The sequence below is a fragment of the Hominiventricola filiformis genome (assembly GCF_020686965.1).
GTDB classification, from domain to species: domain Bacteria; phylum Bacillota; class Clostridia; order Lachnospirales; family Lachnospiraceae; genus Hominiventricola; species Hominiventricola filiformis.
In genome coordinates this window covers 1-56,795 of the sequence record NZ_JAJEPS010000017.1, presented here as the reverse complement: position 1 = coordinate 56,795, position 56,795 = coordinate 1, and the positions used below count along the sequence as shown (strand labels likewise).

At 44.8% G+C, this 56,795-nt stretch carries 62 protein-coding genes and 1 pseudogene (1 of these 63 running past the window's edge); 45 read left to right on the top strand and 18 right to left on the bottom strand.

All coding sequences use genetic code 11. The features are described 5' to 3' along the window. The 22 genes and pseudogenes from LKD36_RS14045 to LKD36_RS13945 form a co-directional block, all read left to right on the top strand. A protein-coding gene (locus LKD36_RS14045) for a hypothetical protein (protein WP_308459975.1) crosses the window boundary here: on the top strand, positions 1-711 show its end. 981 nt of this gene lie to the left of the window's left edge; 711 of the gene's 1,692 nt are visible here — the last part of the coding sequence; its start codon lies off the left edge, out of view; its stop codon occupies positions 709-711. 22 nt (positions 712-733) lie between these two features. Further along, positions 734-1,867 carry a dTDP-4-amino-4,6-dideoxygalactose transaminase gene (rffA, locus tag LKD36_RS14040; protein WP_118771177.1) on the top strand — a complete coding sequence of 378 codons (1,134 nt, stop codon included), beginning with the start codon at positions 734-736 and terminating at the stop codon, positions 1,865-1,867. Between the two features lie 15 nt (positions 1,868-1,882). Further along, positions 1,883-3,010, top strand: coding sequence for an ATP-grasp domain-containing protein (locus tag LKD36_RS14035; RefSeq protein ID WP_118771178.1), 1,128 nt, complete (start codon positions 1,883-1,885; stop codon positions 3,008-3,010). Next, positions 3,007-3,348: a transporter gene (locus tag LKD36_RS14030; RefSeq protein WP_118771179.1), complete on the top strand. Its 342-nt coding sequence runs from the start codon at positions 3,007-3,009 to the stop codon at positions 3,346-3,348. The genes LKD36_RS14035 and LKD36_RS14030 overlap by 4 nt, the downstream gene beginning before the upstream one ends. Next, on the top strand, positions 3,329-3,673 hold the full coding sequence (locus tag LKD36_RS14025; RefSeq protein WP_147356871.1) for a multidrug ABC transporter: 345 nt from the start codon (positions 3,329-3,331) through the stop codon (positions 3,671-3,673). The genes LKD36_RS14030 and LKD36_RS14025 overlap by 20 nt, the downstream gene beginning before the upstream one ends. Before the next feature lie 6 nt (positions 3,674-3,679). Next, positions 3,680-5,098 carry an aminotransferase class I/II-fold pyridoxal phosphate-dependent enzyme gene (locus tag LKD36_RS14020; protein ID WP_308459974.1) on the top strand — a complete coding sequence of 473 codons (1,419 nt, stop codon included), beginning with the start codon at positions 3,680-3,682 and terminating at the stop codon, positions 5,096-5,098. Beyond that, on the top strand, positions 5,077-5,664 hold the full coding sequence (locus LKD36_RS14015) for a nucleoside/nucleotide kinase family protein (protein ID WP_308459973.1): 588 nt from the start codon (positions 5,077-5,079) through the stop codon (positions 5,662-5,664). The genes LKD36_RS14020 and LKD36_RS14015 overlap by 22 nt, the downstream gene beginning before the upstream one ends. A gap of 45 nt (positions 5,665-5,709) precedes the next feature. Continuing rightward, positions 5,710-6,699: a DNA polymerase III subunit gene (locus tag LKD36_RS14010; RefSeq protein WP_308459972.1), complete on the top strand. Its 990-nt coding sequence runs from the start codon at positions 5,710-5,712 to the stop codon at positions 6,697-6,699. Positions 6,700-6,701: 2 nt separating this feature from the next. Continuing rightward, a complete protein-coding gene (locus tag LKD36_RS14005; protein ID WP_118771183.1) occupies positions 6,702-7,646 on the top strand; it encodes a PSP1 domain-containing protein in 945 nt (314 codons plus the stop codon). Then, positions 7,633-8,487, top strand: a complete 855-nt coding sequence (gene rsmI, locus LKD36_RS14000) for a 16S rRNA (cytidine(1402)-2'-O)-methyltransferase (RefSeq protein WP_308459971.1) — start codon at positions 7,633-7,635, stop codon at positions 8,485-8,487. The genes LKD36_RS14005 and rsmI overlap by 14 nt, the downstream gene beginning before the upstream one ends. Positions 8,488-8,508: 21 nt before the next feature. Next, the gene (locus LKD36_RS13995; protein WP_308459970.1) at positions 8,509-10,314 is read left to right on the top strand and encodes an adenylate/guanylate cyclase domain-containing protein; all 1,806 of its coding nucleotides are present in this window, start codon (positions 8,509-8,511) and stop codon (positions 10,312-10,314) included. Between the two features lie 107 nt (positions 10,315-10,421). Further along, a complete protein-coding gene (locus LKD36_RS13990; RefSeq protein WP_308459969.1) occupies positions 10,422-10,772 on the top strand; it encodes a hypothetical protein in 351 nt (116 codons plus the stop codon). Positions 10,773-10,780: 8 nt separating this feature from the next. After that, positions 10,781-10,936: pseudogene (locus LKD36_RS17705) on the top strand (hypothetical protein); the annotation flags it as partial. A 24-nt stretch (positions 10,937-10,960) separates the two neighbouring features. Continuing rightward, positions 10,961-12,826: an InlB B-repeat-containing protein gene (locus LKD36_RS13985; RefSeq protein WP_308459968.1), complete on the top strand. Its 1,866-nt coding sequence runs from the start codon at positions 10,961-10,963 to the stop codon at positions 12,824-12,826. 20 nt (positions 12,827-12,846) lie between these two features. After that, complete coding sequence (locus LKD36_RS13980; RefSeq protein WP_308459967.1) at positions 12,847-13,998, top strand: FecR family protein; 1,152 nt, start codon at positions 12,847-12,849, stop codon at positions 13,996-13,998. Positions 13,999-14,014: 16 nt separating this feature from the next. After that, complete coding sequence (locus LKD36_RS13975) at positions 14,015-15,193, top strand: TrkA-related ion transporter (protein WP_308459966.1); 1,179 nt, start codon at positions 14,015-14,017, stop codon at positions 15,191-15,193. Further along, positions 15,193-15,690, top strand: a complete 498-nt coding sequence (locus LKD36_RS13970; protein WP_308459965.1) for a cyclic nucleotide-binding domain-containing protein — start codon at positions 15,193-15,195, stop codon at positions 15,688-15,690. Before LKD36_RS13975 ends, LKD36_RS13970 begins: the two co-directional genes overlap by 1 nt. Continuing rightward, a complete protein-coding gene (locus tag LKD36_RS13965; protein ID WP_308459964.1) occupies positions 15,680-16,477 on the top strand; it encodes a sugar phosphate isomerase/epimerase family protein in 798 nt (265 codons plus the stop codon). Before LKD36_RS13970 ends, LKD36_RS13965 begins: the two co-directional genes overlap by 11 nt. 22 nt (positions 16,478-16,499) lie before the next feature. Beyond that, positions 16,500-17,237, top strand: coding sequence for a tRNA1(Val) (adenine(37)-N6)-methyltransferase (locus LKD36_RS13960; RefSeq protein WP_308459963.1), 738 nt, complete (start codon positions 16,500-16,502; stop codon positions 17,235-17,237). Between the two features lie 21 nt (positions 17,238-17,258). Continuing rightward, entirely contained in the window at positions 17,259-18,617 is a 1,359-nt protein-coding gene (locus LKD36_RS13955) for an MATE family efflux transporter (RefSeq protein WP_308459962.1), read from the top strand. 12 nt (positions 18,618-18,629) lie between these two features. Then, complete coding sequence (gene tsaA / locus LKD36_RS13950) at positions 18,630-19,313, top strand: tRNA (N6-threonylcarbamoyladenosine(37)-N6)-methyltransferase TrmO (protein WP_118771193.1); 684 nt, start codon at positions 18,630-18,632, stop codon at positions 19,311-19,313. A 52-nt stretch (positions 19,314-19,365) separates the two neighbouring features. Beyond that, the gene (locus LKD36_RS13945; RefSeq protein ID WP_308459961.1) at positions 19,366-19,977 is read left to right on the top strand and encodes a nucleoside recognition domain-containing protein; all 612 of its coding nucleotides are present in this window, start codon (positions 19,366-19,368) and stop codon (positions 19,975-19,977) included. Here LKD36_RS13945 and LKD36_RS13940 read toward each other — a convergent pair. The 3 genes from LKD36_RS13940 to LKD36_RS13930 all read right to left on the bottom strand — a co-directional run bounded on the left by LKD36_RS13940 (position 19,949) and on the right by LKD36_RS13930 (position 21,533). Beyond that, the gene (locus LKD36_RS13940; RefSeq protein ID WP_308459960.1) at positions 19,949-20,995 is read right to left on the bottom strand and encodes a threonine aldolase family protein; all 1,047 of its coding nucleotides are present in this window, start codon (positions 20,993-20,995) and stop codon (positions 19,949-19,951) included. The two genes, LKD36_RS13945 and LKD36_RS13940, sit on opposite strands and share 29 nt — an antisense overlap. Positions 20,996-21,066: 71 nt before the next feature. Further along, positions 21,067-21,195: a hypothetical protein gene (locus LKD36_RS13935; protein WP_308459959.1), complete on the bottom strand. Its 129-nt coding sequence runs from the start codon at positions 21,193-21,195 to the stop codon at positions 21,067-21,069. An 11-nt stretch (positions 21,196-21,206) separates the two neighbouring features. Then, positions 21,207-21,533, bottom strand: coding sequence for a lyase family protein (locus tag LKD36_RS13930; protein WP_308459978.1), 327 nt, complete (start codon positions 21,531-21,533; stop codon positions 21,207-21,209). Between the two features lie 109 nt (positions 21,534-21,642). On the opposite strand from LKD36_RS13930, the gene LKD36_RS13925 reads away from it, so the two are divergent. From LKD36_RS13925 to LKD36_RS13900, 6 genes are all read left to right on the top strand, one after another. Further along, positions 21,643-21,951, top strand: a complete 309-nt coding sequence (locus LKD36_RS13925) for an Lrp/AsnC family transcriptional regulator (RefSeq protein ID WP_331465242.1) — start codon at positions 21,643-21,645, stop codon at positions 21,949-21,951. 46 nt (positions 21,952-21,997) lie between these two features. Then, positions 21,998-22,522 carry a spore maturation protein gene (locus tag LKD36_RS13920; protein WP_308459958.1) on the top strand — a complete coding sequence of 175 codons (525 nt, stop codon included), beginning with the start codon at positions 21,998-22,000 and terminating at the stop codon, positions 22,520-22,522. A 115-nt stretch (positions 22,523-22,637) separates the two neighbouring features. Continuing rightward, positions 22,638-23,633 (top strand): LacI family DNA-binding transcriptional regulator, encoded by a 996-nt coding sequence (locus LKD36_RS13915; protein WP_308459957.1) that lies wholly within the window; start codon positions 22,638-22,640, stop codon positions 23,631-23,633. Next, positions 23,634-25,040 (top strand): glycoside hydrolase family 32 protein, encoded by a 1,407-nt coding sequence (locus LKD36_RS13910; protein WP_308459956.1) that lies wholly within the window; start codon positions 23,634-23,636, stop codon positions 25,038-25,040. It abuts the gene before it with no gap. A 27-nt stretch (positions 25,041-25,067) separates the two neighbouring features. Further along, complete coding sequence (locus LKD36_RS13905) at positions 25,068-26,963, top strand: PTS beta-glucoside transporter subunit IIBCA (RefSeq protein ID WP_308459955.1); 1,896 nt, start codon at positions 25,068-25,070, stop codon at positions 26,961-26,963. 62 nt (positions 26,964-27,025) lie between these two features. Continuing rightward, positions 27,026-27,463: a MarR family winged helix-turn-helix transcriptional regulator gene (locus LKD36_RS13900; RefSeq protein WP_331465241.1), complete on the top strand. Its 438-nt coding sequence runs from the start codon at positions 27,026-27,028 to the stop codon at positions 27,461-27,463. On the opposite strand, the gene LKD36_RS13895 is transcribed toward LKD36_RS13900, so the two are convergent. From LKD36_RS13895 to LKD36_RS13885, 3 genes are all read right to left on the bottom strand, one after another. Further along, positions 27,442-29,076: a DUF885 domain-containing protein gene (locus LKD36_RS13895; protein ID WP_308459954.1), complete on the bottom strand. Its 1,635-nt coding sequence runs from the start codon at positions 29,074-29,076 to the stop codon at positions 27,442-27,444. The genes LKD36_RS13900 and LKD36_RS13895 overlap by 22 nt on opposite strands. A 239-nt stretch (positions 29,077-29,315) precedes the next feature. Continuing rightward, entirely contained in the window at positions 29,316-31,268 is a 1,953-nt protein-coding gene (gene metG / locus LKD36_RS13890; protein WP_118771203.1) for a methionine--tRNA ligase, read from the bottom strand. 63 nt (positions 31,269-31,331) lie between these two features. Further along, positions 31,332-31,550, bottom strand: a complete 219-nt coding sequence (locus tag LKD36_RS13885; RefSeq protein WP_118771204.1) for a YaaL family protein — start codon at positions 31,548-31,550, stop codon at positions 31,332-31,334. Between the two features lie 127 nt (positions 31,551-31,677). On the opposite strand from LKD36_RS13885, the gene LKD36_RS13880 reads away from it, so the two are divergent. The 11 genes from LKD36_RS13880 (at position 31,678) to LKD36_RS13830 (ending at position 39,222) form a co-directional block, all read left to right on the top strand. After that, entirely contained in the window at positions 31,678-31,950 is a 273-nt protein-coding gene (locus tag LKD36_RS13880; protein WP_308459953.1) for a pro-sigmaK processing inhibitor BofA family protein, read from the top strand. Positions 31,951-32,142: 192 nt separating this feature from the next. Next, positions 32,143-33,144 (top strand): P-loop NTPase family protein, encoded by a 1,002-nt coding sequence (locus tag LKD36_RS13875; protein ID WP_118771206.1) that lies wholly within the window; start codon positions 32,143-32,145, stop codon positions 33,142-33,144. 8 nt (positions 33,145-33,152) lie between these two features. Next, on the top strand, positions 33,153-34,460 hold the full coding sequence (locus LKD36_RS13870) for a CpaF family protein (RefSeq protein ID WP_308459952.1): 1,308 nt from the start codon (positions 33,153-33,155) through the stop codon (positions 34,458-34,460). Beyond that, positions 34,432-35,100, top strand: coding sequence for a type II secretion system F family protein (locus LKD36_RS13865; RefSeq protein ID WP_308459951.1), 669 nt, complete (start codon positions 34,432-34,434; stop codon positions 35,098-35,100). The genes LKD36_RS13870 and LKD36_RS13865 overlap by 29 nt, the downstream gene beginning before the upstream one ends. Continuing rightward, positions 35,097-36,290, top strand: a complete 1,194-nt coding sequence (locus LKD36_RS13860; protein WP_308459950.1) for a hypothetical protein — start codon at positions 35,097-35,099, stop codon at positions 36,288-36,290. Before LKD36_RS13865 ends, LKD36_RS13860 begins: the two co-directional genes overlap by 4 nt. Positions 36,291-36,300: 10 nt before the next feature. Further along, entirely contained in the window at positions 36,301-36,432 is a 132-nt protein-coding gene (locus LKD36_RS13855; RefSeq protein ID WP_308459949.1) for a hypothetical protein, read from the top strand. A gap of 290 nt (positions 36,433-36,722) precedes the next feature. Beyond that, a complete protein-coding gene (locus LKD36_RS13850; protein ID WP_118771212.1) occupies positions 36,723-37,055 on the top strand; it encodes a helix-turn-helix domain-containing protein in 333 nt (110 codons plus the stop codon). Between the two features lie 27 nt (positions 37,056-37,082). Continuing rightward, positions 37,083-37,475 (top strand): hypothetical protein, encoded by a 393-nt coding sequence (locus LKD36_RS13845; protein ID WP_308459948.1) that lies wholly within the window; start codon positions 37,083-37,085, stop codon positions 37,473-37,475. Between the two features lie 490 nt (positions 37,476-37,965). Next, on the top strand, positions 37,966-38,253 hold the full coding sequence (locus tag LKD36_RS13840) for a hypothetical protein (protein WP_308459947.1): 288 nt from the start codon (positions 37,966-37,968) through the stop codon (positions 38,251-38,253). A 125-nt stretch (positions 38,254-38,378) separates the two neighbouring features. Further along, a complete protein-coding gene (locus tag LKD36_RS13835) occupies positions 38,379-38,771 on the top strand; it encodes a pyridoxamine 5'-phosphate oxidase family protein (protein ID WP_308459946.1) in 393 nt (130 codons plus the stop codon). Between the two features lie 22 nt (positions 38,772-38,793). Beyond that, positions 38,794-39,222, top strand: coding sequence for a hypothetical protein (locus LKD36_RS13830; RefSeq protein WP_308459945.1), 429 nt, complete (start codon positions 38,794-38,796; stop codon positions 39,220-39,222). 94 nt (positions 39,223-39,316) lie between these two features. Here LKD36_RS13830 and LKD36_RS13825 read toward each other — a convergent pair whose 3' ends face one another. From LKD36_RS13825 to LKD36_RS13800, 6 genes are all read right to left on the bottom strand, one after another. Further along, a complete protein-coding gene (locus tag LKD36_RS13825; RefSeq protein ID WP_308459944.1) occupies positions 39,317-40,225 on the bottom strand; it encodes a DUF6551 family protein in 909 nt (302 codons plus the stop codon). Beyond that, the gene (locus tag LKD36_RS13820) at positions 40,215-41,135 is read right to left on the bottom strand and encodes a hypothetical protein (protein WP_308459943.1); all 921 of its coding nucleotides are present in this window, start codon (positions 41,133-41,135) and stop codon (positions 40,215-40,217) included. The genes LKD36_RS13825 and LKD36_RS13820 overlap by 11 nt, the downstream gene beginning before the upstream one ends. 1 nt (position 41,136) lies before the next feature. Continuing rightward, entirely contained in the window at positions 41,137-41,541 is a 405-nt protein-coding gene (locus LKD36_RS13815) for a hypothetical protein (RefSeq protein WP_118771217.1), read from the bottom strand. Then, positions 41,534-42,178 carry an integrase gene (locus LKD36_RS13810; RefSeq protein ID WP_118771218.1) on the bottom strand — a complete coding sequence of 215 codons (645 nt, stop codon included), beginning with the start codon at positions 42,176-42,178 and terminating at the stop codon, positions 41,534-41,536. Before LKD36_RS13810 ends, LKD36_RS13815 begins: the two co-directional genes overlap by 8 nt. Next, on the bottom strand, positions 42,153-43,952 hold the full coding sequence (locus LKD36_RS13805; protein ID WP_308459942.1) for a recombinase family protein: 1,800 nt from the start codon (positions 43,950-43,952) through the stop codon (positions 42,153-42,155). The genes LKD36_RS13810 and LKD36_RS13805 overlap by 26 nt, the downstream gene beginning before the upstream one ends. Positions 43,953-44,071: 119 nt before the next feature. Continuing rightward, positions 44,072-44,407 carry a helix-turn-helix domain-containing protein gene (locus tag LKD36_RS13800; RefSeq protein WP_118771220.1) on the bottom strand — a complete coding sequence of 112 codons (336 nt, stop codon included), beginning with the start codon at positions 44,405-44,407 and terminating at the stop codon, positions 44,072-44,074. A 128-nt stretch (positions 44,408-44,535) separates the two neighbouring features. Here LKD36_RS13800 and LKD36_RS13795 point away from each other — a divergent pair, with 128 nt between their 5' ends. Together LKD36_RS13795 and LKD36_RS13790 are read left to right on the top strand one after the other, a co-directional pair. Next, positions 44,536-44,883: a helix-turn-helix domain-containing protein gene (locus tag LKD36_RS13795; RefSeq protein WP_308459941.1), complete on the top strand. Its 348-nt coding sequence runs from the start codon at positions 44,536-44,538 to the stop codon at positions 44,881-44,883. 101 nt (positions 44,884-44,984) lie between these two features. Next, on the top strand, positions 44,985-45,167 hold the full coding sequence (locus LKD36_RS13790; RefSeq protein ID WP_308459940.1) for a hypothetical protein: 183 nt from the start codon (positions 44,985-44,987) through the stop codon (positions 45,165-45,167). A gap of 53 nt (positions 45,168-45,220) precedes the next feature. On the opposite strand, the gene LKD36_RS13785 is transcribed toward LKD36_RS13790, so the two are convergent. The 6 genes from LKD36_RS13785 to LKD36_RS13760 all read right to left on the bottom strand — a co-directional run bounded on the left by LKD36_RS13785 (position 45,221) and on the right by LKD36_RS13760 (position 51,468). Continuing rightward, positions 45,221-45,529, bottom strand: a complete 309-nt coding sequence (locus LKD36_RS13785) for a hypothetical protein (RefSeq protein WP_308459939.1) — start codon at positions 45,527-45,529, stop codon at positions 45,221-45,223. After that, positions 45,526-46,434, bottom strand: a complete 909-nt coding sequence (locus tag LKD36_RS13780; protein WP_308459938.1) for a ParM/StbA family protein — start codon at positions 46,432-46,434, stop codon at positions 45,526-45,528. The genes LKD36_RS13785 and LKD36_RS13780 overlap by 4 nt, the downstream gene beginning before the upstream one ends. Before the next feature lie 20 nt (positions 46,435-46,454). Next, a complete protein-coding gene (locus LKD36_RS13775) occupies positions 46,455-46,847 on the bottom strand; it encodes a DUF6262 family protein (protein WP_308459937.1) in 393 nt (130 codons plus the stop codon). After that, a complete protein-coding gene (locus LKD36_RS13770; RefSeq protein ID WP_308459936.1) occupies positions 46,844-48,328 on the bottom strand; it encodes a tyrosine-type recombinase/integrase in 1,485 nt (494 codons plus the stop codon). Before LKD36_RS13770 ends, LKD36_RS13775 begins: the two co-directional genes overlap by 4 nt. Further along, the gene (locus LKD36_RS13765; RefSeq protein ID WP_308459935.1) at positions 48,325-50,220 is read right to left on the bottom strand and encodes a tyrosine-type recombinase/integrase; all 1,896 of its coding nucleotides are present in this window, start codon (positions 50,218-50,220) and stop codon (positions 48,325-48,327) included. The genes LKD36_RS13770 and LKD36_RS13765 overlap by 4 nt, the downstream gene beginning before the upstream one ends. 141 nt (positions 50,221-50,361) lie before the next feature. Further along, positions 50,362-51,468: a tyrosine-type recombinase/integrase gene (locus LKD36_RS13760; protein ID WP_308459934.1), complete on the bottom strand. Its 1,107-nt coding sequence runs from the start codon at positions 51,466-51,468 to the stop codon at positions 50,362-50,364. Between the two features lie 314 nt (positions 51,469-51,782). On the opposite strand from LKD36_RS13760, the gene LKD36_RS13755 reads away from it, so the two are divergent. The 4 genes from LKD36_RS13755 (at position 51,783) to LKD36_RS13740 (ending at position 56,741) form a co-directional block, all read left to right on the top strand. Continuing rightward, the gene (locus LKD36_RS13755; protein WP_308459933.1) at positions 51,783-52,487 is read left to right on the top strand and encodes a helix-turn-helix domain-containing protein; all 705 of its coding nucleotides are present in this window, start codon (positions 51,783-51,785) and stop codon (positions 52,485-52,487) included. Between the two features lie 100 nt (positions 52,488-52,587). Beyond that, a complete protein-coding gene (locus LKD36_RS13750; protein ID WP_308459932.1) occupies positions 52,588-54,186 on the top strand; it encodes a type I restriction-modification system subunit M in 1,599 nt (532 codons plus the stop codon). 5 nt (positions 54,187-54,191) lie between these two features. Beyond that, a complete protein-coding gene (locus LKD36_RS13745) occupies positions 54,192-55,316 on the top strand; it encodes a restriction endonuclease subunit S (protein WP_308459931.1) in 1,125 nt (374 codons plus the stop codon). 51 nt (positions 55,317-55,367) lie between these two features. Beyond that, positions 55,368-56,741 (top strand): ParB/RepB/Spo0J family partition protein, encoded by a 1,374-nt coding sequence (locus tag LKD36_RS13740; RefSeq protein ID WP_331465240.1) that lies wholly within the window; start codon positions 55,368-55,370, stop codon positions 56,739-56,741. Positions 56,742-56,795 lie beyond the last annotated feature (54 nt).

The window sequence follows — 56,795 nt, the reverse complement described above, 5'->3', positions numbered from 1 at the left end:
ATTATGATTCCATTAAGTTTTGTGGGAATGATTGCTTATGTGACAGCGAAACAGAAGGACCGGAGATTATTCTGGTTCTGGTATGTACCGGGACTGATCTATACACTGCTTGCACATTTTGCGACAGATACGGGAATCTTAACGGTATCCGCATCCTATATGATTCCATCGGCAGCATCTATTTTGCTGACGTGGCAGGCAGTTTATCAGCAGAGCCGGGAGTCATGGAAGCGTAATCTGAGAAGTCTGTTTTATATATTTCTTACAGTTCTGTTTCTGGCATGTATTTATCTTCGCATGGTTTATGTGTGGGGAGACGAGCACATGCCGTACCTCACAGCAAAACTGGAAGAAGGACCTCTGAAAGGTATTCATACATCACAGGAAAATGAAATCCTCTATCAGAATGTGCTGGATGATATGGAAGATCTTCAGCTTACGGAAGAGGACAGATTATTCGTAGTTGGAATTGCACCTTGGATGTATCTGAATACAGATGCAGAGTGCGCGGCATATTCTACATGGATGACGCAGGAGACAGATCCGCTGATTCCGCTTTATTATGAACTTCATCCGGAGAAACTTCCGACTGTAATTTATTGTTACGGATATGATGAGAGCATGCTTGATACAGAGTTTGCGGTCTCATTTACAGAGCAGGGCTATGAGACCAGTATGATGAGACAGGGTCTGGTATTTAAATATCGTTGAAAAGAAAGGAAATAAAAATAAAATGATAGGTTTTAATGTACCTCCTTACATAGGAACAGAAATGAAATATATTGAGGAAGCTGTAGCAAAAAATCATAAGATCTGCGGAGACGGACCTTTTACAAAACGTTGTAATGCATGGCTGGAGAAGAAAACAGGAACGGCAAAAGCGCTGCTGACCACCTCCTGTACCCATGCCACAGAGATGGCAGCACTGCTGGCGGATATTAAAGAAGGTGACGAGATCATTATGCCGTCCTATACCTTTGTATCGACGGCAGATGCCTTTGTATTAAGAGGTGCTGTTCCTGTGTTTGTGGATATCCGTCCGGATACCATGAATATTGATGAGACAAAGATCGAGGAAGCTATTACAGAGAAGACAAAGGCTATTGTTCCGGTTCATTATGCAGGTGTTTCCTGTGAGATGGATAAGATTATGGAATTGGCGGAGAAATACCATCTGACAGTGATCGAGGATGCTGCACAGGGGATTATGAGTACCTATAAAGGCAGAGCGCTGGGAACGATCGGTGATTATGGATGCTTCTCCTTCCATGAGACGAAGAATTACAGTATGGGAGAGGGCGGAGCTCTTCTGATCCGTGATCCGAAGAATGTAGAGCGTGCGGAGATTATCCGGGAAAAGGGAACGAACCGTGCGAAATTTTTCCGCGGACAGATTGATAAATATACCTGGGTGGATGCGGGATCTTCCTATCTGCCGGGGGATATGAATGCAGCCTATCTGATGGCGCAGCTGGACGCAGCAGATGTGATCTTTGAGGACCGCATGCGCAGCTGGAATCTTTATAAAGAATTGCTGACACCGCTGGCAGAAGAGGAAAAAGTGGAGCTTCCGCATATTCCGGAAGGATGTACCCATAATGCCCATATGTTCTATATGAAGGCAAAAAATCTGGAAGAGCGTACAAAACTGATTGATTATCTGAAAGAGAACGGTGTACAGGCGGTATTCCACTATATTCCGCTTCATACTGCTCCGGCAGGACAGAGATTTGGACGTTTTCACGGAGAGGATGTCTATACGACAAAAGAGAGCGAACGGCTGATGCGTCTTCCTATGTATTATGGACTGAAGGAAGAAGAAGTCCGCTATGTAGCTTCCAAAATCATTGAATTTTACAGCAGGTAAGCTGAGAGGAATATTATGAAGAAAATTGTGATTATCGGAGCAAATGATTTTCAGAATCAGCTGATCCTGAAGGCAAAAGAAATGGGATTTGAGACCCATGTATTTGCGTGGCAGGACGGTTCCATCGGCGAGAAAACTGCAGATTATTTTTATCCGATCAGCATTGTGGAGACTGATGCGATTCTGGAAAAATGTCGGGAGATTCAGCCGGATGCGGTGACAACCATTGCTTCTGACCTGGCGAATATTACGGTCAGCAAGGTAGCAGCAGGTCTGGGACTTCCGGGCAATACACCGGAGTGTATCGAGATCTCCACCAATAAATATGCCATGCGGTCAGCCTTTAAAAAAGCGGGGCTTCCGACACCGGCATTTTATAAAGTCGATCATGTGACAGACGAACTCTATCAGATGCAGCTTCCAATTATTGTAAAACCGACAGATCGTTCCGGAAGCCGCGCTATCACTAAGATTACAGATTTCAAAGATCTTCCGGAGGCAGTGCGCCAGGCGGTAGGGCAGTCGTTTGAAAAGAAGGCGATTGTGGAAGAATATATAGAGGGAAATGAGTACAGTTATGAGACCATTTCTTATCGTGGAAAGCATACGAATCTGGCAGTGACTAAAAAATATACGACCGGTGCACCGCATTTTATAGAGACCGGACACTGTGAACCCAGTGACTTATCGAAAGAAATGCTTCAGAAGGTGCAGAAGACCATGTATGCGGCGCTTGATGCACTTCAGATCACAGACGGTGCTTCGCATGGCGAATTCAAGATCACACCGGACGGAGAGGTGCGGATCATAGAGATCGGTTCCCGCATGGGAGGAGACTGTATCGGTTCTGACCTGGTACCGCTGTCTACCGGTTATGATTTTATGGAAATGGTCATCGATGTGGCATGTGGAAAAGAGCCGCGGATTGTGCCGAAATCAGCACCCAAAGAGGCGCGCATTCATTTTCTGTTTACACTGGATGATGTGGAGAAGATGAAGCAGTATGAAAAAGAACATCCGGAAGAAATCTACCGGATCAGTGAGCTGGAATTGGAAAATGCAGGCCATGTGTCAGACAGTTCCTCCAGAATCGGTTATTATATCACGGTAAAAGATCAAAGGGAGGAAAACAGCATCTTATGACAAAGGCAAAGATTCTCATTTTGCTGTCCCTGTCGCTGGTGATTCAGAGTTTAAGCTCCGTATTTATCAAATTTGCGGGGCAGTATGAAACTCTGTCCAGGGAGTTTATCATTTTCTATGTGCTGGCGATCGGATGTCTTGGCATCTATGCGATCATGTGGCAGTTTCTGCTGGAACTGATACCTCTGACCACGGCCTATCTGAGAAAAGGCATTCTGTATATCCTGATTCTGTTCTGGTCCGTGCTATTATTCAAGGAGCATGTGACAGTGAACAATATTATCGGAAGCATTATTATTATAGCGGGGATCAGTCTTCATGGAATGGATGAACATTAGTTATGTGCTGGCGTTTCTGGCGGTCTTTGTGGCATCGGTGTCACAGATTCTCCTGAAACAGTCAGCGGAGATCGAACATAAAAATATTTTATTTAAATTTCTGAACTGGAGAGTGATTCTCGGATATGGGCTTCTGTTCGGAACTACGGTGATCAATGTATTTGCATACCGCGGGGTAGAATTGAAGGTGACTCCCATGATCGAATCCACAGGTATTATTTGGGTCACGATTCTGGCAGTCTTCTTTCTTGGAGAACGTCCGACGAAGCGTGGACTATTGTCCATTGCGGTAACAGTTCTTGGAATTATTGTTTTTTCTTTATAAATGAACATGAGTGAATTATTAAAAAAACTGGAAACATATGCGGATTCCGATTATCTTCCCATGCATATGCCGGGACACAAGCGGCGCATGGGGGATCTTGGAAATCCGTTTTTTATTGATATTACGGAGATTGATGGATTTGACGATCTGCATCATGCGGAAGGGATTCTGAAACAGGCGGAAGAACGGGCGGCAGAGCTGTATGGTTCGGAGGAAACCCATTATCTGGTCAACGGAAGCACCAGCGGAATTCTTGCCGCAATCTCCGGCTGTACGGCAGCAGGCGGAACGGTTCTGCTTGCAAGAAACAGCCATAAATCGGCCTATCATGCAGTGCTTCTGAGAGGTCTTCATGTCCACTATATTTATCCACAACCGGCAGGCAAAATGGGGATAAATGGTCCTGTAACAGCAGAAAATGTGGACAGGCTTCTGGAAGAACATCCGGAAACAAAGATGGTATATATTACGTCGCCAACCTATGACGGTGTGGTCTCTGATGTGGAGCAGATTGCGGAAGTGGTTCACAGAAGAAAGCTTCCACTCATAGTAGATGAGGCTCACGGTGCGCATTTTCCGTTTTCAGAGCAGTTTCCAAAAGATTCTGTGAGCTGCGGGGCGGATGTGGTGATCCACAGCGTCCATAAGACACTTCCAAGTCTGACGCAGACGGCACTGATTCATCTGAATGGTGATCTGATCAACCGGGAGAAGATCCGGTATTTTCTGGGTGTCTATCAGTCCAGCAGTCCGTCCTACGTCATGATGGCGGGAATCGACCAGTGTATGGAATGGGTTTCTTCTCATAGAAAAGAATTTGATTCCTTCGCACAGCGCCTGCAGGAGGTGCGTGCAGAACTTCGGAAGCTTCAGGCACTGGAGCTTCTGGAGGTACCGGGGATAGATCCGTCTAAGATCCTGCTGTCCGGCAGACGTTACAGTGTTACCGGAAATGAACTTTCTGATATGCTGAGAGAGGACTTTCACATCGAACTGGAGATGGCATGCGGGGAGTATGCATGTGCGCTTACTTCCGTGGCAGACCGACAGGAGGATCTCAGGAGACTGTTGGAAGCCTGCAGAAAACTGGATGAAAAGATTCTAAGAGAAAGAAATCAGGTGCCTGAAAAGCAGTATGGAACAGATAACGTTTTGAAGACAAGACATGCAGGCACGATACAGGAAACGTTTGAGCAGCCGTCCTTCTGGTGTGACCTGAAAGCATCCGATGGAAAAGTGAGCAGCGGATTCGTCATCCCCTATCCACCGGGTATTCCGCTTCTGGTGCCAGGAGAGGAAGTAACAGAAGAAATCCGTGACCGGATTCTTCGGTATGTGCAGGACGGGCTGACCGTATACGGCTGTGAAAATCAAAAAATAAAAGTAGTAGGAAAACAGGAAACATGGGAAAAATATTTTGTCTGATGGGAAAAAGTTCCACAGGAAAAGATACCATTTATAAAAGGCTTCTGGAGGATCAGGAGCTGGGATTACAAAGAATCGTCCCCTATACGACCCGTCCCATCCGGGAAGGTGAGCAGGAGGGAGTTGAATATCATTTTGTCAGCGAAGAGACACTGCAGTGTCTGGAACAGGAAGGCCGCGTGGTGGAACTTCGGGCTTATGATACCGTCTGCGGAGTCTGGAAATATTTTACGGTGTGTGATGAGCACATGAATCTGGAAAAAGAATCCTATGCGGTTATCGGTACGCTGGAGTCCTGGAATGCCATGAAACGGTATTTCGGAGATCAGGTGATGGTTCCGGTCTATGTGGAAGTGGAAGACGGGGAAAGACTCTCCCGTGCGCTGGTGAGAGAGCGGCAGCAGGCAACGCCCCGTTATACGGAATTGTGCAGAAGATTCCTAGCGGACACAGAAGATTTCTCAGAGGAACATCTGAAGGAAGCAGGGATTGAGATGCGGTTTCAAAATGATGCTCTCGATGCCTGTATTTCCCGCATAAAACTTTTCATTCAAAAATACTTATGATATAATGTGATTTAATAGCGAGCACATTATGAAGGGGGTGGCAGTATGGCCGGATTTGCAGATGTACTGGGACATGAGCAGACAATTGCGCATATGAAAAAAGCGATAGAACTCGGCAAGGTGTCCCATGCCTATATCATCAATGGAGAGAAAGGTTCCGGAAAGAAACTTCTGGCTGGGATTTTTGCTCAGACACTTCAGTGTCAGGAAAAGGGAACGGAGCCATGTATGCACTGTCAGTCATGCCTTCAGGCGCAGTCCATGAATCAGCCGGATATTATCAGGGTGACCCATGAGAAGCCGAACACCATCAGTGTAGAAGATATCAGAGGACAGTTAAATGGAGACATACAGATCAAACCCTACAGCAGTCCCTACAAGATCTATATTGTGGATGAAGCGGAGAAACTGTCGCCACAGGCGCAGAATGCCCTTTTGAAGACCATAGAGGAGCCGCCTGCCTATGCAGTGATCCTGCTTCTGACGGCCAATACAGGTATGCTCCTGCCGACGATTCTGTCCAGATGTGTGGTGCTGGACCTCAAGCCGGTACCGTCTGAAAAGATTAAAAAATACCTGATGGAAGAACTGGAACTTCCTGATTATAAGGCGGATGTCTGCACGGCATTTGCCCAGGGAAATGTGGGAAAAGCGAAGAGACTGGCATTATCCGACAGCTTTTCCGAGATGATGGAGCATGCGATTCATCTTGTCAAATATATTTCTGAGATGGACGTCAGTGACCTCACGGAAGATTTAAAGAAGATTGGCACCTATAAGATAGATATCAACGATTATCTGGACCTTCTGATGGTATGGTACCGGGATGTACTTATGTTTAAAGCAACACAGGATGCAGATCTGCTGATTTTCAAAGAAGAACTCGGAGCAATCCGGGACAAGGCAAAGAACAGTTCCTATGAGGGACTGGAATGTATACTGAAAGCATTGGACAAGGCGAAGATCCGTCTGAATGCCAATGTAAATTTTGATATGGTGATGGAGCTTCTGCTTCTGACCATGAAGGAGAATTAAGAATGGTAAAAGTAATTGGCGTGCGATTTCGGCAGGCAGGCAAGATCTATTATTTTTCCCCGGGGAAATTAAAGATCCGGACAGGCGATCATGTGATCGTGGAGACTGCCAGAGGACTGGAATATGGCTATGTAGTGATCGGCGATAAAGAAGTGGACGACAGCAAAGTCGTACAGCCGTTAAAACCGGTGCTCAGAATGGCAACAGAGCAGGATACCAGACAGGCGGAGGAAAATAAAGAGAAAGAAAAGGAAGCTTTCAAAATCTGTCTGGAAAAGATCCGCAAGCATAAGCTGGAAATGAAGCTCATTGATGTGGAATATACTTTTGATAATAATAAAGTACTTTTTTATTTTACCGCAGACGGACGAATTGATTTCCGTGAGCTGGTAAAGGATCTGGCAGCTGTTTTCCGTACCAGAATCGAACTTCGCCAGATCGGTGTCCGGGATGAGACAAAGATTCTGGGAGGTATCGGTATCTGCGGAAGACCGCTTTGCTGCCATACCCATCAGTCAGAGTTCCTGCCGGTATCCATCAAGATGGCGAAAGAACAGAATCTGTCTTTGAACCCGACCAAGATCTCCGGTGTCTGCGGCCGTCTCATGTGCTGTCTGAAGCATGAGCAGGATACGTATGAAGAGCTGAACAGCCGTCTGCCGGGTATTGGCGATTATGTGACAGCCCAGGACGGAAGCAAAGGAGAGGTAACCTCAGTCAATGTACTTCGCCAGAAAGTTAAAGTTATCGTAACTCTGGAAAATGAAGAAAAAGAGATCCGGGAATATCCGGTGGAAGAACTTCGTTTCAAGCCGCGCAGAAAGAAAGAAAAACCAAATAAGAATAATAACAACAATAAGGGCGAGGATAAGCACGATAAGGCTTTAAAGGAACTGGAAGCACTGGATCGCAAGGAAGGAAAAGCAAAACCCCATGACAAACAGTAAAGGGACATTGTATCTGTGCGCCACACCGATCGGCAATCTGGAAGATATGACCTTCCGGGCCGTGCGGATTCTGAAAGAAGTGGATGTGATCGCAGCGGAGGATACACGGAACAGTGTGAAGCTTCTGAACCACTTTGATATCCACACGCCCATGACCAGCTATCATGAATTCAATAAGATCGATAAAGGCCAGTATCTGGTAAAGCGTCTGCTGGAGGGGGAAAATATCGCCCTGATCACAGATGCAGGAATGCCCGGGATCTCCGATCCGGGGGAAGAACTGGTCCGTATGTGCCGGGATGCGGGAGTGCCTGTGACGGCAGTGCCGGGAGCCTGTGCCTGCGTGACAGCGCTGGTCATCTCCGGACGGCCTACCAGACGGTTCTGCTTTGAAGCATTTCTACCGACCGATAAAAAGGAGCGCCGGGCTGTTCTGGAAGAACTGAAGGCAGAGACCCGCACCAGTATCATCTATGAAGCTCCCCACCGCCTTGTGAAGACACTTCAGGAGCTTTTGAATGAGCTTGGAGATCGAAAAATCACTGTCTGCAAGGAATTGACCAAAAAGCATGAGACCGGCTTTGAGACGACGCTTAAGGAGGCCGTTCCTTATTATGAACAGAATGAACCAAGAGGGGAATATGTCCTTGTACTGGAAGGCTGTTCCAGACAGCAGATGGAGCAGGAAGCTCAGGACGCATGGAAGGAAATGTCCCTTGGTGATCATATGAAACTATATGAAGAGCAGGGAATGAACCGGAAGGATGCCATGAAGCAGGTGGCAAAAGACCGGGGAGTCGGTAAACGGGAGATCTATCAGGCACTTCTTGAGGAAGAGTAATCTGAAAGGACGGCGGGATCAATGAAAAATTTTCTGGAAAAACATGTGAAGCAGTATGACATTGGAATAGCAGTTGTCATGCTGCTTACTTTTTTATGCTGCATGTTTCAACCTATGTATGCGGCAGACCGTGCGCTGACCGATCAGATGTGGCAGCAGCCGGAAGGAACAAATGCGAAAATAAAAATTATCAAGATTGATGAAAAGACGTTGAGCGAGCTGGGGCAGTATAATACCTGGACAAGAGAGATCCCGGCACGGCTGGTGGAAATTTTGAGCCAGGATCCGGAAAATGCGCCTGCCGTCATCTCGTTCGATATTCTGTATATCAATGAGATGGACAAGGAAGGAGATGAACGGTTTGCGGAAGCCTGCAGACAGGCAGGAAATGTCATTACCGCCACGAACCTGGTCTATCAGGCAACCACGAAGCAGGATGCAAATGGGGATTACTATGTGGATCCCCTTCATATTACCATGATGGAGGAATCCTATCCGGCACTTCGTGAGGTGACCGGAGATGCCTTTGCCAATACGGTGCAGGATGAGGATGGATATATCCGTCAGGCCATTGCCTGGGCGAATGTGGGTTCTGAAAAGATCTATAGTCTGGCTTATGCCACCTATGCGGCTTACATGGAAAAAATGGGAGAAGACTGCTATCAGCCCAAAGTTTATGCCAACCATGAGTTTGAATTTGACTATTCCGGACGGAGCGGAGAGTACGAAAATGTCTCGCTGTGCGATGTCTTAAATGGAACCATTGATCCGAGAGTCTTTAAGGACTGCATTGTTTTCGTCGGAGCTTATGCGCCGGGAATGCAGGATTCTTTTCACGTGGCAGTACAGAGGAAGACCCAGATGTACGGTGTGGAAATCCATGCAAACATTGTAGATGCGCTGCTGAAGGAGAAGACAGCAGTTCCGGTCAACAAATGGCTGCTGGCAGTACTGATGGCACTGGTCGCAGGCCTTTGCAGCCGGTTTATCTGGAAAAGCAAAATCTGGGCAGCCGGCATTCTGACAACCGTGATTACGGTGGCGGAATTTGCTGTGGGAACGCTGCTGTATCGAAACGGATATGTGATGCCCCTTATCTATCTGCCTCTTATTCTGAGTGTAGTCTATGTATTTTATGTGGTATCCGGTTATCTGGTGGGGGAGAAAAAGCGCTGGGAGATTATGCGTGCATTTAAAAAATATGTGGCGCCCCAGATCGTGGATGAGGTGTCCAAAGGCGGTGAGTTCCAGATCAGTCTGGGTGGCGAGCGGAGAGAGATTGCAGCCATGTTCGTGGATATCCGCGGATTTACCTCCCTCTCAGAGAATCTGGAACCAGAGGAGGTGGTGGAGATTCTGAATGAATATCTGAATCTGACTACCCATGCCATCTTCAAAAATGGCGGCACACTGGATAAATTTATCGGAGATGCCACCATGGCGGTCTTCAATGCCCCCTTCGATCTTGACGACTATATCTACCGGGCAGTCTGTACAGCAAGAGACATCGTAGCGGGAGCGCAGGATCTGGAAGACCGGATGGAAAAGCGCTTTCATAAGAAAGTTAATTTTGGAATCGGTATCAGCTGCGGTCCTGCCGTCGTTGGCAACGTGGGATGTGATTTCCGGATGGACTATACGGCTATCGGAGATACGGTCAACACAGCATCCCGGTTGGAAGGAAAGGCAATGGCAAGGGAGATTCTTATCAGTGAGCAGGTCTATGAAGCACTGAAAGACCGTATCCGTGTCACGGAAAAGGGCATGATCCCGCTGAAAGGTAAGGCGAAGGAAATCTGTGTCTACAGTGTGGAGGAAGTATTGTAGAAATCAGGACTTTTTATCATCTATTTTACTTGCGAAAAGAAGCGTTCTATATTAAGCTAAATATGTTGGTATTTATGCACAATAAAAGGCGTAATGAGGGTAGATAAATGAAAAAAAGAATGATAAAGCTGATGACGATTTTCTGCATGGCAGGAATTCTGACGGTAAATCCGGCCATCATCGGACTGGCGGAAGAAGCAGAAGCTGTGGGGGCAGATGTTTCGGAAGGTACGGAAGAAGTCGAAGAAAAATCCGTTGAGGAAGAGACAGAGCCGGAAGAAGAACCAGCAGCTGAGGAAGATTCTGTAGAAAATAATCAGGTAGTGATCACGAGTACAGAAGAAAATGTGCCGGCTGTGATGGATCTTTTGCCTGATGTTGTAAAATATGTTGAAAAAAATTGGAATGATAATGATAGTAGTCCGAAAAAAATACATATCAAAATGATAAACAAGTAGGAACATCGATTAAACTTAATGAAAATAGTGCTACGAGGTCAGGATATGATTTCATTGGCTGGTACAAAAATGGAATTTTTTTATCGGGTAGTGATGATCAAAATTATGCATATACCTTTACTGAAGAAGATGTCAAAGCTGAAAATGTCATATTTACTGCGGGCTGGCGGCAGAAGGTAGAAGTAACGGTGGATGCTGGAACAGCTAGTACATTAAATGCCAAGGTAGGTTCAACAGCATCACAGGCAACCTATGATTTAAAAACGGTAACAGAGCAATTAATTAAGCCGGGTGATTCTTATGTATTTGCAAATAAATGGGTTATCAATAAGAATGAAACTCCATGTGATGCAACGGATACTATGACGGTAATGTTTGCTCAGACGGATGGAAATCTGGTATTTGATGCAGTTAATGTCAATGTAGATGGGCAGACGAATGTAAAAACAGACAACAATATCAAACTTACATCCTGCTGGAATTTAGTGGATGGACAGTATAATCTGCGGATTGAAAATAAGACGACAGGAACATTGACTGCGAAGCAAACAGAAGCCGCCGTGAATGAAATAATTGAGATTAATAATGTATCAGGTAAGGATGATATTGAATTCAAGAAAGGTAAATGGACTCTCAAAAAACCGGTGTCAGATCTGGCAGAGGGATCCATTAAATATGTAAATAAAGATGGAAAATATTATCAGTATCGTGAATCCACGATTACGGATCAAAATTTTGAGAAGAAAGTAACCTATACCTATCGAGACGATGATTTTACAGACACAAAATTTTCCAATATAGGTACCGGAACAGCAACGATTCATCCGGGAGAAGAAGGTCAGACCTGGGAAAGTATTTTACCTAAGGATGCAACTGCAGCGCGTGGCAAGTTTACGTTTGCCGGATGGAGCTATTTACTTAATGGAGCGGAGATTTCTGAAACAAAAGAAATTAATTTCTATGACGATGGTGCCCATTCTTTAACAGTAAAACCCATATGGAAAGGAACCTATTCCTATAACGTGAATGCGCCAGCAGACGAAACGGTTACTGTTCCGAAAGGCGGATCTGAGATTGTAAATACGAATATAGAACTTCCGCAGTTGAATGATATCAGTGGCAGATATACGTTTGCCGGATGGCTTGGTTCTGACAATAAGATCTATCAGGCTGGGGAACCTTATAGGATCACCGAAGCCAATGTAACATTTACCGCTCAGTGGAAAGCGGTACCTTATGATCTGAAATTTGTGGATGAAGATGGAACGGTTTACAGTGAGGGGACGGCAGACTATAATACCCAAATTACCTGGCCTTCGAAACCGACGAAGGAAGGCTATACATTCCGGAACTGGATTGTAGAACTTGATAAAAATGAATGGGTAAAGGTGGAGCATGGATCAAAATTCCCTATGCGAGATCAGGACATAACTTTCATTGCCCAGTGGTTCATCAACTCCTACAAGATCTCCTATGACGGCAATGGTGCAGCCATGGGAGTGCCGGCAGAGACAGTAGAGCAGAATTATCAGACAGACTATACCATTGATACGGTAGTTCCCACCAAGACCGGTTACACCTTCCAGGGATGGAGTGACGGAACTACTACCTATCAGCCGGGAGCAGTATTTAAGGTACCGGCAAGAGATGTGGTACTTACTGCTCAGTGGAAAGCTAATTCCCATCAGGTGAAGTATGATGGAAACGGCGGAAAGACCAGCGCACCGGAGAGTAAAAGCGCGGATTATAACAGTAACGTCAGTGTGGCAGCAGGTCTTGAAAAAGACGGCTATCTGTTTGATGGATGGGAGCAGATTTCCACCGGAAAAGTACTGACTCCTGGAGCTTCTTTTGTGATGCCGGATATGGACGAGACGCTGAAGGCAAAATGGAAGATTGCTTACACTGGTATTTACGAAGCGGGAGTCTATTATCTGATTCAGGGACAGTCCTACATTCTGGGTCCAGGACGAAAAGCCCAGGGAGACAGCAGTACGTATACTGCAAATGTGACGATTTATGTACCGCAGAGCGGCTATTATACGTTTGAGTAATCAGAGGAGAAGACAGCAAAATGAAAACTTGGGTAAAATACGGTGCAGCAATCATGGGTCTTCTGATTGTATCAGCGCTTATTATTAGTTTTGGAATGAAAAAAGAAGAGTCTTACAGAGACATAAAAGTCATGTCTATAAAAGGAACGGCAACGGTGGAACGGGCAAGTGTCGGATCATTGGATGCTTATGAAGATATGAAACTGGAGAGCGGGGACCGGTTGTCTGTGGATTCCAGTTCCAGTTTAATTCTGAGCATGGATGATAACAAATATGCCATGCTGGAGCCTGGATCCAGTCTGACTCTGGAGGCAGACGGAACAAGAGAAAACAGCAGGACGATCATTCACCTGGAATCAGGGGCAGTTATGAACTACCTGTCCGAGAAGCTGAGTGAAAAGTCCAGTTATGAGGTAACCGTTCCTAATTCCACCATGGCGGTAAGAGGAACCGTATTCCGGGTAGCCATTGTATATGATGAGGACGGAGATTCCTACACGACGGTGCAGGTATTTGATGGTATTGTTGGCTGTCGTCTGGTCTTCCCGGATGGAACGATCAGTGAGGAAGAAGTACAGCTTGCACCTGGAAAAGAAGTGCTGATTCATGGTGATACGGAGATTTCCGAATATGTAGGTGATAAAGGTCATGATATTGATTATACGACATTGAATCGGGAGGCATTGGAATTCCTGCTCTTCTGTATTGATGATGGCTCAGATCTTTGTCTTACAAGAGAAGAGGTAGAGGAACTGTTAAGAAGACTGGATCAGACAGAGGAACCAGAGGAGTCTGCAGAAGTGAAAAAGCCAGCGAAGACAGAAAAAGAACCAGCAGTCATTGAGACTCCGGAACCTGTCGTACCGGCAGTGGAAGAGACACCGTCTTCTTCCGGAGGATCTTCAGAAACTTCTGAGGACTCGCCAGGAAATGATGATAATCAGAAATCTCATCATTCCAGCAAAAAGAAGCCTTCCTCTTCCGATGAAGAGACAAAGACTTATACCGTTACCTTTCAGACGGCATCCGGTGATGTGTTCTGTACACAGACGGTAGAAGATGGAAAGACCGCATCCAAGCCGAAGCTTCAGCCGAGCGCATCCGGCAGCTGGAATTATGACTTTACAAAGGCAGTGACGGAAAATATAATAATTAAATGGTCCGCACAGTAACGGGAGTATAGGATAAATGAAAAAAAACGGTGATTCTGTCAGAGACTGGGCGGAAAAGATCTTCCGCCGGTTTCTGAGCAGGACATCTTTGATGGTGACGCTGGGTGTCCTGGGACTTTACCTTATATGCTGTCTGTTCTACTGGTATGCGGAATTTGGCGGACCAAAGGGAACAGCCTTTTACAATGTGCTTCTGTGGAATACGGCAACGCTGTTCGGACAGGATTATGCCGATCATTATCCGGAATCCGTAGGAGGCCGGTTACTCGGAATTGTTGTATTGCTGATCAGCATGTTTGGTGTATCTGCAGTTACCGGTTATATTTCTTCGTATCTGATTGAACGCCGGGCAAATTCCGTGAGAGGACTCAAGAAATTGCAGAGTTTAAGAAATCATATTATTATCTGTGGATGGAAAAATAATCAGAAGGGTTTGATTCTGGATATTAAACGAAAGAATAAAGAGCTTAAGCTCTCGGATATGGTGTTAATCAATAACCGGGACGAAGAGCAGATCCGTTTTTTCCTGGCAGATGAAGAACTTCGGGGAATTCAGTATGTACATGGCGATTTTTCCGAAGAAGATGTTTTAAAAAGAGCCAATGCAAGATATGCATCCAAGGCTCTCATTCTGGGGGAGGAAGATGACGGTCTGACCCCGGAACTTATTGATTCCAGAGTGTTTGCGGCCATGCTGATGTTAAAAGGCATGAATCCGAAAATACATATCTGCGCCCAGGTGCAGACAAAGAAATATAAGAATTACCTGGAATCCAATAAGTGTGATGAAGTAATCTATTCCGAAGAATATACCAGGTATATTCTTTCGACGGCCACTCTTTATAATGGAATGGCAAAGGTATTATCTTCTTTATTTGATAATGGAGATGGCATCAGTGTCCAGATTTTCGATCTGGATGAGTCGTGGCATGGAAAAACATTTGCGGAAGTATCCAGATATTACAAAGAACACAATCATATCATGGTGCTTGGAGTTCTGGAAAATATGGGTGCGGAGTATGAGTTAAAACATTCGGTACTGGCCGAAGCACAGAAATCCACCGACTACACACAGATCGTCCAGCGCCTGAAGGATGTAAAATCAATGGAAAGGAATGCACCATTTTTAAATCCACCGGATGATTACATTTTAAAGGAGTATACCGGACTGGTGGTACTGGGAGATGAGATCTGATGAAGGAAAAAGAAAAATTAATTGGAGAATTAAAACAGTTTCCGATGCTTGCACAGATAACGGATGCGGATATGGAGGATCTTCTGCTTCTTTTGAAGAGAGAAGATTTTCCGGAAGGAAGCCGGATTATTGAAGAAAACGAAGAGGGAGACTGCATGTACCTTCTTCTGAAAGGACAGGTGGATGTTCTGAAGACCACTCTCTATGGAGAGGAATACGTCTGTGCGAAGCTGAACGACAGTATGCACTGTGTCTTCGGTGAGATTGCCATGATAGACCGTGACCGTCGTTCAGCTACCGTACTTGCAACTACAGATTGTCGGACTGCAGTGCTTTCAAGCGAAGATTTCCGGGCATTTTGTGAGAAACATCCGCAGGCAGGCTGCCGTTTGCTGATGGTCATTTCAGCGAACCTGTGCAGAAATCTTCGTAAGGAGAATGAAAATCTCCTGAAAGTATACAGTGCGCTCGTAGATGAGATTGAAAATGACAGATAAAAAAAGACTGTATGAGATCATACCGGACAGCTCCAACATTAGACGGAGCCTGGATCTCGCAGAGAAGTACGGAGCTGTATTTGAATATAATGATTTTATGCTGCCCGGATACCTGGATGACAGAGCGGAATGCAGACGCAAGCTGATTTTTTATAAGAGTCTGGGAAGAGACTGTTCCAATGATACACTTCATGGAGCATTTATTGATATCAGTGTGCATAGTGAGGATTCGCTGATCAGGAAGGTATCCAGATTCCGGGTTCGGCAGTCCATGGAGATCGCTCAGGAGATGGGTGTCCGTGGGGTGGTATTTCATACAGGACTGCTTGCCAGCTTTAATGACAAAAAATACCGGGAAAGCTGGCTGGAAGCCAATGTGGAATTCTGGACAGACATACTGGAAGAATATAAGAATCAGTCTGTCTATATGGAAAACATGTTTGACTGGAACAGTAGGGAATTAGTCCAGCTGACAAAAGCAATGCAGAACAGTGACCGGTTTGGAATCTGTCTTGATTATGCCCATGCGGCAGTGTTTGGAAAAGAGGAAAGTCCGGAAGCGTGGTTTGAAAAGACTGTGCCGTATATCCGACATATGCATATTAATGATAATGATTTAGTAAAAGACATGCATCTTCCGCTGGGAGATGGTATAATTGACTGGAATCGTTTTTTTAACCTGATGGAGGAGTATCAGATTGAGGCATCGGTGCTTCTTGAAATGGCCGGTTGGGAGAAACAGTTAAGATCACTGGAGTATCTGGAATCGAAGGGATTTTTGAAATAAAGAGGAATCACGGAGGAACTCTATGGAAATAGAATTAAAACCAGGAGAGCGTCTGGATGAGCTTCAAAGAAACGGCTACCGGATCATTCAGGATCCGGGCCGTTTTTGTTTTGGAATGGATGCGGTGCTGCTCGCCGGATTTGCAAAAGTAAAGCCGGGAGAACGGGTCGTGGATCTGGGAACTGGAACGGGAATCATTCCGATCCTGCTGGAAGCAAGGACAAAGGGTGCTTCCTTTACCGGATTGGAGATCCAGGTTGAGAGCGCTGATATGGCGAGAAGAAGTGTGCTCTTAAATGATCTGCAGGATAGGGTGCATATAGTGGATGGAGACATAAAGGAGGCGGTTCAGATTTTTGGAGCAGCCTCCTGCCATGTAGTGACCAGTAATCCGCCTTACATGACAGAGCATCACGGCCTGCAAAATCCGGATCAGCCAAAGGCTATTGCCCGCCATGAAGTCTTATGTACCCTTCATGACGTGGTAAGCCAGGCAGCAGGGCTTCTGATGCCCGGTGGAAGATTTTATATGGTGCACCGGCCGTTTCGGCTGGCGGAGATTATGACGGAACTGTGCGGCTGCGGACTGGAACCGAAGCGGATGCAGCTTGCGTACCCGTTTATTGACAGAGAGCCAAACATGGTATTCATAGAAGCGGTTAAGGGCGGTAAATCGAGAATTACGGTAGAAAAGCCACTGATTATCTATAAAGAACCGGGAAAATACACGGACGAGATTTATGAGGTATATGGATATTAAGAGTACTGGGAGAAGATGGATATGAAAGAGCAGAAAAATGATTTTGGAGTGGGAAGTGTAGAGCAGAATATCATACGTATGGCAGTACCGATGACGGTGGCACAGATATTGAACCTTCTCTACAATATGGTAGACCGGATGTATATCGGGCATATTCCGGGAGCCAGCTCACTGGCACTGACCGGTGTGGGAATCACGTTTCCGATTATCAGTATGATCACGGCATTTGCCAATCTCTTTGGCATGGGCGGCGCACCGTTATGTTCTATGGCCAGAGGAAGACGGGATTATGACGCAGCGAAGCGGTATATGCAGAATGCGTTCTGGATGCTCTTTGCTGCGGGCGTCGTGCTGACGGTGACCGGATATGTTATCGAAAAGCCGCTTCTCTATGCGCTGGGAGCCAGCTCGGTGACCTATCCTTATGCAAGTTCCTATTTAAGAATCTATCTTCTTGGAAATATGTTCGTCATGGTCGGGATCGGTATGAATCCGTTTATCAACGCGCAGGGATTTGGAACCATGGGAATGGTGACGGTGGGGCTTGGCGCGCTGGTTAATATTATTCTGGATCCTCTGTTTATCTTCGTATTTCATATGGGAGTAGAAGGAGCGGCCATTGCAACAATTATCGCGCAGTTTTTGTCCGCACTGTGGGTACTCTTTTTCCTGACCGGGGAGAAACCGGATCTCCGGCTGAAAATCTGCTGGCGGAAACCGGAATTCACGGTAGTGAAAGAGATCGTTTCTCTTGGACTGTCCAATTTCTTTATGCTCTTTACCAACAGTCTGGTGCAGGTAGTCTGTAACCGGCAGCTTCAGCTGTACGGCGGCGATCTGTATGTAGGGGTTATGACGGTACTGATCTCGGTCCGGGATGTGGCGACCATGGTGGTCAATGGAATTACCAGCGGCGCGCAGCCGGTCATCAGTTTTAATTATGGCGCGCAGAAGAAGGATCGGGTGAAACAGGGAATCCGATTTATGGTGACGATCTGTATCATCTATACATGCCTGATGTGGATTATGACACTGACATTTCCGGAAGCATTTATCCGGCTGTTTAACTCTGATGCGGAACTGGTGGCGGCAGCGGTGCCATCCATGCATCTGTATTTCTTCGGATTCTGTTTTATGGCGCTGCAGTTTACCGGACAGGCGTCGTTCCAGGCACTGGGAGAGGCAAAATATGCGATCTTCTTTTCGATTTTCCGAAAAGTTATTATTGTGGTGCCGCTGACGATCCTGCTTCCAATGATCCCGGCACTGGGACTGAACGGCGTCTTTATCGCAGAACCTGTTTCCAATCTGGTGGGCGGCTGTGCCAGCTTTTTCACCATGCTGTATGTGGTATGGTTCCACAAACTGAAAGAAGATTAGAAAGAGACGGTTATGAAAATTATTGCACATATTCATACAGATTTCCCGGACAAATTCGGCATTCCAAGGCAGAGTGGGCTGGTAAAAGGACTGACTGGCCAGATCGTGTTTGAGCCGGAATACCGGAATCCGGAGATCGTGAAGGGAATTGACGAATTTACCCATATCTGGCTTTTGTGGAAATTTTCTGAATCCAGAAAAGAACACTGGTCGGCGACGGTTAAACCGCCGCGTCTGGGCGGAAAGGTAAGAAAAGGCGTTTTTGCCACCCGCTCTCCGTTTCGTCCAAATGATATCGGCCTCTCCTGTGTACGACTAATTAAAGTGGAGATGGATGAAAAAAGGGGGCCTGTGTTGACCGTAGAGGGTGCAGATCTGATGGACAAAACCCCCATCTATGATATTAAGCCTTATATTCCGTTATCGGACTGTCATCCGGAAGCTTCGGAAGGATATACAAAAGAGACGAGGGTGCATGAGCTGGAAGTGCATTTCCCGGAAGAACTGCTCCGGGTATATCCGGAAGAAAAAAGAGAGGCCGTGATCGGTGTACTGGCTCAGGATCCAAGACCTGCTTACGTGCAGGATCCGGAGCGTCTTTACGGCGTGTCCTTTGCAGGATATGATGTGAAGTTTAAGGTGGAAAACGACATTCTGACGGTGCAGAATGTGGAAAAGATTCAGAAAAAGGAATGATTGTGTGGAAAATCCCGTAGACTTTCAGTAAGTAGGAAGTTTGCGGGATTTTATGATGAATGGATTATGGGCGGGAATGATGCTGGCAGCGGTGGTCTACGGGGCATTTTATGGAACATTGCCGGATATCACGCAGGCAGCGCTGGATTCGGCCAAAGAAGCGGTGACATTAAGTATGACCATGTTGGGAATTCTGGCTTTCTGGATGGGACTGATGCAGATCGGGACGGCATCCGGCCTGGTGGAACGGTTGACGAAAGGTGTGGAACCATTGCTCCGGAGACTGTTTCCACGGATTCCTGCAGGTCATCCTGCCATGGAGCAGATCGCCCTGAACTGCATTGCCAATATGCTGGGACTTGGCTGGGCTGCCACTCCGGCGGGAATGAAGGCAATGGAGGAATTGTCGAAACTGGAGAAGATTCGCAGAGAACAGGGGGCGGGAGTCCCGGCCGGGACTGCCAGTGATGAGATGTGTACATTTCTGGTATTGAATATTTCTTCGCTCCAGCTGGTGCCGGTAAATATCATTGCTTACCGGAGCCAGTATGGAAGCGTGAACCCGGCTGCCGTGACCGGACCGGCCATTGTGGCTACGCTGGTGAGTACCGGTGCGGCAGTGGTGTTCTGTAAGATTATGAATTCTTCAGGCAGGTACAGATAACTTGTACGAGTTCCAATACCTGGGCTTCTGTCGTGGCCCAGTCAGTGACCAGTCGGATGACGGTATGATCTTCATCAGGTTTTTCCCAGAAGGAATAAACCACGTCATGCTTCAGCCGTTCTGCCTGCTCGTCAGTGAGCAGCAGGAACTGTTGATTGGTAGGAGAATTAAGATAGAGCGGGATGTCATTGTCGGCCAGTCCTTTTTTCAGAAGTTCGGCCATGGCAATGGCATGTTTTCCAATTTCAAAATAGAGGTTGTCTGTAAATAGGGTATCAAACTGAATGCCGATAAGCCGTCCTTTTGCCAGCAAGGCACCATGCTGTTTGATACGGGTCAGAAAATGCTTCGGAGTATTGTGTCTGGTGAAGACTACAGCCTCTCCGCACAGAGCGCCGACTTTTGTGCCACCGATGTAGAAGACATGGCAGCAGCGTGCAATATCCGGCAGTGTGACATCGGTATCAGAAGCCGCCAGTCCGTATCCGAGACGTGCACCGTCCAGAAAGAGCGGAATCTGGTAGGCGTCACAGATGGCGGACAGATTTTCAAGCTCCACTTTGGTATAAAGAGTACCGTATTCTGTCGGATGGGAAATGTAGACCATTCCAGGGAATACCATGTGTTCATGATTTCCATCTTCCCAGAATTTTCGTAAAAAGGTTTCCAGTTCTGCAGCATCGATCTTGCCTTCGTGCTGCGGAATGGTCAGCACTTTGTGGCCGCTGTATTCGATAGCACCCGCTTCATGGGAGGCAACATGGCCGGTCTCGGCGGAAACGACACCTTCATAGGGCTCCAGCATGGTATCAATGATGGTCTGGTTGGTCTGGGTGCCGCCGGTCAGGAACCAGACATCGGCTTCCGGGCAGTCGCATGCAGTCTGAATCTTTTTTTTCGCACTTTCGCAATAAAGATCGCTGCCATAGCCGGACAGCGGCTCCAGGTTGGTTTCTATAAGACGCGCCAGAATTTTCTCATGAGCGCCTTCCTGATAATCGTTCTGAAATGATAACATGACATTTCTCTCCTTGCTGTATTTGAAAATAATTATATTCAGTTTATCACGGGGAGAAAAAATGTACAAGTTTACATGGCCTGTTTCATATCTTCCGTGGTCTCAGTCATGGCGTAGGGATCCAGAACCTGTTCCAGTTCAGCGGCAGTCATCAGGTGTTCTTCCAGTACCAGTTCGCGGACGGTACGGTTGGATTTCAATGCTGCTTTGGCTATTTCTGATATCCGATGATACTGCTTAGGCAGGGAACGATATTGTGAAGATAAGCCGGAGAGGTGTTGATACAGGAACCGATGGCAGTGCCGCCGAGGTTTATTGTATACATTTCTCTGCTCACGTCAGTGAGGCGCAGGATGTCTCTTTCGATCATGGAAGCGTATCCGTGGAAGGTCTGGCCGAGACGCATGGGAACGGCATCCCGCAGCTGTGTACGACCCATTTTGATCACATCGACAAATCCTTCGGATTTCTTCATCAGTGCATCATGAAGACGGCGCAGCTCCTGGATAAGGGGAGTCATAAGTGTCAGTACAGTCAGCTTTCCGGCAGTGTAAATAGTTTTAAGAGAGATCCTTCTAAAAAATTTAAATCAGATGTTTCCACAAAATAAAATAAATATTTTTCTGATTTGACTTTTGAAAACAAGGTTGCAAAGAAGAAAGCAAGGTGCTACTCTTTGGAAAAAATCAGGGAGGCAGAACAGATATGGAATCAAGGCATTTATTAATCTGAGTGTGGAACCCTATCAGAAAAAGGAATTTTATCCATTTATCCAGTCTGTCCCCAATGTAATTGAATGCAACTGTGTGACCGGAGATTATTCCATGCTCATCGAAGTCGCCTATCAGTCCACCGTGGAGCTGGATCATTTTATCAATGTACTGCAGCGATTTGGACATACCAAGACGCTGATTGTATTTTCCACATCTGTCGAACACAGGGATATTGCATTCTGAGTGACATATACTGTACAGACAGATAAGTCTGACAGGAGGATGAAAAATGGGGTTTCTCTGCTATCTCTCAGAGTATCTGATCCCGGTTCTCATTTTCTATATTCTGGCGGATGGAATCTTTTCCGGTACGTCTGTGTATGATGAATTTGTAAAGGGTGCTTCTGAGGGTGTCAGAACCGTATTCCGGATCTTTCCGACACTGGTGGGACTCATGACTGCGGTCGGGATGCTGCGTGCTTCTGGTGTGCTTGACGTTCTGACAAAACTACTTGTGCTACCGGCCAGAATTCTGCATTTTCCAGAGCAGTTGATTCCGCTGGCTCTGGTCAGGCTCTTCTCGGCTTCTGCCGCCACGTCGCTTGTGCTGGACGTTTATAAACAGTATGGGACCGATTCTTATACTGGAATGCTGGCATCCATTATGATGGGATGTACGGAGACTGTTTTCTACACTATGAGTGTCTATTTTCTCACTGTAAAAATATCCAGGACCCGGTGGACGCTTGCCGGAGCCCTCTTTTCTACTCTCGCGGGAATCGCTGCCAGTGTAGTGCTGGCGGGGATAGTATAATCTGCACAAAAATCCACTCTTATTATTATAAAAATGTCCCAATTGACGTGCAAATAAGGACATGATAATATCAGTTACAGAAGTTGTGAATACGTATTCACAGCAGGAGGACGATATGATAACGATGGCAGAAATCGCCAGATTAACTGGCGTATCGCAGCCCACGGTATCTCGTGTGCTGAATGGAAACAAAACAGTCAATCCTGAGATCAGGGAAAAGGTGCTGGCATGCGCAAGGGAGCATGATTTTCAACCAAACGTGCTGGCGCAGAGTCTTGTAGGAAGCAGGACAAAACTGATCGGTGTGATAGTGACGGATATTGGAAATGCATTTTTTGCAGATCTGGTGAAATATATTGAACAGGAAGCCGGAAAGGCAGGATACAGCATTATCCTTTTCAATACCGGCTATGATGCGGAGCATGAGAAGGAATGTCTGGATGTGGTGAGACGGTACCGGGTAGACGGACTGGTTCTTGTCCCGGTGGATGAGAATGCTGTTCAGTGGAGAAGCATGGTACGGAAGCTGGAGATTCCTGTGGTGGTGATTACCAGGAAGGCATCCGGTGTAGATTCTTATTATCTGGCACATGACGAAGCCGGCGCATTGGCAGGAAGACATCTGGCAGAACAGGGATATGAAGAATATCTGTTTCTGGGAAATACGAGAGATATGAAGTACCGCGGCTTTGTGGATGCACTGGCGAAGATCAGGCCGGATTTCGGAGCGCATCTGACGGTGATTACGACGAAGAAGACAGAAGAAATCCGGCAGGCACTGGAAGAACATTTTAAGAAGACGGATCACTGTACCGGAATCTTTACCTACAATGACCGGAGAGCTATACAGGCACTTGGAATTCTGGAGGAGATGGGAATTCGAATTCCGGAGCAGGCGGGCGTTATTGGTTTTGATAATACTTATATATGTGAATATCTGTATCCGAGGCTTTCCAGTATTGCCCAGCCGATAGAAGAGATGGCTGCGCTTACGGTACAGAGGCTTATTCACCGGCTGGATCATCCGGATGACAAATCGGTAATTGATCATCCGCTTCACGCGGAACTGATCAGCAGAGAAAGTTCACTGAGAAAGAGAGGAGAAAAATAAATGAATGCACTTTACAGGGCGTTTCAGAAGCTTATAAAGGAAGAACTGAGAAAAGAAATGCCAGAACGCTGGAGACCAGCGTTTCATGTGGCTCCACCGGTGGGATGGCTTAATGATCCGAATGGTCTCTGCCAGAAAGACGGTATATATCACGCATTTTTTCAGATGGCACCCTTTGAACCGCAGGGCGGTCTGAAATTTTGGGGTCATTCTGTGAGTCAGGATCTGATCCACTGGGAATTTAAAGGTGTTCCAATGCTGCCGGATCAGCCCTATGACTGTCACGGAGCATATTCCGGATCTGCACTGGTGGAAGGAGACCAGATGTCTCTTTTTTACACTGGCAATGTAAAGAATCTGGGAGATTATAACTATGTCACCAATGGAAGAGAGTCCAATACGATTCTGGCAGTGAGCAAAGACGGAGAGAAGATTGAATCCAAGAAACTTCTTATGACCAATGCGGATTACCCGGATGACATGACCTGTCATGTGCGGGATCCGAAGGTGTGGAAAGAGGGCGGCCGGTACTATATGGTACAGGGAGCCAGAACAAAAGAAGATAAAGGTGTGGTACTTGTATTTTCTTCGGAAGACAAATATCACTGGAACTACATCCACAGACTGGAGTCAGAAGAAAAATTTGGATTTATGTGGGAGTGTCCGGATCTCTATGAACTGGACGGACAGACCATCCTCTGCATTTCCCCGCAGGGTGTGGAACAGGACGGATACTGGTACGCAAATAAATATCAGACCGTAACAAGCGTGATCCATGGCGATTTTCGGACAGACGGGGTGCCGGAAGGATTCCGGGAACTGGACGGCGGATTTGATTTTTATGCGCCGCAGACATTCATGACAGAAGATGGACGACGGATTCTCATTGGCTGGATGGGAATGGCAGATGTGGAAGATGAATATACAAACAGAACGACAGAAGACGGCTGGCAGAATGTGCTGACTCTTGCAAGAGAGCTGAGTCTGAAAGATGGTATCGTGTGCCAGAATCCGGTGAGAGAGCTGAGTTCATGGTGGAATGAAGAAGTTTCATTTGAAGGACAGTACACTGGAAATACAGACATCTGTTATGAATTGAATCTGAAAAATACAGAGAAAAAATGGGAGGTCCTTATTGCAGGCGGCCTGAAGCTTTCGTGGAGCCCTGAAGAATACGTATTCAGAATGGAATTTACCGATGGGAAGCTGGGATGTGGAAGAGGCTTACGGGCACGGGAAATAAAAGCATGTAAGGACATCCGGATTGTTGTGGATGCTTCCTGTGTGGAAGTATTTATGAATGGCGGAAAAGACGTATTTTCCACGAGATTTTATCCCGAAAAGGATCAGTACACTGTGAAAGCAAGTGGTGAAGGTCTGACGGGATCTTATCGATACAGAGTGTAATAACACAAAAAGAAAGGGAGAAAAGGCATGGATTACAGGAAAATTGCGGAAGAGATCTATGAAAAAGTGGGCAAAAAAGAAAACATTGTCTCTGTAGCTCACTGCTCTACCAGACTGCGTCTGGTATTGGCGGATAATGAAAAATGCGATGCAAAGCAGGTAGAAGAAATTGACGGTGTGAAGGGTGTGTTCAGTGCATCCGGGCAGATTCAGATTATCCTGGGAACCGGTGTTGTTAATAAAGTATATGACGAGTTCTTAAGCATCTCCGGTCTGACAGGAGCAAGCACCGAGGAAGCAAAAGCAGCGGCAACGGCAAAACAGCCGTGGTACAAACAGGCCATCAAGACACTGGGCGACATTTTCGTTCCGATCATTCCGGCCATTGTAGCCAGCGGATTTCTCATGGGTATCATGGAAGCCCTGAATTTCATGGTAAACAACGGATTCCTGAATATTGACACTTCCGGCTCCATCTTTGTATTTGCAAATCTCTTTGGAAATACTGCATATACGTTCCTGCCGATTCTTATTGCATTCAGTGCGGCAAAGGTATTTGGCGGCAACCCGTACCTTGGGGCGGTTATCGGTATGCTGATGATTCATCCAAATCTGCAGAATGCCTGGACGGTGGCAACCGAGGGCGTAAAGCAGACCCAGAGCGTGTGGTTTGGGTTGTACAAAATTGACATGGTCGGCTATCAGGGACATGTAATCCCGGTTATCATTGCTGTATTTGTGATGTGCTTTATTGAGAAACGGCTTCATAAAGTTGTACCGGCCATGTTTGATCTCTTTGTGACTCCGCTGGTCAGCGTATTTGTAACCGGATATCTGACCTACTCCATCATCGGACCGATTTTTGTCACCATCGAAAACGGAATTATCGGCGGTGTACAGCAGTTAATTACCCTGCCCTTCGGTATTGGAAGCTTTATCATGGGAGGCCTTTATTCTGCAACTGTAGTTGCAGGTGTTCATCATATGTATACGGTCATTGATGTGGCTCAGCTGGGACTTTACGGAAAGACATACTGGCTGCCGTTGGCATCTGCAGCCAATATCGCACAGGGTGCAGTAGCACTGGCCGTTGCACTGAAGACCAGAAATAAGAAGATCAAATCCATGGCAGTTCCGTCTGCGATGTCCTGCTTCATGGGAATCACCGAGCCGGCTATCTTCGGTGTTAACTTACGGTTCTTCCGGCCGTTCATCTGTGGTGCAGTAGGCGGTGCCTGCGGAGCACTGTATACTTCCATTGTGGGACTGGGTGCAACCGGTACCGGAGTAACCGGTATCTTTGGACTGCTGCTCTGTCTGAATGATCCACTGAACTATATTATCATGTTCCTGATTTCTGCAGGCGTGGCATTCGTCCTGACCTGGATGTTCGGATATAAAGATGCCACAGAGAAAGTGCCGGAGAAAAAAGAGCCGGTGAAAGAGATTGTGGAAGAAGAGGCAGCCGAGACGGAGTGTAAAGAGGATATCGTCTATGCACCTGTGGAAGGAACAGCAATTCCGTATACGGAGATTAAGGATGAGGTATTCGCAGCAGGAACCCTTGGAAAAGGTGTGGGCATTATCCCGGCCAGAGGGGAGATCGTAGCACCGTTTGACGGAGAGATTACCATGGTCTTTGATACGAAACATGCCATCGGCCTGACCAGTGAGGCAGGTACAGAGCTTTTGATTCATGTGGGAATCAATACCGTTGAGTTAAACGGACAGCACTTTACCCAGTTGAAAGAGACTGGCGCAAAGGTCAGAAAAGGAGAGAAAATTCTGGAGTTTGATAATGACGCAATCAAGGCTGCAGGTTATGACACTACCGTTGTAGTGGTAGCCAGTGCACCGGAGAATGTGGAGATTAAGAAGACTGGTGAAGTGAAAGAACTGGATGAGATTTTTGCCGTAAAATAATGGACGCAGTTCGTTTCCGTGTGTTATACTGAAAAACAGAAAGGTCACATGGAGGTAAGAACGTGAATCAGGAGGAAATCTTTAACAATTTGCTGGTAATGCTGTTCAACGAGATTCTGGATGTAGAACAAAAAGCATTGATTACAGGAAGCTTTAAGGAGATTTCTATTAATGATATGCACATTATTGATGCCATCGGAGTCAAAGAACCAAAGAATATGGGAACAGTGGCGAAGGCCATGGCAGTTACCATGGGAACATTGACAACAGCCATTAATAACCTGGTGAAAAAAGGGTATGTGACCAGAGTCAGAAGTGCCGAAGACAAGCGGGTGGTGCTGATCTCTCTGACAGACAAGGGAAGATTAGCTTATGAGAAGCATGCAGATTTCCATCGGCGGATGGTGCAGACGGTCATGGACGGATTCCAGGGAGAGGAACTGGATGTGCTTGCGGCGGCGCTGGAAAAACTGAGGACTTATTTCAGAGAATTCTCATGACAGAGATCTGGAAGATCTTTCTGAAGAAGAGAAAAGGGTGTCGGACCTTCTTCCAGAAACCATCGGTGAAATTCTATAATTGAAAGATCAGGAGAGAGTGCGAAAGCACTCTCTTTCAGTTTGCAGATTTCCAGATAACCGAGGTAATACTTAAGATAGTTGGCAGGTTCTTCGAGGATGGTAAGGTAAAGAGAATGAGCCTGTTCTGCATCGGTGATGCCGAAACTTTGCAGATAGTTGGAGCAGTCCTCTTCTGTCCAGCCGGAGGTATGGACTTCCAGATCAAGAACAGAGCAGATGGCATAGTTGAGGGAGGAAAGCGCCCGGAGTGCGGAAGCGGTTTCTGCTGAGTAACCAAGGAAATCATAGGCGTAGAATTCACTGTACAGTCCCCAGCCTTCTGTATAACCGCCGATGTAGAAAAGACTGCGGATGGGAGGAAGAGAAGACTCAAATGTATTCTGATAGAGGTGGCCGGGATAGCCTTCGTGGGCAAGTGTTGTAACCAATTCTTTTTCATCCGGTTCATAGGCTGGATTGACATAGATGATATTTTCTTCAGGAATATCAAGCGGAGGCGTCAGGAAAAAAGCAGGGCTTAACGTGGACGCTAAAGAATCCGGGACAGTCTTTATCTTCCAGGAAATAGAAGGGACATCCGGAAAATCCAGAGTACATTTAAGCGCCAGCCGATGCAGAATCGTTTTCGGATCAGTATCTGTGTCGAAGAGAGGGTGTTCAGAAACTGGATGAAGAAGATCCACGCCGTTCCGGACGGCTTCCAGTATGGTCTCATAGTCAGTGGCAATCTGTTCTTCCAGAAGATCACGGATCTCAGAGATGGTGCGGTCGGTACCGATTTGATAGGTCAGCAGCCATTGGAAATAAGAAGTTCCATTTGGAACGTGAGCCAGTCCCAGCGGCTCGGAAGGAGCCAGCGGAAGCATTGTGTCCAGATCGGCGGCAAGCTGAGTATAGGCAGGAAAAACCGCCTGATGAAGCAGCTTCTGATGCCGGATCTCACAGGCAATCTGCTCATCGTTGCTCAAAAACTGGCAGTTGGAAATACGTTCCCGAAAACTGGATGCCCAAAAAGTGTTTTCCGTATCAGAGGAAAATTCTCTGCATTGATTTATTACTTTCTGAAGACTCTCTGCATTCATGAGCAGACCTGCATCTGCTTTTAACTGCTCAAAATCTGCTATCTCTGAAAAATAAGCAGGAAGCTGTTTGAGAAGCTCCAGATAGTTCTGAACATCCTGCTTATTACGGAAGACATATTCGGAGAGCAGGATCGGAAGCTGTGCCTGAATGCCAAGCGTTGGACCAAGCGGTTCCTGTAAATAATAATAGTCATAAAGAGCAGCCTGGCCAGTAAACCACCAGGACAGAAGATCAGCGGTGCGCTGTTCTTCCGATGTAAGGCCGTTATCAGAAAATGCCTGAAGTCTCACCTGAAGATTCCGAAGAACCGCAAGACTTTCCGGATCCGGGGTGGTTGGGAGAGTTCCAAGGGAGATTTTTTCCTGCGCAATGTCAAAAGAGGCAGGATCTGCCAGGGTATAATGAAGACTCAGTGTATTTCCGGACAGTTCCTGCCGGAAAATTTCCATGGTGAAACTGTCAAAATCAGGGGAGCGTAAACAAAAGCACAGCAGGACCGCTGTGACTCCGGAACAGAGAAAGAATAGATGTTTTTGTTTGAAGGAAATATGAGGAATCCGCATGGTATACTCTCCTGATTTTGATGGGATCAGGAAAGTATATTCCGGAATAGTAATTTGTATGACATTTGAAATAATAACAGCCGTGTGAGCATGCTCACACGGCTGTTATAACTTTCTGTGAAATATTAGCAGATTTCAGCACCTGCCGGCATTTCTTTTTCCGGAACAACCAGAGAAAGTTCACCTTTTTCATTCTCTGCACAGAGCAGCATTCCTTCGGATACCAGTCCGCGGATTTTTCTCGGCTGCAGATTTACAAGAACCATCACTTTCTTGCCAACCATTTCTTCCGGGGTATATCCGCTGCGGATACCGGATACAATCTGGCGTACCTGACTGCCGATCTTTACCTGGGAGCAGAGCAGTTTGTCTGCCTTCGGAACAGCTTCACAGGAAAGAATCTCACCTACCTGGAACTGCAGTTTGGCAAAGTCATCATAAGACACGTTCTCTTTCGGCTCAATGTCGATGACCGGATCTTTCGGAGCGTTGGCAGCTTCTTTCTCCGCTTTCATGGCTTCTACTTTTTCCAGTACTTCCTTGATGTCCATACGTGCAAACAGAATCTGCGGCTGATCTGTCACTTTGGTACCGGATTCATAGAGACCGAACTGCTCCATCTCCTCAATGGTACGCGGTTTTGCATTCAGCTGCTCCAGAATCTTTCTGGAAGTGGACGGCATGAACGGCTCGAGAAGAGCTGCGCCGTAGCTGATGCTCTCTACCAGGTTGTAGAGAACCGTTGCCAGACGATCCTGTTGTGCCTTATCTTTTGCCAGTGCCCACGGCATGGTCTCATCAATGTATTTATTGCAGCGTTTGAACAGTGCAAAGATCTCAGTCAGAGCATCTGCCACACGGAGCTGGTCCATCTTCTCATTTACTTTTTTCAGGGTTCCGAGGACAGTTGCTTTCAGATCCTCATCTACGTCTGCAGTAACACCGGTATTGGTAACAACGCCGTCGAAATATTTGTTGGACATGGAGATGGTACGGTTTACCAGGTTTCCGAGGGTATTTGCCAGCTCGGAATTCAGGCGCTCTACCATCAGTTCCCAGGAGATCACACCATCATTTTCAAACGGCATCTCGTGAAGAACAAAATAACGGACTGCATCCACACCGAAGAAATCTACCAGATCATCGGCATAGAGCACATTTCCTTTGGACTTACTCATCTTGCCGTCTCCCTGTAAGAGCCACGGATGTCCAAATACCTGTTTCGGCAGCGGAAGATCCAGAGACATAAGGAAAATCGGCCAGTAGATGGTATGGAAACGGATGATATCCTTTCCGATCAGGTGCAGGTCAGCCGGCCAGAGTTTCTTGAACTGCTCGGAACTGTTGCCGTCGCAGTCATAACCGATACCGGTAATGTAGTTGGTCAGAGCATCCAGCCATACGTAGGTAACATGCTTCGGATCAAAGGTAACCGGAATACCCCAGTTGAAGGAGGTTCTGGATACACACAGATCCTGAAGACCCGGAAGAAGGAAGTTATTCATCATCTCGTTCTTACGGGATACCGGCTGAATGAATTCCGGATGGGTGTTAATGTAATCAATCAGACGATCCGCATATTTGCTCATTTTGAAGAAATATGCTTCCTCTTTTGCAGGCTGTACTTCACGGCCGCAGTCCGGGCATTTGCCGTCTACCAGCTGGGATGGAGTCCAGAAAGACTCACAGGGAGTACAGTACATTCCTTCATAGGATCCCTTGTAAATATCTCCCTTGTCATACATATATTTGAAGATCTTCTGAACCTGTTTTTCATGATCCTCATCAGTAGTACGGATGAATTTGTCGTAGGAAGTATCCATGAGATCCCAGATTCTCTTGATCTCACTGGCTGCATTGTCGACAAATTCCTTCGGGGTAATACGGGCATCTTCTGCCTTCAGTTCGATTTTCTGGCCATGCTCATCGGTTCCGGTCTGGAAGAACACATCATAACCCTGAAATCTCTTATAGCGGGCAATACTGTCTGCCAGAACGATCTCATAGGTGTTGCCAATGTGAGGTTTTCCGGATGCATAGGCAATGGCTGTTGTCATATAAAATTTTTTCTTTTCCATTTGCTTACCTCTGTTAATTCATGCTTTTATCAGAGTAGCACAGGAGGAAAAAGAAGTCAATTGTCAGGAGCTTTCTTCCAGCAGAGAGGCCTGCCTGAGAAGAAAACGGTAGCGCATCTGAATGGATTGAAGTTCATAGATGGAAGAGTCGATCAGATCCGGGTCAATAACGTTCTCAAAATTGGAGTAGGCGCGGTCGAGTGCGGATTTTGTCCGGGCAATATCTTCCAGAAGCTGCTGCTTTCTGGAATCCTGTACGGGAGCGGCATCCTTTATTTTCATTGCTGTCATCCTTCCTGCAAAGTAGAGCTGTTATTACCAGTATAGTCCTCAAAAGGAAAATATATACGAAAATGCGGAATAATTTTCCGTCAGATTCATATAGATGGAGGGGAAGGAGGGTGACAGAATGGATAAAGGAATGGGGTTTTTGACAATCGCAGGATCCTGTGTGGCAGTGCTTTTTGTGGTTCTTGTGAAACATAAAGCTGAGGTGATCATGAATTTCTGCATTCGGGCAGTACTGGGACAGATTGCCATCTATGGGATCAACAGTCTTCTTTCTTCCTATGAGATACCTGTCAGGGCAGGTATGAATTTGGTGAGTCTTTTGACATCCGGAATCCTTGGTTTCAGCGGGATTTCTCTGCTTTACGCAATTTTGGCACTTCGTCTTTTGTGACATATTTCCAAAATTTGTGAACAAATTGTAAACACCGTAGACAAAGATCAGGAAGCTGATATAATCGGAACTGTGATAAACGTTTATCTTTAAGTGGCATTTCGCCATAGGCTCACAGCTTTATTTCTGAGCCGAATTCCATTATTTTATTTGCAGCATAAGAAGAATAAAAATGCTGTTGGAGGTAGCTATGTGAAAAGCACAGGTTTATGGATCGCAGACCCGGATGATGCATATGGAAAAGCATTTATGGAGTATGTGAATCTGAAAGAAAGCCATCTGTTCCAGGTGCGTATCTGCACGGACAGAGAGGCTCTGATCAAGGCCCTTGCAGGAGAAGAGATGGAAATACTGCTGATAGCGGCAGAGTGGTATGAAAGCTGTCAGGCTCTGATCCATCAGAAGTGTACGGTGATTCTTTCAGAAGGAAGCCTTGTAAAAGAAGCAGAAGGCTGTCATGCGGTGTACAAGTATCAGTCTGTGGAAAATATTCTCCGGGAGCTTATGTATTATTATTCCGAGCAGAATACCGAGGGGATGTATATCGAGGAAAGCAGGAAGGATAACCGGGTGATCGGTATTTTTTCTCCGGTGAGCGAAAGCAATCGAACAGTGTTTGCTCTTACGCTGGGGCAGATACTGGCGGAAAGTCAGAATGTTTTATATCTGAACATGGAAGAGTGTTCCGGAATGGGGGAGTACATGGGGGAAAGCCACTGGAATATCTCGGATCTGATCTATTTTCTGCGTCAGCAAAATAATGCGCAGTTTCTCTATCGGTTGAACAGTATGGTTCAGAAGCTGGATCACCTGGATTATATCCCACCTTGTGAATCGTATACGGATTTTCATCAGATTGAGACGGAAGAATGGCTGGAACTGATTCGTCTGATACGGGCCAGAAGCAGCTATGACTCCGTGATTCTTGATCTGGGAATGGCCATGGGCCATGAGACAGAACTTTTAAGGCAGTGTGATGGTATCTACGTACCTGTGCGGCAGGACATGATCTCCAGGGCAAAGCTGGCTCAATGGGAAAACGCAGTTCAGATTTTAGGCGGACTGGACATTGTTGAAAAATTTCAGAAACTCGAAATACCGGAAAACAGCGAGATTCCGGAGAGCCGGGATGATCTGCTTATGCTGCCGCAGCAAAGCTTTGGAATGTATATCCGGGGACTGCTGAAAGGTTAGGAGGAACCATGGGAGAAAAATCGGAGACAGAAAGGTCCGGATTATATGAAGAGCTGAAAAGCCAGATTTTGCAGCGGGTGGATTTAAGCCGGGAAGTCTCTGACGAAGAGATGCAGGAACTGATTGACGAAGTGATTCTTACCTGCGGGAAGGAGAAACGCCTTTCCCTGAATGAAAAATGCCGGTTGAAGAAAGAGCTGTTTTATGCACTCCGAAAGATGGACATGCTTCAGGAGCTTCTGGAGGAGCACAGCATTACAGAAATTATGGTCAATGGAACCGAAGGAATTTTTCTGGAAAGAGAAGGACGGTTATACCGCTGGGATAAAAGTTTTGCCTCAGAAGAACGGATACTGGACATTGTCCAGCAGATCGCGGGAGCCTGTAACCGGACCGTCAATGAATCGCAGCCTATCGTGGATGCGAGATTGAAAAACGGGGACAGAGTACATATAGTACTTCCGCCTGTGGCGGTCAACGGGCCGATTATCACAATACGAAGATTTCCGGATGAGCCTGTAACCATGCAGAAGCTGCTGGAATTGGAAAGTATCTCGGAAGAAGAAGCAGAATTTTTAAAGCATGCGGTGAGGGCAGGATACTCGATCCTGATCGCAGGAGGAACCGGGAGCGGCAAGACGACGTTCCTTAATGCTCTGTCAGAGTATATACCGGAAGATGAGAGAGTGGTGGTGATTGAAGATACGTCAGAACTTCAGATTCGCACAGTGCCGAATCTGGTCCGTCTTGAGACCAGATCTGCAGGTCTTGAAGACTGTCGGGAGATCACTGTCAGGGATCTGATCAGGGCATCGCTCAGAATGCGGCCAAGCCGTATCATTGTCGGTGAGGTCCGGGGCGGGGAGGCGTTTGAGCTGCTGACCTGTCTGAATACAGGGCACGACGGCAGTATCAGTACCTGCCATGCAAACAGCACGAGGGATACGATCTCACGTCTTGAAACAATGTCTCTCATGGGGATGGAATTGCCGTTACAGGCAATCCGGAGGCAGATTGCATCCGGAATTGACCTGATCGTTTATCTGGGAAGACTCAGGGATAAGACCAGGAGACTTCTCGAAATCACAGAAGTGACCGGCATGGAAGGGGATCAGGTCGGATTGAATCCGCTGTTTCTCTTCCGGGAGACCGGTGAAGTATCAGGCAGAATCTGCGGGATACAAGAACGGACAGGAGAAATGAAGCATATTGAAAAATTTCAGCGTGCAGGAATGGGGAAGATGTATATGGAGGCGGCTGCCGGAAACATTGACGGGGATCCTGCTGGTGGCAGCACTTGCCTGGCTGTATTATGATTCCGTACTGGCAGTTCCATTTCTGCTTCCGCTTCTGATCGTCTGGCATCGGGAATGGGAGCAGTCAAGGATGGAGAAGGAGAAAGAACAGTTTCGGATGCAGTTCCGGGAGTGGATTCTTTTGCTGTCATCTTCTCTGACAGCGGGATATTCCGTTGAAAATGCTTTTGGCCAGTCACTGAGAGAACTGAGACTTATGTTTCCGGGAGGAGGTGCCATGCTGGAAGCTCTGCAGGAGATGGTACTGCGTGCAGAAAATAACCAGCGTCCGGAACAGCTGCTGAAGGATCTGGCAGAAAAGCATCCGTTGGAAGAAGTAGAGAGTTTTGTGGAAGTATTCTGTACGGCAAGAACAAGCGGTGGAAGCCTGAATACAATTATCCGCCAGACAGCCGGGCAGATGGCACAGGTGATGGATACCAGAAGGGAGATCCGGACATTTCTGGCGGCAAAAGTATATGAACAGAGAATTATGATGGTTATGCCTGCCGGTGTCCTCTTCTATATCCGGATGGGATCCGGAGAATTTGTGGAAGCGCTTTATCATAATCTTTCCGGCGTACTGATAATGACTGTCTGCCTCATTGTCTATGCCGGAGCCTGTGTCATGGGAAGAAGGATGGTGCAGTTTGAAGTATGAAACAGAAGAAAAAACTTCTCCTGACTGCCTGTGTGGGAGGGGCGCTCAGTGTGATCTGGCTGGCAGTCAGCCTGTTTTCAAGAGAACCTCTGACGTCTCTTATAAGACCGGAAAATGGAGAAGGAGACAGAAAGGAGAAGCTGGAAGTATGGATCGGGGAAGAACCATATTCCATGGAAGTGACCGTGCGGGAACGGCCGAAGACAGAAGCGGAGACTGCAGAAGAACTGCAGAAAGCAGAAGACGGAATGGAAATACTGTTTCTGGGAGAAAATCAGGATCTGGAGCATATTACGGAAAAGGTAAACATGCCGTCCGTATATCCGGGAACCGACATTGCCATTCAGTGGTACTTAAATTCATGGGAGTACATATCAGTGGACGGTACCGTGAAAAACGAAGGGTTTACCAGAGCTGAGCAGGTGGAAGTGACAGCAGTTCTGTCACTGGAAGATCAGACGGTCTCATGGGACAGAACAGTATGGGTCTGTCCGCTGGAAAATCCGGATGATAAAGCACTCATCCGAATACTTTCCTGGAAGATGGAAGATACACAGAAAGAAGACACAGAAACAGTTGAGCTGCCGGAGCAGGCAGCAGGGAAATCGATTATATGGTATCCCGAAAAGGACCATACATGGCTGATGCTGGCCGGTCTTACTGCCTGTGCGGTCTGTGCCATGATGCTTGGTCAGCAGAAGGAAGAAGAAAAAGCACTTGCAGAGCGGGAAAAGAGAATGAAACTTGCATACCCGGATATTGTCAGCCGGCTGAGCCTTTATATGAGTGCCGGAATCAGCAGCAGAAAGGCATGGGAGCGGATTGCTGCGGGATACAGAAACAGAACTTCAGGACCGGTCAATGAAGCATATGAAGAGATGTGTACGACTCTTTACGAAATGCAGAATGGTGTCCCGGAGAGTATTGCCTACGAAAAATTCGGCGCCAGATGCAGACTGCCGTCGTATCTCAAACTGGGGGCGCTTCTGAGTCAGAATCTTAGAAAGGGAACCAGGAATCTTTCCGCTCTTCTTGAAGAAGAGTCGCGGGAAGCTTTTGAAAATCGGAAAGCGTATGCAAAAAAGCTGGGAGAAGAATGTGAGAGCAGACTTTTGTTTCCCATGCTTCTGATGCTTCTGACGATACTGGTTATGGTTATGTATCCGGCAGTCACATCATTTCAGACATAAGGAGAAGCGTATGAAACTATGGAACAGAATCAGGTGGAAAATGGCAGGCCTGTGGGCAGATGAAAGCGGCATGGGCGTAGTGGAAGTTATTTTGATTATCGTGGAAAACCAGAGACACCCTAATTTAATGTGTTTTGTGTAGCAATTATAGCATTTATTGGAAAAGAGTTAATGATGTGTGTAAGTGATAGTGTCACTGGTATAGAAAAAGCAGTATATGTGTGAAATAAATCGTGTATACGTGCTTTTTGAAGTAGTATTTTACATAGAATTTTGATATTATAGAAAAAAAGAATGGAACTTGGAATTCTTATTTTTTTGACCTGATAGTCTCTCGAAAATGACTAAAAATAGTCTCTTTCTAACAGACTAATAAATTGCTCTGGCACAGGATATGATAAATCTGTATCATGCTGGAGAGGAGCAAAATCAGTGAGTATAGAAGACTATATCCCAAAGAGACTCGAAGAATTGTTTGAAAAATATGAAGTGAGTAGATACCGGATTTCACAAAAATGTGGCATTCCGACAACTGCTATTTCAAAAATAATTTCTAAGAAAAATGTTCCTACAATAATAACGTTAGAGCGCATTTGTAATGCGTTTGGGATTACACTGGCACAGTTCTTTGATGATGACAGATATGCTGAATTATCAGGAATACCTGTGGAAATTATAAAAGCGTGGGATAGTCTTGATACGAAAGAACAGGAGATAATTCTCCGGCTTGTTCGATCAATGCAAGAGGTCAATGATGAAAAATAAGGATTCTGGCTATGGAGTGGGATAAAAATGAAGCCGGAAGATATAGAAATTACAGAAGAGATTGCTAGTAGAATAGAAATATTTGTACGCTTGACGGAAGTTGAACATGAAGCATACAAAGGGCGACAGCCAATGACACAAGATCTATTTAATAGCATTTCTAAGAAAATTGCTCCCATTAACACAGATTTGTGGATTGAATTTATCAGTAACTATGCTGCGTTTTTGCCTGATGATCCAGAAGAGGAAATGGAGGATGATATGGAATGGAACCCTCCGGAAGATGCAAAATCGAAAGAACAGATGCTGGCAGAAATTAAGGCTGGTATAGCCAAAAGAAAAGAGCGTCAGGATAAGAAAAAAGTAGAGTTAGAACGACAAAAGGAAATTTTCAGGAAGACTTATAAAATAGATATATAAGAATGTGTTTCCATTGACGATAATGGAAGATGGTACATATAATATAAATAGCAGTAGCCTTTGCTTCGGATTTGGACGTAGGAGAGGGAGTCTGTATGGACGGCATTCTTCGCCAGAGGGACTGCTACTTGGTACTGAGCTCTGACCCGGTTTTGGACGTACGGAGAAGAGGTTGAAAAACAGCATTCGCCATCAGATAAGGTGCCGTTTTTTAAGAGGATCATAAAATTTATTGATACGTTACATAATAGAAAGCAATAGTACTTGGCTTCCATTGGCTGGCACTATTGCTTATTTATTTTAAGCTATTGCATTTGTGGCAGGGCTGTGACATATGGCAAAGGTTTCGGAGACTCATATATCTGGCATCTTGATTAGAGTGTTGCTCTATTATGAATAAAACAAACAAATGTTCGATAAATATTGAAAGAAAGGTGGAGGACTGGTATAATAAACAAAAAGATATTTTAGTGGAAAAAGAGGTGGCAGAATGGCTCTATCTGCAAGCGCGGAAATTGGTAATCCATTTGCACATAATCCAAATCTTATACTCGTACCTGTAATCGCATCTTTTGATACTTTGGGAAAGATAATTCCCTTGTATTTTCGGTATGAAGGGCTGCGGCTTAAGATTGACCATATCAAATGGTTTAATGACAGAACGGTAGATGTAATTAAATTCTGTTGCGAAATAACATTGCAGGATCGTGTACAGGAAGTCATTCTTTATTATCATAAAAAGAATGGTATGTGGACACTGGAGAAAATTAGAGAATAAGGCTTGAAGAGAAAGGCGCAGGTTTGGTTGAAAATCCAAAATATGAGGCTTAAAATAATATTCATAAGGAATCCGGTTTTGTACAGTTGGGATTTCAGAGAAAAAATAGGCAGGAGGATTCAAACATGGAACGGGTAGCAAAATTTTTAAAAGAAGCATCTACTTATTATCTGGCAACAATGGAGGGCGATCAGCCAAGAGTAAGACCTTTTGGAACGGCACATATTTTTGAGGGAAAGCTTTATATCCAGACGGGAAAGGTAAAGGACGTATCCAAGCAGATTCATGCAAATCCCAAGGTGGAAATCTGTGCGTTTAAGAATGGTGAGTGGCTTCGTGTAGCAGGGGAACTGGTAGAAGATGACCGTAGGGAAGCAAGACAGTCCATGCTTGATGCGTACCCGTCTTTAAAGAAAATGTATTCTGCTGATGATGGTAATACGGAGGTATTCTATTTTAAGAATGCGACAGCAACATTTTCGGCATTTACCCATGAACCGGAAACTGTGAAGTTTTAAAGATAAAATTAGGAGATGAGGAATGAGTAACTTGGGCCCGCATGAAGAGCGAAAACAAATAGAATCTGATGTATTTGATGGAATGAACCTTATTTATATAACAAGGTTAGCACTAAAAATTGGAAAAATCAAAGTAGCTGTCTTGGAATCTGTTGATGATGATGGTACGGCACATTGTATTCTGAAAGATGGAAAACAGGCTGAATACAAAAAGGGCGAATGGTCTTCATCTTTAGAAGATGCAGAGAAAGTAGTAGAAGAACAGCGTATCGGTAGGTTGGCAAAAAAGCAAACTGAATTGAAAGCGTTGAATGAAGAGATAGATTATTTAAAAAGTATTAACGTAGCATCAGAGACAAAATATGATATTATGCAATTATGTTCAGCAATAAAAGAAGGTAAATATCAAGGTGAAAGCAGCACTGGCAGACGCTATATAAGAAGACGATAGAAGCCATTACAAATTACAGGGAAATATCGGAAAAATTATGAGCCAAGAGAGACATTGTTCTCCTGACTCATAAATTTTTTGCTGACATAGAGTCTTATAATTCCGATGTTTCATTTGCTGTGCCGGAAAACAGAGACATTTGGGAATTATTGATGCTATCTTGGTTTGAAGAGGGGGTATCGTCATCTAAAGGAGCTGGTTTTTTATTTTTGGCATATAACTTCTCCATTTGTAATCCACCGGTGTTCTTTTTATTGTAGAAGATAAGCATTGCTTCTGAATATCCAAGGGATCCAGCATGTCTGTCTTTTGCAGTTCGACTGAGTTCTCTTATAGAGATGATTCCTAACTTTTCCATAAAGATGGTATCTTTTATAGAATCTCCAAAACATTTTATAAGCCTTGCCACACCGTTTAGCATATTTGCAGAGAATGATTTTTGTTCGCCCTCCCAGGTTTGAACGATAAGGCGAATTGTCCGGTCTAATACATGAAATCCACATTTTAAGTAAATATCCTCAACGGTGGAGATTGCACAGATATTTCCCGGGGCGGATTTTGCACTGAGAACAAGGTCATAGGACTCTATCAATGCTTTAATTGTAAGCTGCATATCGTTCCCTGCTTCTATGTTCGCCATGAAGATTTCATAGGGGGATAACGATTTCGTGTATTTAAGCTGGTTTGCAAAGATATCTGCTTCCTCTTCGTAAACAAGATCATCATAGACCATGCACCAGACAGGTGTTTCTCTGGAGCCGGATACCAGAGCAATGATTTCAATGGTGTGCTGTCCATTAAAGACATAATTGATTCCGTTTCGACGGCTGACTTTTACAGGATTGATTTGCTGTAAATCAAAATGAGAAGCAACCTTCTGAACATGTTTGATAGATAAATTTCTCTGATAATCTTGGTTTGATACCAGATTTTTGATCGGAATAAGCTCAAATTGGACTTTTGGTACAAATTGGTTTAAGTCAATTTCTGTTTCACGATTCATGGTCGGACTCCTTTATTTTGAATTGAATAAGAGTTGCAGTGTTACTTAACTTTATCAGGGCCTGATTTAGTTTCTCTTTGGCTTCATCTGAGGCTAAAGACAGTTTGGAGATGCGCAAAAATCGTTCCATGGAGGTATTCCAGGCATTTATTGTCAGAGTGAGACTGGAAAGCTCTGCATCTTTGTCATATGCTGGCATTTGTTTGATTTGCGGATCTGCCTTTGGAGGAAGCTGTAGGTGAGCTTCAAAAAAATTTTCAGGAAGCTTGGTGATACCTTCTTTGTAAGCCCAGGTGATTCTTGCGGTAGGCAGCTTCGCTAAAGCAATTGTGTTTTCCATAGAAATTCTAAAAGATTGTTCGAGAATGGCATCGCTGACAACCATATTTTTTTTCCTGATTTCATCTATTGCATTGGCAAAACTGGCATATTTTGTAACGGTAGTAGGAGATACATGAAAAAGTGAGGCTGCAATAAAGGCAGTTTTATTTCTGGCATATTTATTTTTTAAAATCTGTGTATGCTCTTTAGCAAAAGGATTGGGGCGTCTGCCATGATATACATCCGCCATAAGAGCACACATATAAAAGTAAGCTTTTCCAATTAGATAACGGTTGTGTGGTTCTGACAGATTTTCTGTTTCTATGAAAGTTCTGCAGGTATAAAGAAGAGCATCACTTCTGGAATAGAAGGTGATTCTTTCGATTTCAAATGGAATATTTAATTTATGACAGATCTGATAAGACAAAAAATCTGTAAGAATTGTGTTTCCCCAGACTTTGATAGGGGAAGAAAGGGAACCTGAAAGCAAGATGTCAGTTTCTGCTTTTGAGAGGATGTCTTTGGAATATAGAGGAGATAAAGCTTTAAACTCTTTATCTATAATTAAGTGATGACATTTTTTATCCATGTTACAGGGACTCCTTTATATGTGTAGTGTCTGTTAAAGATACAGCATCTTCCATGTGATACAGGATAAATTTTTGCTTTGGAAGAAGTGTACCGGTGAGTTTGTAAGACATATTTTTGTCCCAGACGTTGGAAAGAAGCATAAGCTTTTCCACGAAAGAAGTGCTGTAAATTTCACAACACTGGTTTTCGTTTAGCTGTTTCCATTTGATCCGTTCGCAGGAAGCCTGACGAGAAGTGGCTGGGCAAAGAAGGATCATCTTTTTTTCTGGATTTACTAAAAGCTGTATGTACTCTGGATTGTCAAGTAGGGCAAGTGTCTGTTTATAGATGCGGAGTCTGCGTTTTTTGGTATCAATCACTAACGGAAGATCAGTCAAAGGTGTCTTCAAAGATGAACTATTCATAGATATCTCCTCTGCTTTCTGTGGATCTGCTTGTTTTTTCCTGCTCTGGGTTCAAGGAAAAGACAGCATAATTGTCAAAAGTATTTACCTGCATGGATTTTCGGTGTTCCACGACAGGAAGACCAAATTGATTTTTCCAATCGTCAGGATAGGTGGGTGTTTTTTGTGTTTTTACCTTACCATTTTCGGTGATGCTTCTTTTGAAAGTTTCAGCACTGTTCAGGTCAAAAACATAAAGTAGTTCATCATTAGAACGGATCAGTTTTCCAAGGAGCTTGTAGCGGTAGTTTGCATCCCAGTTCATGAGAGACATAATTTTTGCATAGAAAATCCGGCAAGTGATCTGTTTGGGTGTACGTTTCCCAGAAGCAGAGCACCAACGCAAAGAATCCTTTTCTTCTTCCTTACAGGGGCGTACAGCTACTTTTTTTGTTGATGGATTTACAAGGATCTGTACGTAATCATAGTCCGGAAGCCTTTTGATACAGGCAGTATTTACCCCGCATTTGTAATTATTTAGGGTAAAGGATGGCTCATAGATGTGAGCAAAAAATTCACCTCTTACGACTTGAAATCCATCGTAAGAAAAATCATTGTCCTCGATGATATCTTCATTGTTCTGTGGTGTTACATTCATACAGGGTCTCCTTTATAACGTTAATTTTTTCTTTTAATTCTTCCGGACTTGTACATTTTTCCATGGCTTCATCCGTTTTATAGGTAACTTCTGTAGAAGGAATATCGAAATTCGTATCTGTTCCGGTTTTGACTTTATAATATTCTTCTCCGAAATTCTGTACCCAGTCTTTCGGATAGGCGATAAGTCCTTTTTCGGAATTACATTCTTCCAGTTGCGATGGGGGAATAAAGACTTCGGTATCGCTTAAGGTAAAAAACAGATAAGAATCTCTTTTCGTGCCGGTGAGTTTGTATTTGAGTTCGGGATTCCATCCAAATAGCTCAAATAGTGTTGGAAGGTAGGCACTTCCAGAAATAGCTCTGGGAATGATTTTTCCATTTGATTTTCGGGACCACTGTACTCCGTTTTTAGAATCCTTACTGCAGGGGCGGATCGCAAGGATGTGTTCGTAGGGCTGGATCAGAAATTCAACATAATTTGAATCAAATTTTCTTACACATTCGCGGCTGAAACTGATTTGATGAAGTGAAAATGTGAGAAACACTTTCCCAAGTGTAGTAAAGAATTGGCTTCTGGCAACTTCAAATCCGCGTAAATCAAAATCACCGGAATTTACTCTGACAGGGAGTGTAGTATCTGCATCCTGATCTGTCTGACTTTTACAGGCAAGCATATAATCTTCTTTGGTAAATGCAGCCCATCTGGTATTCACCAATACATAGCCTTTCAAGGATCCGTCAGAGATTACATTCAATTTTGGCAGTAAATCTTTGGTTCCATATTTCGCATTATTTATCAGTCTTTGGACAGCAATAAAATCTTCCCTTGATATGATGGGATCATGGTGATCTTTTTTGTGGTACTGGTTTCTGTCATGGTTGTTCCGTTTCGATTTATGATCGAGGAAGTTTGGGGTATAAGTTTTTCTGGCAATGATATCGCCGCAGTGTCGTTCGTTTTGCAGTACTGATAAGATGGTACTGGAACTCCATGTGGTATTTCCTTTTTTTGTCACTCTTTTAAGTAATGTCATTTCCTCTGCAATCTGTTTTGCAGAAAAACCATACAGATACATAAAAAAGATAAGGCGCACTGTTTTTGCTTCTTCTTCATTGATAACGAGGTTTCCGTCTTCATCCTTGTCATAGCCAAGAAGTGGTGGAGTAAGGAAGATTCCGCGTTTGAATCGCATTTCAATAGATGCGTTCATGATTTCACTCTTGGTGTGAGACTCTTCCTGGGCAAGTGTTGAGATAAAGGAAAGGCTCATCTCTGAGTTGGGATTCAGGGTATAAATATTTTCCGTTTCAAAGAAGACAGCTACAGGGGGATTGAGAGCTGCAAGTTCCCTGACATGTTTGATACAGTCCACTACGTTTCTGGCAAAACGGGCAACACTTTTGGTGATGATTAAGTCAATTTTCCCTGCCCGGCAGTCATTTATCATACGGATAAAAGAATCTCTGTGTTTTAGGGAAGTACCGGAAATGCCTTCATCTGCATAGATATCAACAAGGATCCAGTTTATATGTGAATTTACGAGATCCTGATAGTGGTTTCGCTGTAATTCATAGGAAGAGGTCTGGTTTGGATCATCCGTAGATACTCTGGCATAAACGGCAACCCTCTGAGTTCTGTTCGGATCGTCCAGTCGGATTTGCGGCAGAGCAGGGATAACTTCTATTTCATCCTGATTGATGCCTTTGTATCTTTCTCGGATTTTTGCTTTTTTTAATTCCCGTGATGTAAGTTTTTCTTCGGATTTGTTCATGTTTCCCAAGACTCCTTAAGTTATGGGAAAATTATAGAAATGGGGATAGAAAATGAAAATGGACTGACGGTTAAGGATTCAACCATCAGTCCCAATTTGACAGAAAAAAATATAGAGTCTTATATTTTTGAGCGCAGAATCTCTTTCAGAGTACCAGCCATTTTTAAGATAGCTTCAGATTCATTTACAGAGCAGTCCGATAAAAGACGGCTTAGTTCTGCAGAAGAGTATTCCAGACTCTGTGGAGTATCCGCCATGATAAGTGAATCAGCAGATACCTGCAGTGTTTCGACAATCCGCGTGAAAATTTCAAGGGAAAGATTTGTCTTCCCATTTTCAATGTCACTTAAATACGGAGTAGAGACATTGATAAGCTCTGCAAACTTAATCTGACTTAAATTCCGTTCCATGCGGGCAGATTTTATTCTTTTTCCAATTTCTTCACGATTATACATAGAGATCCTCTTTATAATAGTCTATGCATTATGGTATCGTGTATAGAATAAGAAAAGAATAAACTATAGACGATGCAATCAACTATAGGCTATATCCTTGAAGGAAAATTTTTTAAGGAGGTAGCTTTATGTCAATTAACAAAGAGCTCATTGCAAAGAATATCAGAGAGAGGAGAAAAGCCAAGAAGTGGTCGCAGGAATATCTGGCAGAAAAGTGTGATCTGTCAGCCCAGTATATCAGCCAGATTGAAACTAAAAAGAAAATGGCAAGTTTAAAGACGGTAGGGAAAATTGCAGAAGCACTGGATGTGAGTATAGAATCCATAACCGGGAATCCGATGGAGAGCAATAATCCCCAAAACTATGAGATTGATCTTGTCTTTGATGACTTAAATGCTTATGAGAGGGCAGTGCTAAAAGATGTCTTGCTGGCAACGAAAAAGGCACTTCGGGAAAATAAGAAAATTTTCGGATAGTGTGGAAGATGGTTGCTTACATACATAGAAAAATGATATGATAGACTCAAATAGCGGCGAGGGTTATTTGCGTTTGTAGCTGTAAACAGGAGGACAAAGAGATGGGAAAGAATAAGTTGGATGCAGTAAATTTCTGCAAGCTTTTCGATATGTTTGGAGAGGATGCAGCAAAAGAGACACTTGCAGATGTGAATGCGGGAAAAATCAGGGAGAGTACCCTTGAAAAGTATTTATACAAGGATGAATCAAAAGAAGAATATGCAAAGCGTCTGAAAGAGGAATAAATAGCTTTGATTGTACATGAGCCAAGAGACTTGTTCTCCTGGCTCATGCTATTTTAGAAGCTGCTTAAAAAATCAAGGGCTGCGTCAAATGCGGCATCCGTTGAAGGGGCTTCTTCATTTGTAGGTATTGGTTCTGCAGAGGGGGATACCGTAAGTTTTCCTGCAAGCCGTTCTGCAATCTTATCTGCCAGTGTATCTGGATCGAGTTCTGAGGATCCATCTTTTATGAGGCGGCGTACCGCTTCAATGACCATATGGCTTTCGGAGCGGTAGCCGTATTTCTTATAATCAGAAATGGCATCATATACGGCGAGATCGGAAAGACTGTCCTGAAATCGAACGGTTTTCCGTTTTACATTCATGACTTGCCTCCCATTTTGTGCCGGATCAGTCCCTCATAGCCTTTGGCATTGATGGACACATCATCAAGGATCAGGGCATTTTTCTTATCTTCCTCTGGAAGGAAGTGATTGATGATGGTAGCACCGCCTCCGATAAAGATAAACTGTGTAAGATCAGAGTTGAAATTTAAGGCACGGATCTGATCCATAAGGTTTGCAGCATAGATGGAGAGCCCGGTTTTTATGATGTTCAGGTATTCAGAAGGGATGTCGCTGGTGCCGTAGATCATCACTTCTTTAATGGTGGTTTCATCTGCTTCCTGACCGAGATTCTGGCGGAGGGCTTCATTGATCTCATTCATGCAGGTGATGGTTCCAAGGGGAAGGGACTTGCATCTTGTCTGATCCGGTACAAATTCATTGATCGGTAAGATATCAACGGTCCAGGACCCGATATCAATGACAAGGGCAGATTTGTGGAAGTCTTTCATAAAAGATACCACTCCGGCATAGCCCTGTGGGAAGACATCTACGGAGAGAAGAGTCACAGAATACTGGACATCTTCATATTTGTAGATGAGCCTGCGGTTTTTGAGATAATAGTCCATAAAACTTTTCTTTTCAGCCCCCATCCGGGTAAGGGGTACACCGACTCCAAGGTAAACATCTGCAACCGTAACGCCATTCTTTTTCAGTTCCTCTGCAATAGCTGCCATGGTGAGAACCCGCATGGATTCATCCTCTGTTTTGGACTTCTGAACGGAGACTTTTCCATTCCCAATGGCATAGAATCCGTCTGTGGTTTCAATTACCCGGGTGGCAAGGGGTGGTTTGCCGGGAAGTTTCTTTACTCCTGATGAAAAGCAGGTGTGTGCTGTCTTGGTGTTTCCATATCCTACATCTACTCCGATTACATAAGCTGCCATAATAAAAATCCTCCTTGAAATTAAAGTTTGCTGATAAATTCAAAATCAGTGTTGTTCTGTTTTTCTGTTTCCAGACGTTGAAGTGCAAAGGTGAGGCGTTGGTTCTCTAGTTTTAGTCGTTCGATTTCATTTTTTTGGACTTGTACCGTTGCCTTTAATGCGGTATTCAGGGTGGTGTCCCTTCTGGAATGCAGGACTTTGCCCTGCTGGGCCTCTATTGCTTTGTAAAGCTCGGTTCTTACCTGTTCGTTTTTGTAGAAGAAAGAGCGGGAAAGTCCGGTTGCCTTGGTAAGATCCGTGACTGAAACATGTTCATTCCGTTTTAACATGCGGTGGATCATGTCGATGGCAAGGATTTTCTTTTCCTCACAGAGATTCTGGTTTGCACGAAGCATATTGTCGTAGTTTGTCATGCCATCCATCCTTTCTTGAATTGGTTGATTTTATCGTTTCGCCTGTCAATGACAGGTTTGGTTTTGTCTGCAAGCGTCTGTGGGCTCATCTGCCGGTAGTGGCTGACGCTTGAAAGGGAAGCGTGTCCTAGTAATGCGGCTATGGTTGCATCATCGTTTAGCAGGTCACAGAGCTTTTTTCCGTAGGTGTGACGGAAGAGATGAGTCCCAACCGTAAAAAGTTTCCCGTGGTCATCCCGAAGGTTAAGAGTTGCAATCATGGTGCGCATCCGATAGGCGAGTGCGGAATATTGCATAGGCTTTGATGGATCCTTGTCGGATACAAAGATATATTCGCAGTCCCCGTACTTTGAAAAGGTCTCATGTATGGATGCAGACAGCAGGGAAAGTATTTCCGGGTTTAGCTTCTTTTCAAAGGGCTTTCCGGTTTTCTGCTGGGAAATGAAAAGCCGGGGATGCTCTCCAAGGATCAGATCACTTTTCCGAATGGTCAGAGTATCGGAGATCCGAAGTCCTAATAGTTCGTGGATGATGAGAAGCCTTGCGGTCTGCTTGTCCAAATAGCGGTATCCGGAATGCAGTCGATTAAGTTCAGCATCGGAATAGCATTTGTAAATCGTGTGCTTTCTCTTTTCAAAGTCACTTTTCAGGAAGATGCCACGGAGATTGTCGTAGGAAAAGAGCCGTCCAATGGTGTTAAATACCGTTTTCAGATGATAAAGTTCAGATCGGTATTCCTTTTTGCGTTTGCTTTCCAGATAAAGGTAGGAAAGATATTCTTCCAGCAGTTCCCGTTTCATGCTTTTCAAAGATGTGATTTCTGGAAAATACTCTGACAGAAATTTTGATAGGAAATTCACTGCAGAGAGTTCCATCATAACGGTGTTTAGTGCCATTCGTTTTAACCTGTATAGGCAACATTCTTTGATTTCATTCCGGATATCCGGCTGTTCAATTTTTGTAAAATTGATGCTCGATACGGCATTGGCAGGGGAAGCCCTGAGCCTTATGGGGATCTTAGTCAGATCCCAAATGTCATCTTCTTTGGAAAAGACGGTGTTTACAGGCGGAAGAAAATAGCGGTAAGCCTTTGCCAGATACCGGATGACGGGATTGTCTTCTACGTAGGTTCGTCCTGCATCAGCGCGGGTTCTTGTGTAAGAGAGCCGTTTGCCGGTTTTGAGGATCCAGAGCTTTAGACGGTGTTCCAGATCTTCCAGAGGAAGCTCTGTGAGCTTTGTAAGCAGGGGACAGGAATCTGTTATAAAGTCTGCCAGAGAATGGAACTGCTCGGCTTCTGTGCGCAGGGAGAGGTAGGAAAGGGCTTCTGCCCTGTCAAAAATAAAGGCTGCAAAATCATTGCGCAGAGCTGCCGGGAGCCTGTCCAGATTGAAGGACAGGTTCGGGGAATATAAGGGATGGAGCTTTTGCGCTTCTGTCAAATTTTGATAAGAAGGTAAATCCCTGAAATATAGTCTCATGAGTCATTCTCCTCGAAATATTGCTCCTGCAGCTTGTCTATGTGCCCTGGCAGGTGGTCAATGTATTGCTTGGTCATATCGTCCCTGGAGTGTCCAAGAAACGCTCTTGTGGTCTGTAAGCCTGCACCGGAGAAGTAAAGATCCGTTGCCACCGTGTGCCTGAAATCGTGGGTGCGGAATACAATATCCTGTGTCTGGTCGTATAGAAGAAGGGTTGCCTTAAACTGCTTTACAAAAGTAGATGCCTGATAGGGTCGGTCCTTGCGCTGGATGGCAGTAAAGATAAATTCTGCAGGGTTTTGCTGTTCTTCTATGTGCCGGTTTAAGAGCCGGAAGAGCTCTGACGGGATTGGGATTTCCTTGTCCGTTTTCAGCTTGTATTGGTAGACCGATAACCAGTGTGTGCCATTACGGATGAAGAGTGCATCTTTTCGTAGGGAACAGACTTCGTTGATCCTAAGCCCGGTGGAATATAGGGTTAAAAATATAAGTCCAATGGTCTCTGGAAAATCCGGGAGCACGGTAAAAATCCTGTCTATGATGCTTTCTGGAACAGACCGGTCATGGTGTAAGTAGTAGGCTTTCTTGTAAAAATGCTCAAATGGAAAGGATGGGACAAGTAAGTGTTCCCGTGTGTGGAGACAGGTTAAGAAAAATGATAACCTTGTCAACGCATTGTTATAAGTGACGGGACTGCAATTAGATGCATCCTTCCAATTGATATAGCTTTCGATGTCCGGATAGGAGATTTCTGAAAGAGATCCATTCCGGTTTTCCAGAAATCGTATAAATTCCTTGGCACTGTAGTATTTTTCCAGAAGTCCCTGCAGGGAATATTTTGGGGACAACACAAGCAGGTATCGCATGTAGTGCTTAAAGTAGATACCGTTTTCTGCGCTCATATCGTCGAAATAGAAGGCTTCCACATTTCTGGTAGGGTTTGCCCGGCGGCTTAAATCAAAATGCTCTATGAACCATGCAGAGGCTGTGAAGTCGGGTTTTTTGTCAGCCAGAAATAAAAACTTCCTTGCCCGGTACATTGCAGTGGAAGCACCTTTGTAAATGCTGTCCATGTGATCGGTAAGGTATTGCTCAAAGGACTGTATCTGTTCCTTTCGTACCTGCTTTAGATCGGTGATTTTCTCCTGTACACAAAAATCATATAGGTAGTGGAGTGGCGTAATATAGTGCTGCATCATGTAATGCATTGTCCGTTCCCCTGCGTGGGACAGATCCTCTTTTAGAATTAGGAAAATCTGCTTTTTTAAGGTGAGCGGTGCAGGAAGGGAAAAATCAAAATAGAGAAATTTCTTTGTCTGCGTATAGTAAAACCGCTGTGCAATCTGGGGATCCTTGTAGTACCCAAGATAGAGAAGCTGGTTTTCATAGGAGATTCCATCTATGAAGGGCTGCTTTCGGAGATCGAAAAGCTTCAGGATATCCAGTGTTTTTAAGTATTCGTTAGCCTTTGCCGGAACGGATTCCAATAAGTATGCTTCGTAATCTTTCCGGATCATGGCAGAAATTTCGGAGAGATCCATAATCCCAGATGCCATCAAAAAGATGAGTGCCTTTTTGAGCTTGGGTGGATTCGTATTTTCCGGTAACGGGATCTGTGTCAGCGGATGTCCCTCCAACTTCATGAAATTAAAATATACCGTTTCGAGATCACCTTTGTAGGAGAAAATCTTCTTTTGATCGAAATAAAAATCCCGGCGGACGCTCTTTATAAATGCCGTCAGTGTGTCGGTGGATACATCGGAGAGGGAAACGATTCCCCGTTCCGTAAGAAAGCTGTAAATGTAGTCCCGTTTCTTTCCAAGAACAGAGGGAGAACCACTCATTTCTTCGTATAAATTGTTGTGTAAATTCAGAATTTTTAACTGAGCCATACTGCCCTCCCATCTTATCTGGTAAGAAAAGTAACCTTTCTTCCTCCTAGCTGTCCCGGATCCTTTTTTAGAGCCTTGTCAAGAAGTGAAATGTTCTTGCAAGTGGCTTTACAAGGTGACGAAAAAGGATAGAGTGGAAGCTTAGAGGAAGTCAGATACATTTATTTTGGTGCTTTCTGATTTAAGGTATAAATCCTGTGCATCCTCGACCTCCTGCGTTGTGGTGTGGAGATAATTTTCCGTTGTTGCAAGGTTCTTATGTCCAAGCGACTTTGAAATCGTTAGAATTTCCCAGTTCGCTTTTCTACGTTCCTCTGCAAAATAGTGCCGGAGCATGTGATTTGTCACATGGATCCCTGCATGTTTCCCTATCGTCTGCAGGGAAGAGTAAAACGTGTTTGCGGATAATGGACGGCCTTTGGTTTTTCCGACAAGAACAATGAAAAGATAATCCGTCTTCTCAAAGAGGGCTGCATTCTCGGATAAATACACATTCAATAACAGAAAGGTTTTGTCAGAGATCCGCATGTACCGTTCCTCTGCATTTTTGGCATAGGCATGGTTTTGGTTGTCCGTGCGGTACCGGACAAAGATTCTTTTGTGGTCAAAATCAATGTCTTCCGTGTATTTGATGCCAAGGGCTTCTCCAATCCGTAAACCGGTCTCTTCCATGAGTGAGATTAAAAGCCGGTCACGGTTGTTTTGGCAGGCAGATAGGATCAGTTCAATGTCTTCTTTAGTTGCTACTCTTGACTGGTGCTCATTGGAGCGGAGATATCCGTCATAGGCGGTATAGGTAGAGGAGACATTTGTACCCACCGGTGAAACGTAGGAAAAGTTCCGGTCATCAAGGACGTTTAAATAGGGGAGCTCTCCGCACCTGTGAAGGAAATTGTAGAGACCAAATACTGCCTGCAGATAGGAGTTTGCCGTGTTGTTTTTCACTTCCCGGTAAGTGCCGGTGTGGATGCCGTTTTTTACATACATCAAAAAGTCGTAGAAATGCTCTGACTGGTCTGTAAATTTCATGTTAGCAACATCCATCATTGTGAGTTCCCGTTCTGATAAAAAATTCATGTAGTAGGGAAGGGTGTATGCAATCCGGTTTACCGTATTTAAGGAACGGTTCTGCAGTATTTTATGTTTCAGATATTTGGTGCAGGACTTTTCAAAGGAACCTGTCTGGGTATCTTTTACGTAGTAGTAAGTCTTCCGTCCCTTTTTTACATGCCCGGATATGTAGCGCATCGGAAAATTCCCCCTTTCAAGTAGTATGTAGGACAGAAAACACATAATCCGTAACAGAAAATACATTGTGTGTGTAAAAAACATATAAAACATATTAAACATATCGTAAAACACAATTAACTATGTTCTATATAATAATAAAACACATAAAACACAATATGTCAAGCGAAAAATATGTTTTATAAACATATAAAACATAAATAGAGCATAAACGGACATGAAACCATTTCTACATAAAACATAATTTCATAGAAAAAAACTGTGCTCTATGGTAAAATAAAGGCGTGATTATTGTAGTTTTTGAGGGTAAATAGATGCGTAGAACAGAATTTACAGATTTTCCTTTTGATAAGGAAGCATTTAAGGAAATGCTGATAAAAGCGAGGGGTGAGCGGACGCAGAGAGAGTTCAGCAAGGACTGTGCGCTTTCCTATGCATATCTTAATAAGTATGCGAATGGGAAAATGGAGGATCCGCCCACAATCGGCACCATTAAGAAGATTGCGGTAGCAACAAGGGCAGTTTCTTATGAGGAGCTGCTTACTGCAGCCGGATATGATGCAAAAAAATATAAAGAAGACAGACCGGTACGGGCAGCCAGAAAAGATTTGTTCCATCCGGTGATACTGGGGATCGTGAACAGTGATTTTGGCTGGCGGATTGAATCAAGCGGTTATCAGGATCAGGAACCATTTGAAATCATGGTGGAACGGGAAGATGTAAAGAAATGGTTTTTTGTTCCGGTGACAAAAAAGGATATCACAAAAGAAGAGATCCAAAATATCCTGTTGAGCAATCCAAAGTTTGTGTCCGGAAGCAAGGTAAGCTTTGTGACTGACGATGAAGAGATTTATGAAAGCATAAAGGAATATGATTTCCCGCTTCTTTCCATCTACCTGTCGGCGGTAAAGGTCATCGGACAGGAGATTGAGCAGGAAACCAGCATGAAAACCAGTCTTGCAAGTGATATCACCATCTGTAATGAGGACAAGATCCGTCCATACTGCATTGAATCATAGAAAGTCCGATTTATAGGACATCATTTATGGGAAGATTACAGTGGAAACATAAAACACATGGAAATTCATAGGGATATGTATTTGAAAGGGAGGAACACAAATGGCAGATTTAGAAAACAGCAAGGATTTAATCAGCGTATTATGGAGCGGGGCGGATATTCTCCGGTCTAAGATGGATGCAAACGAGTATAAAGATTATTTACTCGGAATCGTATTTTACAAATATTTGTCAGACTCGTTTTTGATTAAGGTTTATGATCTGATTTATGATGAGAAACCAGATAGTTTGAAGGCAGCTTTAGATGCATATAAAGAAGCACTGGAAGATGAGAGTGCAGAAGAATTAAAAGAGCAGATAAAGTCAGAGTGTCATTATGTCATTGAACCGGATCTGACTTACACCTGCTTTGCTGATGCTGCTCGGAATAATTCTTTTAATCGTGAGCAGTTGCAGAAAGCGTTCAATAACATTGAGCAGAGCGATCCGTTATTTGTCGATCTGTTCACAGATATTGATTTGTATTCCAGCCGTCTGGGTGCGGGGGATCAGAAGCAGAGCGATACAATTTCTAATTTGATTAAAGAGATTGATAAGGCTGATCTGCTCAATTCAGATGCAGAAATTCTTGGGAATGCATATGAATATTTGATCGGTCAGTTCGCATCTGAGACCGGTAAGAAAGCAGGAGAATTCTATACACCGCAGGCAGTTTCAAAGATTTTAACCAGAATTGCGATTGCAGGTCAGGAGAATAGAAAAGGGCTGTCTGTGTATGATCCGTGTATGGGATCTGGATCACTTTTGCTGAATGCAAAGAAATATGCAGCAGAGCCGGATTATATTAAATATTATGGTCAGGAGCTTAATACTTCTACCTTTAACCTTGCACGTATGAACATGTTCCTGCATGGAATTGTTCCTGAGAATCAGGTTCTTCGGAATGGTGATACGCTTGATGGAGACTGGCCCACTGGCGAAGAGACTGATTTCAATATGGTACTTATGAATCCTCCATATTCTGCAAAGTGGAGCGCAGCAGCCGGTTTCCTGCAGGATGAAAGATTCAGTGAGTATGGAGTGCTTGCCCCGAAATCAAAAGCAGATTACGCATTTTTGCTCCATGGCTTGTATCACCTTAAGAGCAAAGGAACCATGGCGATTGTATTGCCGCATGGCGTGCTTTTCCGTGGCGCAGCAGAAGGAAAAATCAGAGAAAAACTTCTGCGGGCAGGAAATATCTATGCAGTAATTGGATTACCGGCAAACCTGTTTTATAATACCTCAATTCCGACCTGTATTGTTGTTCTGAAAAAACATAGGGATGGACGGGATGTCTTATTTATTGATGCGTCCCAGAAATTTGAAAAGGGTAAAAAACAGAATGCAATGACCGATGAGCACATTGATGCGGTTATGGAGCTCTATAAAAACAGAAAAACCGTTGAGAAAGAATCATATCTTGCCAGCTTTGAAGATATTGAGAAAAATGACTTTAACTTAAATATTCCTCGGTATGTAGACAACTTTGAGGAGGAAGAAGAGATTGACCTAGATGAGTTACTGACAAGTATATCCACTACCGATGATGAGATAGAAAAAACACAGGCAGAATTTATTACTCTTCTGAAAGAACTTACTTCAACAGATGAAAAAATTGAAGCATCATTAAGCAATCTGATCAGAAAGATGGAGGGCTAATGAACATGGGAAAACCGAAAATTAGATTCAAGGGATACACAGAAGATTGGGAACAGCGTAAGGTTTCTGAAATGTTCATGGTTACTAGAGGATATGTACTTCCAGCAACGGATACGTCAGAAGAATTAAGCGATGAGATGCCATATCCAGTTTACTCATCACAGACGAAAGATAATGGATTGATGGGGTACTATAGCGATTATTTGTACGAGGATGCAATCACTTGGACAACAGACGGTGCCAATGCTGGTACAGTCAATTTCAGGGATGGAAAGTTCTATTGTACCAATGTTTGCGGGGTTTTGCTGTCCGACAAAGTTGAGGCAAGTAAGGCTGTAGCAGAAGTGTTAAACAACGTTGCAAAGAGATATGTTTCCTATGTTGGTAATCCTAAGTTGATGAATAATGTAATGGCTGATATCCAGATTACAATACCAACATCCAGAGAGGAACGGGCGAGAATTTCATCATATTTCTCCACTCTTGACCACCTCATCACTCTTCACCAGCGAAAAATTTTATATGGATATGAAAAAGTTGCATTCGTTTGGGAACAGCGTAAGTTGGGAGAGATGGTTATTGACCATAATGCTGGAATCTATATTAGTAAAGAAGATTATGGTGAAGGTACTAACGTAATCGGCGTTGGAAATATATATGACAGAGACATTTTCGATGGAGAAATTTATCGATTAGGACCGGTCAATGATGATAAGTTCATATTAGAAGAGAATGACATTATCTATGGCGAGTCATCACTTGTACCGGAGGGGATTGCAAGAACAGTTTGCGTGGGGAAAAATGGCGCAGGTAGTGCGTTTGCATGGCATACAAGAAGGGTGAAATTGGATAAAAACATTGTCAATTCTCATGTGGCAACTTTGGAATTAAACTATCTTCATGAAATAAGAAAATATCTTGTCAGCGTATCGACACAAACTGCTCTCACAGGTATGACAACAGAAGGGTATTTTGGAACAACACTAACGCTTGCAACGGTGTACAAAGGGAACATAATAAAAAACTTAATAATGGACTGCCAATCTTACACAAAGTACCGCCCAAACGAGACTACGGGCGGTATTTTTGTATCATGGCGGAGAAAGGAGGAACTTCCCACGGGGGCTTGACTGAAAAGTTGAGCCCCTTTTTTCATGCCAAAAAACAGGAGGTAAATGCTTATGGCAGATGATAAAACCACAAAAACGCCGGAACAGCCGGTAACGGATAGCGGGCCGGGCAAGGAAACGCCTCCCGCTCCCCCAAAAGAGCCGGGGAAGGTTTCCGTTTCCCCGAAGCCGGAAAAAAAGACGGAACCAGAGGTAAAGAACCCACAGGTTTCTGTCTATAACTTCGCTGAAATTATGAAGGAAAAGAAAGTCGAGGAACGGGCGGCAGCTCCCGGCGTGGAAAAGCCTGACCCGGCAAAAGCGGAGAAACCGGAAAAGCAGCCGGAGGCTCCGAAAAAAGCAGAGGAAAAACCCAAAGAGCCGGAACAGCCGAAGCGCCGGGGCCGTCCCCCGAAAGCAAATAAGGACAAGGACGCAGCCCCGAAGTCCAAAGCTCCCGCACAGAAACCGGAAAAGGCGGTCAAAAAGGAACCGGAGAAAAAAAAGGCTCCAACGATACAGGCCGCTCCCGCTCCGAAAGGACCCGAAAAGCCAAAGGATGCTCCACGCCGGGGCAAGGAGCAGATCGTCTATATCAAGCTGAACGAACTCCACGCCTTCAAGAACCATCCCTTTGAAGTCCGGGATGATGAAGAAATGCGGGCTATGGTGTCCAGCGTCAAGGACAAGGGCGTGACCCAGCCCGCTATCGTCCGTCCCCGTGAGGATGGCGGCTATGAGATCGTGTCCGGCCACCGCCGCCAGAAAGCCAGTGAGCTTGCCGGATATGCGGATATGCCCTGTATCGTCCGAAACCTGACAGATGATGAAGCCATCACACAGATGGTGGAGGACAATCTGAACCAGCGTGAAGAAATCCTCCCCAGTGAGCGGGCCAAAGCCTTAAAAATGCAGCTTGAAGCCATCAAGCACCAGGGCTCCCGCACTTCGGGCCAGATTGACCCGAAGGACGCAGGTAAACGCTCCAACGAGATCGTGGCCGAGCGGAACAAGATGGCCGTCAAGCAGGTGCAGCGGTATATCCGTCTCAATGAGCTGGTTCCAGACCTGATGAAGCTGATGGATGAAAAAAAGCTGGGTTTTACTACGGCGGTGGAGCTTTCCTATATCGGCAAGAAGAACCAGAACTATATCGCCGTCGCCATTGACAGCCAGCAGTCCTCGCCTTCACAGGCGCAGGCAAAGCGTATGCGTGAGTTGGACGAAAAGAAGCTACTCAACGGGGACGTGATCGACGGCATTATGATGGAGGACAAAAAGGAGGTAGACAAAGTGATTTTGACAGGTGCGGAACTGAGCAAGTATTTCGGCAAGGAAACTACGCCGAGGGAAATGAAGGACCAGATTATCAAGCTGCTGGACGACTGGAAGGGCCAGCAGAAGGAACACGAAAAGCCGGAGAAGAAAAACGAACAGGAAAAGTAAGCCGAAACTTCGGGTCAACGTGGCCCGAGGATTGGGGGGGGGGGGGGGGGGGGG

Excerpts from the sequence above, each read along its gene's own strand:
- rffA (WP_118771177.1), top strand. The coding sequence starts at position 734 with ATGATAGGTTTTAATGTACCTCCTTACATAGGAACAGAAATGAAATAT.
- LKD36_RS14035 (WP_118771178.1), top strand. The coding sequence starts at position 1,883 with ATGAAGAAAATTGTGATTATCGGAGCAAATGATTTTCAGAATCAGCTG.
- LKD36_RS14030 (WP_118771179.1), top strand. The coding sequence starts at position 3,007 with ATGACAAAGGCAAAGATTCTCATTTTGCTGTCCCTGTCGCTGGTGATT.
- LKD36_RS14025 (WP_147356871.1), top strand. The coding sequence starts at position 3,329 with ATGGAATGGATGAACATTAGTTATGTGCTGGCGTTTCTGGCGGTCTTT.
- LKD36_RS14020 (WP_308459974.1), top strand. The coding sequence starts at position 3,680 with ATGAGTGAATTATTAAAAAAACTGGAAACATATGCGGATTCCGATTAT.
- LKD36_RS14015 (WP_308459973.1), top strand. The coding sequence starts at position 5,077 with ATGGGAAAAATATTTTGTCTGATGGGAAAAAGTTCCACAGGAAAAGAT.
- LKD36_RS14010 (WP_308459972.1), top strand. The coding sequence starts at position 5,710 with ATGGCCGGATTTGCAGATGTACTGGGACATGAGCAGACAATTGCGCAT.
- LKD36_RS14005 (WP_118771183.1), top strand. The coding sequence starts at position 6,702 with ATGGTAAAAGTAATTGGCGTGCGATTTCGGCAGGCAGGCAAGATCTAT.
- rsmI (WP_308459971.1), top strand. The coding sequence starts at position 7,633 with ATGACAAACAGTAAAGGGACATTGTATCTGTGCGCCACACCGATCGGC.
- LKD36_RS13995 (WP_308459970.1), top strand. The coding sequence starts at position 8,509 with ATGAAAAATTTTCTGGAAAAACATGTGAAGCAGTATGACATTGGAATA.
- LKD36_RS13990 (WP_308459969.1), top strand. The coding sequence starts at position 10,422 with ATGAAAAAAAGAATGATAAAGCTGATGACGATTTTCTGCATGGCAGGA.
- LKD36_RS13980 (WP_308459967.1), top strand. The coding sequence starts at position 12,847 with ATGAAAACTTGGGTAAAATACGGTGCAGCAATCATGGGTCTTCTGATT.
- LKD36_RS13975 (WP_308459966.1), top strand. The coding sequence starts at position 14,015 with ATGAAAAAAAACGGTGATTCTGTCAGAGACTGGGCGGAAAAGATCTTC.
- LKD36_RS13970 (WP_308459965.1), top strand. The coding sequence starts at position 15,193 with ATGAAGGAAAAAGAAAAATTAATTGGAGAATTAAAACAGTTTCCGATG.
- LKD36_RS13965 (WP_308459964.1), top strand. The coding sequence starts at position 15,680 with ATGACAGATAAAAAAAGACTGTATGAGATCATACCGGACAGCTCCAAC.
- LKD36_RS13960 (WP_308459963.1), top strand. The coding sequence starts at position 16,500 with ATGGAAATAGAATTAAAACCAGGAGAGCGTCTGGATGAGCTTCAAAGA.
- LKD36_RS13955 (WP_308459962.1), top strand. The coding sequence starts at position 17,259 with ATGAAAGAGCAGAAAAATGATTTTGGAGTGGGAAGTGTAGAGCAGAAT.
- tsaA (WP_118771193.1), top strand. The coding sequence starts at position 18,630 with ATGAAAATTATTGCACATATTCATACAGATTTCCCGGACAAATTCGGC.
- LKD36_RS13945 (WP_308459961.1), top strand. The coding sequence starts at position 19,366 with ATGATGAATGGATTATGGGCGGGAATGATGCTGGCAGCGGTGGTCTAC.
- LKD36_RS13940 (WP_308459960.1), bottom strand. The coding sequence starts at position 20,995 with ATGTTATCATTTCAGAACGATTATCAGGAAGGCGCTCATGAGAAAATT.
- LKD36_RS13920 (WP_308459958.1), top strand. The coding sequence starts at position 21,998 with ATGGGGTTTCTCTGCTATCTCTCAGAGTATCTGATCCCGGTTCTCATT.
- LKD36_RS13915 (WP_308459957.1), top strand. The coding sequence starts at position 22,638 with ATGATAACGATGGCAGAAATCGCCAGATTAACTGGCGTATCGCAGCCC.
- LKD36_RS13910 (WP_308459956.1), top strand. The coding sequence starts at position 23,634 with ATGAATGCACTTTACAGGGCGTTTCAGAAGCTTATAAAGGAAGAACTG.
- LKD36_RS13905 (WP_308459955.1), top strand. The coding sequence starts at position 25,068 with ATGGATTACAGGAAAATTGCGGAAGAGATCTATGAAAAAGTGGGCAAA.
- LKD36_RS13895 (WP_308459954.1), bottom strand. The coding sequence starts at position 29,076 with ATGGAAATTTTCCGGCAGGAACTGTCCGGAAATACACTGAGTCTTCAT.
- metG (WP_118771203.1), bottom strand. The coding sequence starts at position 31,268 with ATGGAAAAGAAAAAATTTTATATGACAACAGCCATTGCCTATGCATCC.
- LKD36_RS13885 (WP_118771204.1), bottom strand. The coding sequence starts at position 31,550 with ATGAAAATAAAGGATGCCGCTCCCGTACAGGATTCCAGAAAGCAGCAG.
- LKD36_RS13880 (WP_308459953.1), top strand. The coding sequence starts at position 31,678 with ATGGATAAAGGAATGGGGTTTTTGACAATCGCAGGATCCTGTGTGGCA.
- LKD36_RS13870 (WP_308459952.1), top strand. The coding sequence starts at position 33,153 with ATGGGAGAAAAATCGGAGACAGAAAGGTCCGGATTATATGAAGAGCTG.
- LKD36_RS13860 (WP_308459950.1), top strand. The coding sequence starts at position 35,097 with ATGAAACAGAAGAAAAAACTTCTCCTGACTGCCTGTGTGGGAGGGGCG.
- LKD36_RS13855 (WP_308459949.1), top strand. The coding sequence starts at position 36,301 with ATGAAACTATGGAACAGAATCAGGTGGAAAATGGCAGGCCTGTGGGCA.
- LKD36_RS13845 (WP_308459948.1), top strand. The coding sequence starts at position 37,083 with ATGAAGCCGGAAGATATAGAAATTACAGAAGAGATTGCTAGTAGAATA.
- LKD36_RS13840 (WP_308459947.1), top strand. The coding sequence starts at position 37,966 with ATGGCTCTATCTGCAAGCGCGGAAATTGGTAATCCATTTGCACATAAT.
- LKD36_RS13835 (WP_308459946.1), top strand. The coding sequence starts at position 38,379 with ATGGAACGGGTAGCAAAATTTTTAAAAGAAGCATCTACTTATTATCTG.
- LKD36_RS13830 (WP_308459945.1), top strand. The coding sequence starts at position 38,794 with ATGAGTAACTTGGGCCCGCATGAAGAGCGAAAACAAATAGAATCTGAT.
- LKD36_RS13825 (WP_308459944.1), bottom strand. The coding sequence starts at position 40,225 with ATGAATCGTGAAACAGAAATTGACTTAAACCAATTTGTACCAAAAGTC.
- LKD36_RS13820 (WP_308459943.1), bottom strand. The coding sequence starts at position 41,135 with ATGGATAAAAAATGTCATCACTTAATTATAGATAAAGAGTTTAAAGCT.
- LKD36_RS13815 (WP_118771217.1), bottom strand. The coding sequence starts at position 41,541 with ATGAATAGTTCATCTTTGAAGACACCTTTGACTGATCTTCCGTTAGTG.
- LKD36_RS13810 (WP_118771218.1), bottom strand. The coding sequence starts at position 42,178 with ATGAATGTAACACCACAGAACAATGAAGATATCATCGAGGACAATGAT.
- LKD36_RS13805 (WP_308459942.1), bottom strand. The coding sequence starts at position 43,952 with ATGAACAAATCCGAAGAAAAACTTACATCACGGGAATTAAAAAAAGCA.
- LKD36_RS13800 (WP_118771220.1), bottom strand. The coding sequence starts at position 44,407 with ATGTATAATCGTGAAGAAATTGGAAAAAGAATAAAATCTGCCCGCATG.
- LKD36_RS13795 (WP_308459941.1), top strand. The coding sequence starts at position 44,536 with ATGTCAATTAACAAAGAGCTCATTGCAAAGAATATCAGAGAGAGGAGA.
- LKD36_RS13790 (WP_308459940.1), top strand. The coding sequence starts at position 44,985 with ATGGGAAAGAATAAGTTGGATGCAGTAAATTTCTGCAAGCTTTTCGAT.
- LKD36_RS13785 (WP_308459939.1), bottom strand. The coding sequence starts at position 45,529 with ATGAATGTAAAACGGAAAACCGTTCGATTTCAGGACAGTCTTTCCGAT.
- LKD36_RS13780 (WP_308459938.1), bottom strand. The coding sequence starts at position 46,434 with ATGGCAGCTTATGTAATCGGAGTAGATGTAGGATATGGAAACACCAAG.
- LKD36_RS13775 (WP_308459937.1), bottom strand. The coding sequence starts at position 46,847 with ATGACAAACTACGACAATATGCTTCGTGCAAACCAGAATCTCTGTGAG.
- LKD36_RS13770 (WP_308459936.1), bottom strand. The coding sequence starts at position 48,328 with ATGAGACTATATTTCAGGGATTTACCTTCTTATCAAAATTTGACAGAA.
- LKD36_RS13765 (WP_308459935.1), bottom strand. The coding sequence starts at position 50,220 with ATGGCTCAGTTAAAAATTCTGAATTTACACAACAATTTATACGAAGAA.
- LKD36_RS13760 (WP_308459934.1), bottom strand. The coding sequence starts at position 51,468 with ATGCGCTACATATCCGGGCATGTAAAAAAGGGACGGAAGACTTACTAC.
- LKD36_RS13755 (WP_308459933.1), top strand. The coding sequence starts at position 51,783 with ATGCGTAGAACAGAATTTACAGATTTTCCTTTTGATAAGGAAGCATTT.
- LKD36_RS13750 (WP_308459932.1), top strand. The coding sequence starts at position 52,588 with ATGGCAGATTTAGAAAACAGCAAGGATTTAATCAGCGTATTATGGAGC.
- LKD36_RS13745 (WP_308459931.1), top strand. The coding sequence starts at position 54,192 with ATGGGAAAACCGAAAATTAGATTCAAGGGATACACAGAAGATTGGGAA.
- LKD36_RS13740 (WP_331465240.1), top strand. The coding sequence starts at position 55,368 with ATGGCAGATGATAAAACCACAAAAACGCCGGAACAGCCGGTAACGGAT.